The organism is Ignavibacteria bacterium, assembly GCA_016873775.1.
GTDB lineage: Bacteria > Bacteroidota > Ignavibacteria > UBA10030 > F1-140-MAGs086 > JAGXRH01.
Genome location: VGWC01000001.1, coordinates 1 through 57671, shown reverse-complemented (window position 1 = coordinate 57671; position 57671 = coordinate 1). Strand labels below are relative to the sequence as shown.

The window sequence follows — 57671 nt, the reverse complement described above, 5'->3', positions numbered from 1 at the left end:
AAAGGAAGAAGCGGTACCGATGTTTTGATAAAAAGTAAAACTGTTCTGCGAAGTTCCCGGATGAAGTCCGCCAACAAATAAATCCAAATCTGCATCCGAATCAATATCTACAAGCATCGGCATATTGAAACCAAAGGAAGTGATGGGGTCGTTCTCTGGGAAAAATCCCGTTATCTGCATCATCGAATCGGCAACGTTATGAAAATAATACATCCCAAAGGAAAACAAATCGCCGTAGAGCAAGTCGGGAAAACCGTTGTTGTCCAAATCGCCGAAACGTAATGCAGCAGCGCCGTGTTTTTGCGTTTCGTTTTTTCCACCGATGATTTGAATACCTTGCCAGAAATCAGTGATGAACTGAAACATTGGAGATGAAATTGTTCCGACGTTTCTGTAAAAATTCAATGTTCCGCTTGCGCTGTTCACGGAAAAAAAATCCAAATCGTTGTCGTGGTCAATATCGGCAAATGCAGGAATACTGTTTAAACCACCAAAAACAATATTCCCTTCGATATCGTGAAGCGAAGAATCAGCGATGATGAAGTGCGGATTTGTTGCGCTTCCGTTGTTCACATAATAACGTACGCCGTTTTGAAAATCGTCGCAGCAGAAATCGTTCAATCCATCGCCGTTTAAATCGAGGAAAAGAAACCACATAGAAAACGGAGGAAGCGAAAATTCTCCAGTTGCTAATTGAAATTGCGGAAAAGAAGAAGTTCCTGTATTGCGATAAAAATCGAGAGTTAAATCGGAATCAAAAATAAACATATCGAAATCGTTGTCGCCGTCCACATCGAAAAATTGATGATTCGGCGCATTGATTCCTCCCGTAAATGGAAGCGCGAGCGCATTTCCGCTGATTGTGCAAGTGATAGAATGTGCTTCTCGCTGAAACGGCTGTGCATTCGTACTCAACGGAGAAAAAAATATTACGCAGTACACTAGAAAAACTGTTTTCATTCCGTTGTTCGTTTATCAGTCGTTATGTTTTGTCGTTGGTTGTGATGGGCGCATTTTTTTCTTGGGAGTTCTCAACGAAGATTTATTTGCGCTATCAACAGCGGATGGATTCTCTCGTAATTTTTTCTGTATCTGTTCTATTTTTTTTCGTGCTTGTTTTTCTTGTTCTTTTGTACGATAATGTTCCTGAAATATTTGAATGAGTGGCGAAACTCCGTGCAATGTCGAATCCAGTTCCAATTCGGCGATGCGTTGAAGAATATCGGTCTCTTTGGGCATTTCGATAACAACATAACCATCGTCAGCATCGTATTGTTTCAGTGTGCCGCCGTATTTTTTTTCAATCGTGAGCGCCGAATCAAGGGGAATTTTTTTCTTCAGAAAAAAAGAAATGATTTGTTCAAAGTACCGTATTTCATTTCCATGCCACGTTCCCGTGAGTATATTTTTCCCTCGCGTAAGCGATTCCTGAGAAAATGAATGAACGGAAAAATGTAGGAGAAATAAGAGGAGGAGAATGTTCTTCATCATATAGGTTTGTGTTCGTGAGTGTTGTTTTTCTTTAAGAATAAACTTTCATTATTTTTCCCTGAAAACATACGAAGAAGTACATAGAGAAACAACATTTTTATGGTGAAAATAACTTATGACCGTTCTCTCATTCTTCCGTATTTTGTTGCATTTATTACTTGAATCTCATTTTATTGAAATGAACGTACTTAAAAACTTTCTTCTCTTTTGCTCCACGAATGTGTGGCTCAAAAATACGTTACCGAAATATCGTTTTGTGCAAAATGCGGTAAAGCGATTTATGCCGGGAGAAGAAGTTGAATACGCATTGATGGAAGCAAAAAAATATTCTCTGAATAACATTACAACTGTATTGACGTGTTTGGGAGAAAATATTTCTGAACTGAACGAAGGAAAAAATGTTCGCAACCATTATCTTGACGTGTTGGAAAAAATTTCAGTACAAAAACTTCCTACAGAAATTTCTGTGAAACTTACACAACTGGGTTTCGATATTGATGAAGAAGCAACGTTGAATAATGTTCGTGCTTTGTGTTCACGAGCGAACGAGTTCAACAACTTTTTATGGCTCGATATTGAAAGTTCTCCATACGTACCTCGCACAATTGATTTTTACAAAACGATTCGCGGCGAATTTGAAAATGTCGGATTGTGTTTGCAGGCGTATCTCTATCGCACACAAGAAGATTTGGAAAAACTTCTTTCCATTTCTCCTTCGATTCGGTTAGTTAAAGGAGCATACAAAGAATCTTCCGAAGTTGCATTTCATAAAAAGAGTGATGTTGACAAAAATTTTATGCTCCTTTCGGAAATGTTGCTGAAAGCGATTCCGAATAATATTCGCCGCATTGGTTTTGGAACGCACGATGAAACGATGCACAAACAAATAAAAAAGTTCGCGGAGAAAAATAATATTCCGAACGATGTGTATGAATTTCAAATGCTGTACGGAATAAAAAATACCGTGCAAACGAAATTAGCGAGCGAAGGATACAAGGTTCGCGCGTTGATTAGTTACGGTTCGTATTGGTTTCCGTGGTATATGCGACGTCTTGCAGAACGTCCGGCGAATGTGTGGTTTGTAATGAAAAGTATGTTTTCTTAAATCTGAAGAATAATTTTTTCCGAAAGTAAATTACAAATAACAAAAACCAAATTTCAAATAAATTCCAAAATCAAAATTCAAAATATTACAAGTAACAGAATTCGTAATTTGAGATTTATTTGTTATTGGAAATTTGGAATTTGAATTTTTCTAAATTAGTACAAGAGAAGTTATGTTACGTGGAATTATTCCTCCCATTGCAACTCCGTTTATTAATCAAGAGATTGCTGTTGATAAATTGAAAAGCAATATTCACAAGTTGTTACAAACAGAACTTGCAGGAATACTTGTTCTTGGTTCCAATGGCGAAGCGGTGATGTTGAATGAAAAAGAAAAACTGCAACTCGTTGAAGCGGCGAAAGAAATTGTTCCGACAAACAAAATTTTTCTTGTCGGTGCAGGAAGTGAATCAACAAAAGAAACGATTTTATTTATCCATAAGGTCGCAGAAATGAATGTTGAATACGTGCTCGTGATTACGCCATCGTTCTACAAATCGTCATTGACATCGGAAGTTTTTTACAAACATTATTTCGAAATCGCAGAACATTCAAACATAAAAATTTTACTGTATAATGTTCCAGCAAATACCGGCGTGAATATTTCTGTTGATGCAGTTGCGAAACTTGCGGAACATCCGAACATTATCGGAATGAAAGATAGTTCGGGAAATATGTTGCAGTTTGCTGAGATTATTTCTTCCGTGCCAAAAAGTTTTTCTTTGTTTGTCGGAAATGCGCCGACGTTCTTTACAGCGTTATCACTTGGCGCTTGCGGCGGAGTTCTTGCCGTTGCAAATATAATTCCGAATGAATGTATTCACATTAAACAATTATTCGACGGAGGAAAGATGGAAGAAGCGAGACAATTGCAATGGAAAATTATTCCGCTCGCAAAAGCAGTTACATCAAAATATGGCGTTGCTGGATTGAAATTTGCAATGGATTGTATCGGATATTTTGGAGGAGCGCCGCGTTCGCCATTGATGCCGCTGAAAGAAAATGAACAAGATGAAGTGAAACAATTTTTGAGAGAATTTTCTCGAGTATGAATAACGCATAATCGCGAATTTGCAATCATAGTTTTTAATATGATACGCTTTTCATCGTTGCCGCGACAAAAACAGATGTTAGGATTGATACGGATGTGTTCGTGAAAGTTTTCCCTACTGTTATATATTACGTTCAAATTTTTTGCGAAGAAGTGCATACAACACTCTAACATATTTTTTGTAACCCAATCAAACTACAAATTATTTTATGCCAAAAACAAAACAACAACTGAAAGGACGGGATTTTCTTTCCGTTCTTGATTTCTCGACTGAAGAAATTTTCAAAATATTTTCGCTTACAAAAGCGATGAAGAAAAATCCTAAAGCGTATCGAAAAAAACTGGATGGAAAAATCTTGATGCTCATTTTTGAAAAGCCATCGCTCCGAACGCACGTTACGTTCGATGTCGGAATAAAACAACTCGGCGGTGATTCGCTTTTTTATGCTTCATCGGAAAAAAACAGAATCGGCGTGCGTGAGTCATTTTACGATGTTGCAAAAAATCTTGAACGAATGGTGAACGGAATAATGATTCGTACGTTTGCGCATACTGTTTGCACGCAACTTGCAGAACACGCAAATATTCCCGTCATCAACGGCTTAACCGATGTAGAACATCCGTGTCAAGCAATGGCGGATTATTTTACGGTTTCAGAATTCAAGAAAGATGTATCGAAAACGAAACTCGCATTTGTCGGAGATGGAAATAATGTTGCACATTCCTTGATGCTGCTTGCGGCGAGAATTGGTTGCACATTTGCCGTTGCTACTCCGAAAGGATATGAACCCAATGAAGAAATTGTTTCACAAGCAAAAGAAGTTGCCATGAAAACAGGCGCGAAAATTCTTATTACGAATGATGTCATAGAAGCAGTAAAAAATGCTGACGCAATTTACACCGATGTTTGGGCGAGTATGGGGCAAGAAAGTGAATCAGAGCAGCGCAAGAAAATTTTCCTCCCGTATCAAGTGAATGCGAAATTGGTGAAGAATGCAAAAAGCGATTATCTTTTTATGCACTGTCTTCCCGCTCATCGCAATGATGAAGTAACGGATGAAGTTATTGATTCAAAAAATTCTGTCGTGTTTCAAGAAGCAGAAAATCGTTTGCATGTGCAAAAAACGATTATGTATAAATTACTTCGTGATTAGTTGTTAGCATTCGGCATTCAGTAATCAGTTATAATTTTACTTTAGTGTTATCTTCATTTTAATAATTACAATGAAAGATTTTCGAGATTTGAAATTCCTAAACGAAGAAACATACTTACACCTATGTACTGTTGTCGTTGAAATTAAAAAGATGCTTTCGTCATTGATAAACAAAATTAAATCATATAATTAGAAGTAGGAACCAGCAATAAGCATTTAGCAATCACCAACAGTTGTTCGTAGTTTGCTGACCGCTGAATGCTAACCGCGAAATGCTAAACGTTATGAACAAACTTGCCCTTGTCGCAATTGGCGGCAATTCACTTATTCGCAACGGACAAAAAGGAACAATTGAAGAACAACGCGCAAACGTAGAACAAACTTGCGAATATCTTGCGGAATTGTTGAAACTCGGTTTTCGGTTGGTGATTACGCACGGAAACGGTCCGCAAGTGGGAAATCAATTGCTGCGTGTGGAAGCGGGAGAAAAACTTTCCAATGTTTCGCCGGAACCGCTTGATGTATGTGGTGCAGATACACAAGGAATGTTGGGATATTTATTGCAACAATCAATGAACAATGTTCTTGCGAAAAAAAAACTTCATTTCAATGTTTGCACGCTCGTTACGCAATGTGTTGTTGATGAAAATGACCCTGGTTTTTGGTTTCCTTCAAAACCGATTGGTCCGTTTTACAAAGAGGAAAAAGAAGTTGAAGAGAAAAGGAAATTGGGCTGGGTGATGAAAGAGGATGCAGGACGTGGTTATCGTAGAGTAGTTGCATCGCCAAAACCGATTGAAATCGTTGAAGAAGAAATTATTCATTCACTTGTGGAAAAAAATTGCATTGTGATTTCTGTTGGCGGAGGTGGAATTCCTGTCATCAGAAAGAACGGAAGCATTGTCGGGGTGGAAGCAGTGATTGATAAAGACAGAGCATCGGCATTTCTTGCGAGAAAATTGAAAGCGGATTATTTTATCATTTCCACCGATGCGGAAAAAGTTTGTTTGAATTACAAAGAGCCAAATCAAATTATGCTTGACAATCTCACTCTTGCAGAAGCAAAACAATACTTGAACGATGGACAATTTCCGCCGGGGAATATGGGACCGAAAATTGAAGCAGTGATTGATTTTCTTTCCAACGGAGGAATAGAAGCAATCATAACTTCTCCCGATAAATTATTGCGCGCAGTGAAAGGTGAGGGAGGAACGCACGTTGTGAATAATGAGAAATAAAAAAACGATTTGGGGCAAGCGTGTACGAGAATCATCTCATAGACTTGGGGTCATCATTCTCGAAGAAGTTGTGATTCTTTTCGGCACTGAAAATGCTGAGTAGAAGTGTAATACGATTGTTCTCTCTCCTGTAGACGTGATTGGAGCACCGCAGGCAATAGAGAACGTACTCAAATAAAGAAACATAGCGCCGTCACAAACAATCCCCAACGAAAAGGAAAAAGCACTTGTTGCTTCTTCCTTTTTTCGTAGAAAATTTTTCATTCGCGGATGTACGCAAAAAGACATTTTTTTCAAAGGTTTCATCGCACAATATTTTTTCTTTTCCCTCAAACCTATATATTTGTCCCTCAAATTTTTTCACATTTTACCATCAGTTAGGATTTCTGGAGATTATTCGTGAATCCGTATCGAAATAAAGTATTATTTATCTTTGCTTGTACTCTTTTGGGAGTCGGCTATTTGTTTTGGAATCCCATTTCGCGCGCGATGGGTTTAAGCGATGACGCAACAAGTTACGGAAATATTCTTCCCGTTAAATTAGGTCTCGATTTACAGGGAGGAATGCGCGTTGTGCTTGAAGTGGACATCATAAAAATGTTTGATGACCTTGCAAAAAACAAAGACCAAAACTTTGAACACACTCTTGTAAAGGTGCGCAACGAAGCACGTACAAGCACAGAAGATGCAGTTTCCATCTTACAAAGGAATTTTTCAGAACAAAATATTCGTCTTGCAGTGTATTACGGCGATTTGCAAGAACAAAACGACGACGCTATCATTTCGAAATTGCAAACCGAAGCAACAACAGCAATTGACCGCGCCATCGAAATTGTTCGCAATCGTGTTGACCAATACGGTGTTTCGGAACCAACTATTCAGAAACAAGGAAGCACTCGCATCATTGTAGAACTTCCGGGGGTAAAAAATCAATCGCAGGTACGTACGCTTTTGCAAGGAACTGCTTTGTTGGAATTTAAATTGCTCAAAGACCCGGAGATCGTTTCCAAAACGTTTGAAGCGATTAACGGGACTCTAGCAAAACTTCACGGAATAGATACTTCAACAACAACGGCAACTTCCGATACATCAATGAAGCAACAAGATTCGTTGGAGACGAAAACGGATACATCATCTTCGATAACTCCGTCTCAAACCAAAAGCGACGAACAACTACGAAAAGAAAATCCGTTCTATGCTATCGTTCAGCCACCGCAACAAGGAGGACAAGAAGGATACGTGTTGGAAGAACATCGCGATTCGGTCATAAAAATTCTATCATTATCAGAAATCCAAAAAATTATTCCTGCAGATGTGCAATTTCATTGGGCAGCAAAACCGATTATTGCAGAAAATGAAAAGAAAATTTATGCGTTGTTTATGACGAGGAAAGAACCGGAACTTACCGGCGGTGTAATTGAAAACGCTAAAGTAGATTTTGTGTTGAATCAACCAGTTGTCAATATGGAAATGAATTCCGAAGGAGCGCGTGAATGGGCAAGAATTACGGGAGCAAATATCGATAAACGGATTGCTATTGTATTGGATAAAGGAGTGTATTCGGCGCCTGTAGTACGTTCAAAAATTCCTAACGGAATGTCGCAAATCGAAGGAATGGACGTTGCCGAAGCAAACATTTTACAAATCGTGTTGAAAGCAGGAGCGCTTCCTGCACCTGTAGATATTATCGAGCAACAAAGCGTTGGTGCTTCGCTTGGTTCAGATTCTATTCAGAAAGGATTACTTGCGTCGTTACTTGCGTTTGTTCTGACAATTTTATTTATGATTGTCTATTACAATTTTTCGGGAGTTGTTGCCAATATAGCAATCATTCTCAATCTGATTTTTCTTATTGTCATACTTGCGGGATTTCAAGGAGTGCTCACGCTTCCGGGAATTGCGGGAATTATTCTTTCGATGGCAGTTGCCGTTGATGCTAATGTACTGATTAATGAACGTGTTCATGAAGAATTAGCGACGGGAAAAACAACACGCGCTGCCGTTGATGCCGGTTACAAGAAGGCATTCACTGCAATTTTCGACTCGAACATTACCACGTTTATTACCGGCGTTATTTTATACCAGTTTGGTTCCGGACCAATTCAAGGTTTTGCACTTACGTTGATGATAGGAATTGTTGTGAGTATGGTAACGGCAATTTGGGTTACGCATATAATGTTTAATTACATTATGAGTAACGGAAAAACCGTCAATTTCGGATAAGAAAATATTTTGGAGTTCTTTATAAATGCGTCTTTTCAAACAAACACACATTGATTTTATGGGAAAGCGACGAATGTGGTTCGCCATTTCGCTTTCTGTTATAATTCTTGGAATGATTTCCCTTGTATTTAAAGGAATCGGTTGGGGAATTGATTTCCTTGGCGGAACAGAAGTCGTTGTACAATTTTCCCGCACCGTTGAAGTTTCCGAGATACGAACGGTAATGTCTAACGCAGGTTTTTCCCGCGCAGAAATAAAAGAATATGGCGAAGCGTCTCGTATTCTTATTCGCACTCCGGAACAAGGCGAAGGAACAACGGTCGCAGATAAAATTATTTCTTCTCTTTCGACTTCGTTTCCGCAAGACATTCCGCAAGTTTTGGAGGAACAAAAAATTGGTCCCAAAATTGGCGCGGAACTTCGACGTGGTGCAATGTATGCAATATTTGCTTCTCTTGTTGCAATACTTTTATACATCGGTTTCCGATTTAAGTTTATCTATGGTGTTGGAGCAGTTACCGCATTATTTCACGACGTTCTTGTTGTCCTCGGATTACTTTCTATCATTGATGGATTAACGCCATTTACCAACTTTGAAATTGACCAGAATATGATTGCGGCGCTTCTTACACTTGTTGGACTTTCCGTGAATGATACAGTTGTAATTTTCGACCGTATTCGCGAAAATCAAAAAATTCATCGCACAATGAATTTGTTCGACGTAATGAATAAAAGTCTGAATGAAACGTTAAGCAGAACGATCATAACTTCCGGAACGATATTTCTTGTTACGACAATACTCTTCTTTTTCGGCGGAGAAGTCAATCGCGGTCTCGGGTTTGCTCTTACGATTGGCGTTATCACTGGTACATATTCGTCTATTTATATTGCAAGTTCAGTAGTGCTGGAATACGTGAACTACAAAGTGTCGAAAACGTCAGAAGCAACAATGCTGAAAGTGAAAAAAGCAGGCGAACTTGTTAAGTAAAATTCAGATTTCATTTTTATCTTTTATTTGAAAGTCGTGAGTCGTAAATTTCTCACGACTTTTTTGCTTTAAAAAATTTTCACGCAGAATGAAATTGAAACTTATTTCCTTACTCATCGTGTTCATAGGATACGTTCATTCGCCGCTCTATTCCTTTTCGCAAAAGCAAATGCGCGATTCGATTCTCATAAAAAATTTACGCGAAGAAGTTGCTTTAAGTCAGCGTCTCATTAAACAATTGCAAGGAGATAAGACAAAATTGCAACGGGAAGTTAAGCGTTTGAAAGAATCGTTGCAAACATTGGAGACGCGAAAAAATTCCATTGAGGATTCGTTGGAAAGCGAGATTCAAACGCGCAATGATACGATTGATTTTAAAGAAACCGTCATACAAATGCTCACGACGCATCTTCAAATGAAACGCGATACCATTCAACAATTATGCACTGATACGATAAACTACGGAACGAGATACAGAACTTTAGAAGCGTTCGCGCAACAAAAAGACGAATGGTCTCGGCAACAAACAAAAACTCTTGAAGAACATCAGAAAACGATCGAATCATTGCGCGTATCTTTTTTAGAAACAGAACGTATTCTTCGACAACAAAACACTGCATTGCAACGCGAATACGATTCATTGAAAAATTTTATTTTCTTTAATTTACAAGCGGACTCTCTCAAAATTAAGCCGCTTATTCCTCAAAAATAATTGAACAGAAACAATCACTATGTACAAAAACACACTTATACTTGCAATGACACTTTTCCTCTTTTCTGCTTGTTCGAACGAAAACAAAGAAGCAGTTGATACTACGAGAGCGCAAATTGATTCCGTTCTTGTTGAAAAAAGTTCATCGGATACCGCATACCAGCGCGCGTTGAGTGAAATCAACGATATGAATGAAAATCTCGATGCGTTGTTGCGAAAGAGAAATATTATGCTGCAACTTAGACCCGAACACGGCGAAACACGGATATCGTTTCAGCAAAAACTTCAAATTATTGCCAACGAATTAGACCAACAAACAGATTTGATTCGCCGCTCGTCGCGAAAACTCGATAGTCTTGAAAAAGTCATCAAAACAATTCAACGGAAATATTCTTCGCTGCTGAACAGTTTTGATTCGTTGCTTGCTGCGAATGCAGACTTACGCGAAGAGAACGATAATCTGCGTGTTCAACTTGCAAGTGCGACAACGCTCATTCAGTTGCAACAGGATACCATTGCTTCGCTGCGAACATTACTAGCGGAAAAAAATAAAATCATCAACACCGCATTTTATTTAATCGGCACAGAAGATGAATTGGAGAAGAAAAAAATCATTGAAAGCAAAGGTGGAATTCTTGGCATTCGCAGCACTACCGTTTTAACAGGAAATCTCGAAAAAATGGGATTTACGGAAATTGACATCAACACAACAAAAGAATTTTCCATTGACGCTGATGACGTTAACGACGTAAAAATTCTTTCAACACATTCTTCCGCTTCGTACACCATTGAAAAAACCGAAGAAAAGAAATGCGTACTTCGTATCCTTGATGAACTCGAGTTTTGGAAAAGTTCAAAATTTTTAGTCGTCGAGATTGACTAACATAATTCCGTCGTCATAATTTTCTATAACAATGCGCGGCCTTCGCTCCACAAACATCAAATTCTTCTTGCTTGCCGTAGCATTTATATTGGTGCTTGGCATTCTCTATTACTCGCAATATATCGTAACAAATTTGCAAACAATCGTTCACCAACTTCTGCGCGATGAACAAAAAGTTGCAAATCTCTACGCCAAAACGATTGAACACGTTGCAAACAGCGAAACGCCCACCGATTTTGAATTTCTGTTTGATAAAATAATTTCCGCCATTGATTTTCCGCTTATCGAAACTGATGCTTCGGGAAATGTTATTAAATCGTATCGCAATGTAGTATTGGATTCCGCTCTTTCGGATTCTGCCCAAACATTTTTTTTGCGTCAACTGGTGAAGAAAATGGACGAACAGAATCCTCCCATCAAAATTGTTTATCAAGAAACACTGGTCGTGAGCGAAATTCATTACAGCGAATCTCACACGATTATCAGTATTCGAAAAATGATTGTGCAACTTCAACAACTTCCGTATGTCGAAATAAGTCTCGGCGCGATGTTTGTTTTGCTTGCATATTTCGGGTTCAGTTATTTAAAACGAAATGAACAAAGCAGTATTTGGGTGGGAATGTCAAAAGAAACGGCGCATCAACTCGGAACGCCGCTTTCGAGTATGATGGGATGGTTGGAAATCATCAAATCGCAGTTGCAACGCGATACGGATGAGCGGGAAAAAGCGTTAGAAACAATTTCCGAAATGGAAAATGATATTCAGCGGCTCAATAAAGTTGCCGAACGATTTTCAAAAATCGGTTCGAAGCCGAATTTAAAAGAAGAAAACATTCTCGAAATTATTCAAACGATTGTTGAATATTTTCAGAAACGTATCAACACTTCTACACGATTTGGCGCAGGAAAACAAGTTGCGTTTCAACTTCATCACAGCGGAGAAGCTCTTGCTCGCGTCAATCGTGAACTTCTTGAATGGGTGTTTGAAAATCTTGTAAAGAACGCTATTGACGCCATTGAAACAAAAAACGGAAGCATCACATTTTCGCTCGAAGGAAACAACAAAGTACTTTGCATTGATGTCGCTGATACAGGAAAAGGAATTATTGCGCAACACAGAAAAGAAGTGTTTCGTCCAGGTTACAGCACGAAAGAACGAGGATGGGGATTGGGACTTACGCTTTCAAAGCGAATTATTGAAATGTATCACAAAGGAAAACTGGAACTCGTTGAAAGCAAAGCCGGAAAAGGTACAACGTTTCGAATTACATTGCCAAAATAATTGGTGACGGATTTCGCAATGATACGGAGTTCACGTTGTTTTTTGAAAACTCCGCATCATTGCGCAAAATGCTTCTCCCCTTTTTAACGCAACGTTGTAAAAATTTACTTCAACAAAAGTAATTTCTTCGTTGCAACGAATGTTCCGTTCGCATCATACAAGCGATAGAAATACACGCCGCTGGATAAATATGAAGCGTCAAATTCTATTTCATGCGTTCCTGCATCAAACTCCATTTCATCAAGAAGCATTGCAATTTCTTCGCCAACTACATTATAGATTTTCAACGTAATAAGTGTTTGTTCAGGAATGTTGAACGCTATCGTGGTTGTCGGATTAAACGGATTCGGATAATTTTGCAGGAGAGAAAACTCCGATGGTATTTCATCATAACCAACAGTAGGAACAAAATTTCCGTTCGATTTGCTACTCGGTAATTCCTTAACCATTCCGATTTCCGACGCAGTTTTATATCCTGTCATTCGCACAGCATAGGGATTTTTGCTAACAACAATACCGAGAGAATCAACAATATAATTTGTACTATCGAATGTTGTTGCAAATCGTTCGTTTAACGGTTTGATTATTGCTGAAATACAATTATTGATTTGCGTGTATTCCGTAGTGGATTTGATATTCAATCTATCCCAGTACGTCATTAACGTATCAAAATAGTTGGCAATATCCCGAAGCGCCATTCCTTGCAATTGTTTTCCGAATAGCGTATGCGACGTATCCAAAATCAAACTTCCGAAACGGCGACCGGGAGCGTTTGTATCAACGGTAATCCCCGTGTCACTAGCAATAATATTCAAACGGAAAAGCACGCCTTGTTCCCACGCGGGATTGTCGTAAATTACTCGCGAAGGTTTGATTGCTTTTACAAGTTTCTTATTCGATTTTCCGGGAATACGAAGATAGTCAATCGGATAGGTTGTTGCGTTGTGCGCGCTTGTATAGAGTTTTGCTAATTCACCTGCTTTTTTGAAAAATATCCATCCGTATTTTTTCGCCGAATCTTTCAAAACTTGTGGAACACCAAGAAATGTTGTTCCTGCTTTTCCGATTTTCTTGAAAACATTTTCCACTGCTGTTGCAATATTCGGTTTTACCGTAAGCAATCCTCCCTTGTATTTCATCTTATTCGGTTTTGAAGAAATATCCGTTGTCGCTTTAAACGTTCGGTATTTTGCTAATCCGGGAAAGTTGCCAAAGATTAAATTATTCACTGATGTTCCGCTTGAAATTGAAGCAAGATACGAACCGTTATTTGCAGGTAATGTTTGCGCCCATCCTGCTTGTTGAACTTCGCTCACGGTATAATTTCCTGCAAGTAAATTCGTGAACGCATAGTTTCCATTTGCATCCGTAGTTGTCGAATCTGCTTTGGCTCCGCTGATTTTAATTTTCCATCCCGACAACCCACCATCGTTTTCGTCTTTCGTTCCGTTGCCATTGATGTCGAGGAATTTCATTCCGGAAATTGTACCGTTTTGAAAATTTCCGAAATCTTTTCCCGTTGCATTTTCGCCACTTGCAAGATTCAATGTATAATTTCCAGCATTTGCAGGTAGCGTTTGTGTCCATCCGTTTTGTAATTCTTCCGTTACAATATAACCGCCGGAAGTAATGTTCGTAAAAATATAGTATCCGTTGGCATCCGTTATCACGGAATCGGTTTTAGCGCCGGTAAGTTTGATTTTCCAATCCTGCAAACCGACTTCGTTTCCATCTTTTGTTCCATCGCCATCAGTGTCGTTAAATAACGTTCCGCTAATTGAGCCAAGCGTTACATTTCCAAAATCTTTTCCAGTTAAATTGCTTCCGCTTTCAACAAGAAGTGAATATGTTCCCGGTGTCGGCGGATATGTTTGAAACCATCCACCTTGCAATTCTTCACTGATGGTATAATTTCCGTATGTTAGGTTTGCAAATGTATAGTTTCCATTCGCATTGGAAAGAACAGAATCGGTAACAATACCGGAAATTTTAATTTTCCAGTTTGCAACTCCCGGCTCTCCGTTATCTTTCGTTCCATCAGCATCAAGGTCGTTAAATTTTGTTCCGCTAATGCTTCCAAGTTGAAAATTTCCGAAGTTCACACTTCCCGAATTGAAACCACTCGTCATCGAAATTGCAGAAGGATTTGCGCTTGTTCGAATCCATCCACTTTGTAATTTTTCCCGAACGAAATATGTTCCTTTCGGCAAATCGGTGAATACATATCCGTCGTCGGCAGTTACGGCGGAATCTATAAGCGTCAATGTATCGGGACTGAATAAATACACCGTCCATCCGGAAAGATTGGAATCTCCCGCATCGCGAACACCGTTTCCGGTAACGTCATTATATTTCAAACCGGCAATGGTTCCGAGTTGAAAGTTCCCAAAATTATTTCCACTCAAATTATTTCCACTGGAAATAGATAGCGAATAAGTTCCCAGTGGTGAAGGCGCAGTTTGCATCCATCCGTTTTGCGATGCTTCGCTCACAGTGTAATTTCCCGCAGTTAAATTTCCAAACGAATAATCTCCTCCGGCGTTAGTAAATGTTGAATCAGATGTTGCTCCCGAAAGTCGAATCTTCCAATTAGAAATTCCTGTTTCGTTTCCGTCTTTTGTACCGTTGCCGTTGAGGTCATTAAATTTCATTCCGCTGATAGTTGCAAGTTGAAATTCTCCGAAATCTTTATTCGAAAAACTGCTTCCACTTTGTACGGAAATGGAAAATGTTGACGGAGAAACGGGAACAGTTTGCACATATCCGTTTTGTACTACAACGCTCACCGTATAATTTCCCGCAGTGAGATTTCCAAACGAATAATTTCCGTTTGCGTTTGTCAACGTCGAATCCGTGCGTGTTCCTGACAAACGAACGCGCCATCCTTCGAGACCGTTTTCGCCCGCATCGTTGGTTCCGTCACCATCAGTATCGGTGAACACAACACCGCTCACACTTCCGTATTGAAAATTGCCGAAGTTTTTATTCGCTGCATTGGTTCCGCTGTTTATATTTACTGAATACGTTGAAGGAGATGTTGGAAACGTTTGCATCCATCCGCTTTGCAATACTTCGCTCACGGTGTATGTTCCCGCAGATAAATTCACAAACGAATAATTTCCATTTGCATCAGTAAGAACGGAATCATTTTGAGGACCGGAAATTTTTATTTTCCAGTTTTGAAGTCCGTTTTCACCAACATCTTGAGCGCCGTTTCCATTCACGTCATTGAATTTCAAACCACTGATTTCTCCTTGCATAAAGTTTCCGAAATCTTTATTCACTGCATTTGTTCCACTTTGAATATTCACTGAATACGTACCGGGATTTGGCGGCATCGTTTGAATATATCCGTTTTGCTGCACTTCGCTGAGCGTGTACGTTCCGACGTTTAAATTTGTGAATGAATAATTTCCATTGGCATCCGTAAGAACAGAATCATTGATTGCGCCGGAAATTTTTATTCTGAAATTCTGCAATCCAACTTCGCCGCCATCTTTTGCGCCGTTTCCATTTGCGTCGTTGAATTTTATTCCACTTACGGAACCAAGATGAAAATTCCCAAAATCGCTGTTGGTTGAAATAGTTCCACTTGTAATTGTAACGGAAAGCGTTGTCGGTGATGTTGTTTGCACATAACCGCTTTGCACAACTTCGGATAAAGAATAATTTCCGGCAGATAAACTTGTGAACAAATAATTTCCGTTCGCATCTGTTGTTACAGAATCAATGCGAGGACCAGTGATTTTTATTTTCCACGATTGCAAACCGCTTTCACCAAATTCCCGAACGCCATCGCCATCAATATCGTTGAAAACATTTCCTGAAATTGTTCCGAGTTGAAAATTGCCAAAATCCTTATCAATGTTCACATCGCCGCTCAACATCGTAATGGAAAACGACGTTGGTGAAGATGTTTGCGACCAACCGTTTTGCACTGCTTCACTGACTGTATAATTTCCGGGACCTAAACTCGTGAAGGAATATTGTCCCAAAGCATTCGTAAGCATCGAATCTGTTTTTGCTCCCGAAAGACGAATGCGCCAGTTTTCAAGCAAAGGTTCGCCAACATCTTTTATTCCATCACCATCGGTGTCATTGAATTTCACGCCGGCAATCGAGCCAAGTTGAAAGTTTCCAAAATTTTTTCCTGTGTAATTTGTTCCGCTGTTGATAAGAACAGAATGAGTCCCCGGTAATGAAGGAAAAGTTTGCACCCATCCGCTTTGTACAATTTCACTCACAGTATATGTTCCGGCAATTAAATTTGAAAACGTATAATTTCCGTTCGCATCTGTAAATACAGAATCATTCATTGGACCTGAGATTTTTATTTTCCAGTTTTCTAAACCAACTTCTCCGACTTCTTTCATTCCATCGCCGTCTGTATCATTGAATTTGGTTCCGCTCATACTACCAAATTGAAAATTTCCGAAATTATAGTCGGAAAAAACGATTGTAGAAGCGCCAACATTGATGTTGTAATTCCCACCGAAAAGCGGAAGCGTTTGCATCCATCCGTTTTGCGACTCTTCACTAATAGTGTACGAACCCGCAGAAAGATTGCTGAAAGAAAATGCGCCGCTTCCATCGGTTGTATCGGAAGCAGTTGACTTTCCCGAAAGATTGATTACCCAATTTGCAAGAAGCGCTTCTCCGTTATCTTTTGCGCCGTTTCCGTTTGTATCGTTAAATTTCACACCACTGATTGAACCGCCTATAATCGTTAGCGTTTGCGCATTGGAAGTTCCACCTGCAGGCGCCGGGTTAAAAACCGTGATGCTGTAATTTCCTGGATTCAACAAGTCGCTTGCGGGAATTGTTGCTTCAAGTTGCGAATTGTTGATAAATGTTGTTGCTCTATCAGAACCGTTCAATCGTACGACGGAAACATTGATGAAATTTGTTCCACTTACCGTAAGTGTAAATTCCGCATCACCGACATTTTTTGTTGTTGGAGAAATACTTGTTGTTGATGGAACTGGATTATCCACTTGTTCGCCGATTTGAAAATCGCTGAACGACGTTGAGCTAAGTATTTGCGTTGACATTCCTGTTTTTGTTCCAACAGTATGCGTATTCCACGAACTTCCGTCGTAACTTTGAACAATAAAACTATTCGTGTTTGCGCTTGCATCAACATCCGTAGAAAGAAAATTGAAAACGGCATCGTACGAAGTGAGTGCAATTCCGTTGTTTGCCAAACTCCAGAAACGATTCACGCTTTTATCGGAACGAACATTAGAAGTTGCAATATTCGGATGGTCGCCGTTGGTTGTGCTAACAGTAAGTTTTCCGGAAGTTGAAACATTATTGAACGAAAGAGAAACGGGCAAGTAATTGCTACCCTTTCCAATTTCAAACGTCTTTGAAGAGTTTCCTGCTGAAATTGCTTTTTCTAAATTCCCGATGACGTGCCCACTTGTGTGCGAAACAGAACCGGTCGAATTGATAATAACTTTATTCGTATTTGTAGTAATATTCCCGTTTGAGAGAGTAAGCGTTCCATTCACTGTAATATCGGAAGCCGCAAGAACTCCATTGGTATCATTGACGTGGAGATTAGTGAACGGGCCATTGCCGGAAATTTCATGTTCTGCAGTTCCTCCCGAAAGCAAAATTTTTCCTGAACCGGTATGCGCATCGTCATTTTCAACATTGCCGTTTGCGGTTACCGTAAATCCTCCATCAGCGAAACTTCCGGAAGTAAGAGAAAGCGTTCCGTTCACTGTTACATTTCCACTAAGAGTTTTTGTGCCGCTTCCGCTTGTTGCAAGATTGTTATACGTAAGAGAAGGAATTACTTGTGTACTTCCATTAAAATCTATTGTACTATTTGTTGTCGAGTACGAATTTGTTCCTTTTGTAAAGGTACCTGCAATTCCGATTGTTCCGCCGGAAGCAAACACGCGTTCCCCGATTCCTGTGCTTGTGAGATTATTATAATTGAACGCTGGAATTGTTTGAGTACCTGAGCCGTTAAATTCTATCGTGCTTCCGGTAATAGTGAACGAATTGAAACCGGGGTCAAACGCTTTTGCAATACCGATTATTCCGCTGGAAGCAAGAATACGATTTCCGGAATTGCTACTGGTTAGATTTCCGTAATTTTTTGCCGAAATTGTTTGCGTACCGTTTCCATTATATTCAACAGTGCTGGAAGTTGAAATACTGTACGCATTAAATGTTGGAAAGGAATTGGAACCGCCAATCGTTAACGTTGCTCCGCTTCCGATTGTGAGTATTCCGCCACCGCCTGCTTGTGAAACAGAAAACGATGAAAGTTTTAAAATTCCGCTGGAAATATTGAGTGAACTTAAATCGGAAATGTTCATTCCCAGTGCAACGGAAGCGCCGCCGATTTTTGAAATTGCTATCGCATTAAACGAAGTCGGCGAAGTTGTTCCGTTGATATTTGCATTTTCAGAACCGCTGAAAGTAACGGTATTTGCAGAATTGGAAAATGTTCCGTTATTCGTCAAATTACCTGTAATACTAAAATTTTGCGTTGCAGTAATATTTCCCGTAACACTGATAATGAACGAATGAAACGAAGTTACTCCGCTTCCGGAAATTGTTTTTCCTGCACCTGTCATTGTCATCGTGGACGTATTTTCTAACATTGTTCCCGAATTGGAAATACTTCCTGCAATGGAATGTGCGTAGGAAGCCACGTCGAAACTCACGGAATTTCCAATTGTAAAATCATTGTGAAGAGAAAGATTTCCTGTTACGGTTTTTGTTCCACCGCCTTCAAATTGTAAATTGTAAACTGTAAGCGCGGGAATGTTTTGCGCTCCTGTTCCGTTGAATTTTACCGTGTTGGGAGTATTGGAAGTTGCGTTAAAATTTTCCGAAGAAGTTGAAAGCGTCGCCGCAATCCCAAGCGTTGTATTCGCAGCTAATGTAAGTGTTCCGCTTACCGTTACATCATAGAAATTGATTGTTCCTGTTCCTGAAAGAATGGATGTTCCGGAAAATGTAACTGCGCCGCTTGTAGCAGAAAATGAACCGTTCACTGTTAAATTTCCTGCGATAGAAAACGAACTGGAGGTGGTATACGAACTTGAAAGCGATAAATGATTGAATTTAATCAATGAACCACTGATACTTTTTGAAGTTCCGGTTAATGAAACTGTTCCGACTCCTCCGCTTATATGGGTGAAAGATGCGCCTGGATTGGAAGTGAAATTTCCTGAGACGGAAATATTTGTAGAAGAAGAAGTGGAAATTCCGTTTCCGGAAAAATTCACATCGTAAAAATTATTTGTTCCGTTCCCGCTCAATGTTGTATTGGAGCCGTTGAAAGTTACTGCACCATTTGCTGATGAATTATATGTGCCGCTGTTAGTCCAATTACCATAAACATTGTGAGAATAATTACTTCCGTTCAGAGTGCAACCGTTTCCAATTGTAACGTTTCCGGAAATATTCAGAGCATTATTTGCGTTTGCCGTTAGTGAAGTTCCAGAACCATTGTTTAGAATCAAGTTTCCTTCAATAGTAGTTGAAGATGAAGGAAGAGTTTTTGTAACCGTCGCGCCGGCGTTGCTCAAAGTGAGATTTCCGTACGTTTGTGCAGCAACTGTTTGATTCGTTCCGTTGTATTCAACAGTACTTGCAACATCTATGGTAATATTTCCATATCCTGAAGGAAACGAATTTGTTCCGCCGATGTTCAGAGAAGTATTTTCTGCAATGTCCAATATTCCTCCTCCGCCATTTGCGGTGAACGTTGATAAATTAAGAGTTCCTTCAAGGAGATACAAATCTTCTGTAACGGTAAGATTTCCTCCTGCTGTTTTTGTCATTCCACCTGCAAGATTTAATACTGCATAACTCAACGAATTATCAATGGTTTGATTTGCTGTTGAAGCGTTATAGTGAACAATACTCAACGGTTCCAGAGTTTTCGTTCCGCTCAAAGAAATATTTCCTGCGAACGTGGAAGCATTGATGTATAACGTTCCGTATAAATTCAGCGAACCACTTCCCAAAACAGCAAACGAATTTGGTTCGAATGTTCCATTCATTGTCAGCGATGTATTAACTGTAATATTGGATAGCAACGCAATGGAATCATTCGTTACAACTGTTTTAAATGGACCGGAACCGCTCATCGTTGCTGGTAATTCAAATGAAACAGTAGCAACTGCATTAGCGGCTGTATATGCTCCCGTTTGAATCCAGTTCCCACTCACGGATAATATTCGGGTTCCGCTTGTCGCACTGTGAACAAGTGTACCGTTTGCGCCTATCGTTACATTACCTGAAACCGAAAAATTGTTGTTTCCGGTTGTAAGAGTGGAAGGCACTGTTTCGTTTCCAATAGTTAGATTGTTGCACGAAGCGGAAGTGGTATTTATCGTTGGTTGCGTTGTTCCCACCATATTTGCATCTCCAATGATAGCATCAACACCGCTATTGGGAACGCCATTGGTCCAGTTGCTTGCTGTATTCCAAGCAGTTGTTCCGTTTCCTTTCCACGAAGTTGATTGTGCTAAAACAATTATCGGGAAAATGAAGAAAATAACAATCAGTCTTGAGAGAATTTTTGAATAGTGAAGATCTATAAGAAGAGAACGCTGTATCATCGGCATCATAAAAAAGATTCCTTTCGAAAAAGAAGAAAAAAGTAAAAATGAAGAATATCTTGTTGAAATAATATAATTGAATAAAAACTTATAGAATTATATAAAATATTTTTTCCATAAACAATGAAATTACCGTTGAATTTTTTGATTTCACTGAGGTTTGCTTTCTTGTTTCTGCAACTCCTCAAAATATTTTCGGATTAACGATTCAAAGTCTTTCGTATACTTTTCATTCAACGCTTTCAATAAATCCTGCTGCAATTTATTTTTTCCTTCCAGCGACTGCATATCAAGTTCTATCGGCGAAGGTCGTGCAGTAACATTACTTTGTTCCGCGCGTCTTCGTTTTTCGTAATCTTTTTCTCGCAACGAACGCTGCGAATCCAAAAGTCTCGATAAAATTCTCTCCTGCTTGCGAAGTGTTTCGGGATTAACAGTTCCTTGCTCCATATCGCGCACTACTTCCTGCATTTCTTTTGCAATATAATCCAAATCGCCAAGAAGTCTGCTCATTTCATCGGAGCGTTTCGATTCTCCCGCAAGTTCCTGCAACGATTTTTGCAACCCGGATTGTTGCTGTGCAAGTTTCGACATTGCCGCAGCTTGTTCCATTGACATTCCGTTTCCTTGTCCCAACGCTCCTTGCGTTCCTTCGTTGATTCCCTGTTGTTGAGAAGCCATTTGTCCCATCGCTTGCATCATTCCCTGCATTCCCATTCCACCGCCTCCGCTTCCTTGCATTCCTTGTAACGATTTTTGCATCATCGCCGCGGCGCGATTAAGTGAACCCATTGCGGCGTTTTGTTGCTGCGTAGACGATTGCGCATTTCTCGCTTCCATTCCATTCATTGCCGATTCCATTTGTTTCATAGCATCGCCAAGTGTTTTTCCCATTTCCGGTGAAATGGAAAACGATTTTTTCCCAAGTTCCGAAAGAGCATTGGCAATATTCTGAACATCATTATTCATCGCATATTGTTTCTGCGCATTTTCCCGAAAACGCGGAGAGTTATATTCCAATTGCTGTGTTTCATTTTTCAATTGTTCCTGATTTTTGGAAACTGCCAGAACATTTTCCAACTGCTTTTGCATTTCTCGAACGATTTGTTGCTGTTGTTTGGAGCGCATTTCTTTTTGCGCCTGTTGCAATTCGGAAAGAAATTGTTCCAACGATTGCCGCGCTTGCTGCTGACTTTGTTGCGCTTGCTGTTGTTGTCCGCTTTTCATTTGCTGCTGCGCATTCTTCATCTGTTGTTGCGGATTATTTTTTTCGAAATGTTCATTCGCCTGTTCCATTTTATCCGCAGGCATTTCGTCGGCGAGTTCTTCCATTTTTTCTGCAAGTTCTTTTGCTTCCTGCTCCAACTTATCCGTTTGTTTTTCCAAATCGCTTTGCTGTTTCGAAAGTTCATTCAATTTTTCTTTCGAACTGTTTTGCGTTTCCTCTTGTAATTTTTTTTGTTGTTTGATTGCCTCTTCTGTACGTTTGATGAGTTCGTCCAATTTTTGCTCCATCGCCATTCGCTTCAGCAATTCCAACATTCGTTCTAGTGCTTTCCGAAATTGTTCTTCGTTCATCGAAAAATTTTTCATCGCTTCTTTCATTTGCTCTGGAGAAAGCGGCTGATGCTGCTGTTGCAATTTTTTCAGTAACTCACGAAATTCCGGCGAATCGAGTTCTTTCATCATTTTTTGCAACTCATCATACTTTTGCATCGTTTGTGGCGAGAGTAATTGATGCTGTTCCGCTTGCTTCATCTGTTGCGCGGCGGTTGCGACTTTTTGTTTGACTTCGTCATATTTTTTCGCCAACTCTTCCGCTTTTTTCTTTTGCAACCAATCCACTTTATCGGGACGTTTTTTCAATTCCTGCTGAAGTTTCTCCAGTTCTTTTCGTAACTGCTGCGCTTGTTGCGATGCGCTCGAAAGCGATTCGAGTGTTTCATTCTGTTGCTGTTCCGCTTCTGCAAATACTTCATCGAGCGAAGGCAAACGCAATAAATACGTTTGGCTCTTTCCCGATTTCGGTCCCGAAACATTATCGTTGTCGAATACTTCGATATAATACATAAGCACATCTTCCGGCGCAAGGTTGCGTCCGGTAAAATTCCAACGATATGGAAATTCCCGTTGCTTTACAGAAGAAGAGAATGGAATTGGAATGAAGTGAAAATTTTCCTCCGACGCAGAATATTTCGAATGAACAAGTTTTTGCGCAAGGTGTAATTTCGTAAAACCGAAATCATCGCTCAACCGAAAAAGCATTTCGAGTTGCATTGATTCATCTGCGTCTATATTTTTCCCAGGAACAATGATTGCTGCCGTTGGAATTTCATCGGGAATCACCGTAAGACGATATTCAATCGGGTTATCATTGAAAAGTTTGTCCACATCTTCAATGCGGAAATGATAATTTTGTGTTGCAAACAAAAGAAATGATACTTCCGCTTTTTTCCTATTGATTTTCAAAGGAACCGTACTCGAATCTGAAAAGAGGAGAGTTGCGTGTTGTAATTCTTTGCTCGATGTTAGTTCAAACGAGATGTTCGTTCCTTTGTATTCTGCAACATCGCCAACATTTTCTTCCAGTTCTTTCTTTGGAAGTTTCGTATAACGCGGCGGTGTTACGTTTATCCGAAACGAACGAATCAGCGGCTTATCTACAACTGTAATTACATACTCATCGCTTCGCACATCGTGAAATTCTGCAAAGTAAAACGTCGGCGATTTTACGACGGAAAATTCGGAAGTGAACATTCCGTTGGCATTTGCTCTGAGAATTTGTGATTCATAATTCACCTGTCCTTGCAGACGTTTGAACAAGGTAAGTGTTTTTCTTTCGAAACTGGTAAAAGAAATTTCCCGTTGTTCGATGGAAACAGTTATCGGAATACTTTCGCCGCGCACGATTTCTTTATTTCCAGGTTCAATGCGTATGACAAATTGGGGCGGCGCATCGTACGTTTGTTGAAAATGTAGGATGCGTGTAAATGCGGAAAGAAAACTTGTTGGCGATGAAAGAAAAAGTACGCAAACAAGCGCAAGCGAGAGATAAAATTGTTTGCGGATTTTTTTCAGTTTGGTTGTATCAATACACCGAAGAAAATTGACCGATTGCACTTCTTGATACAAATCGTTCAGGGATGCATCAATGAGCAAGGGAGAATAGAGAGCAGAAATTTGTTTCCGCTCTTGAATTAATTGCAGCGCATTGTAAAGTTTGTCTCTTATTTGCGGGAAAAAACTTCCGATTTGTTCTGCAAGCAGTTCTTCATTTTTATTTTCTGCAATGTTTAGCATTCGAAGCAGTGGCGGAAAGAAAAATTTTATCGCTATGGCAAGAATAATGACAAGCGCAGAAAAAAAGAAGATACCGCGAATGATTGTTCCGAAATGAAATAATTCTTCGAGCAGCGATACGACCGCGATCGAACATACAGACGTAATTAACAAGAGGAACAAACCGAACAAAAAAACAGTTTGGTTTTCTTTCTTGCGAACATCAATAATCCGTTGAAGAAAAATTGTATGTATGTGCGAATAATCCATCAGTGAACTATGTTATTGACGGAAGAAGAACAATATGAAAAGCATCATCGTTCCGTAACCGACCGAAAACCCATTCCGGCTAAATCAAATCCATCGCTCCAGCGTTTTTGCTCGATAATATCGCCGATGCGGTTGAACAATCGCGATTGCGTTTTCCACACGTAAAAATCTTCCGTGGTGTTCTGCGATTGTTCAACTTTTACTTCGTTCAGCGTAAGACGAACAACTTTTCGTTTTTCGCGCGGTGTTGCTTGCACTTCGCTGATTGCGGCGCTGACAAATATTCCGCTAACGTTGAGATATGTCAGAACGTCTTTTTTCACGACTAAATTCATCAGCAAGGAATCGCTTTTAATCGTGAACTGTTCCACGATGAGCCGCAGTTTTATTTCTTCTTCTGCTTCAAAAAGAAATTCCGCCGGCTCCGTGCGTATTGTTGAAAGTTTTTTTCTCTCGTCGTACGAATAATCTTTTAACGGAACGCGAACGGTAAATCGTGCAGCGACGCTGTCTAAAAACTGAAAATATTCTTTGTGACGTTTCGTTTTTTTGTATTCCGTCCACGAAGCATAATTTGTTCCTGCTATACGAAACGCAAAATCGCTTGCGTTCACGTTGAATTGCGGCACAGGCGCTTTTGCTTTCGGTTGAGCAAAGGGGAGTGAAACACATACAATGAAAATCAATTGTACGAAAAATAATTGTCGGTAAAAGGTACTCATATAAAAATTCCTTGATATTTTCTTTCCAAAAGAAAAGAATTAATAAATTGAATACAAAATTTTTATGTCTTCATAAAGTGGAGTATATTCACGTTCAAATTTTCAAAGAAATTATGGTAAAATTTATTGCGCTCTATCGAAAGCCACAAAACGTAAAAGAATTCGACGAACATTACGATTCCATCCACACACCCTTAGTGCTGAAAATGCCTGGACTTCGGAAACTCGAAATCACGCGCATTAGCGGTGCGCCGATTGGTGATAGCAAATATTATCTTCACGCCGAAATGTATTTCGATTCGATAGACGCAATGAACGCTTCTAACGCATCTCCCGAAGGACGCGCCACAGCAAAAGATTTGATGAGTTTTGCCTCAGATTTGGTTACGCTGTTCTACGGAGAAGTGGAAGAAAAATAAATTCTGACGCAACGTTTATTTTTTTGTGGAGTTTATCATTTTAAAACATGAACTCCATTTTTTTAAAGAACAAATTATCACAATGCAATTATGGGAAAAAAATATTCCGGAAAATCATTCACCGCATTTCATTTTAAAACTATCCTCTATGAAAAAAATGATTGGCTTGCTACGATAACACTCAATCGTCCAGAAGTGTACAATGCCATCAATCTGCAAATGCTCCGCGAACTTTCCGAAGCATTTGAAGATGTTGCGTGGGATAATAATATTGCCGTTGCAATTCTCACAGGCGCAGGAACAAAAGCATTTTGCACCGGAGCCGATATGAAAGAATGGAACGAAGATTTTCTCGATGCATCCGATGATTTTTACAAATGGATGGGAGTGTTTCTCGAAACGTTTGAACGATTGCGCAACATCGGAAAGCCAACAATTGCGCGCTTGAACGGAATTGTAGTCGGCGGCGGAAACGAATTGCAAATGTCTTGCGATATAGCAATTGCCGCAAATGATATTTTTTTCAAGCACGTAGGAACGTCGCGAGGAAGTGTTCCTGCGGCAGGCGCAACACAATGGCTTCCGCTTATTATCGGAGAACGACGTGCGCGTCAAATGATTTTGCTCGGAGAAGAAATTCCGGCAAAACAAGCGTTCGATTGGGGACTTGTGAATCAAATTGTTCCTCGAAAAAAACTTGATGCCGCAACGAAGGAAATGGCGAAAACGTTATTCAACAAACTTCCCGAATGTTCGCGGTACGCAAAAGAGCAACTGAATTTCTGGAAAAATTTTTCGTGGTCGCTTACTGTTGGACATCTGCGCGATTGGCTAACGGTTCATACTTCTGCGGCGGAAATTAAAGAAGGAATTTCTGCATTCAACGAAAAACGAGCGATTGATTATAAAAAAGTCCGAAAATGGAAAGAAAAATAATTCATCTGAATAACTGATGTTAAACAAACCTCTTTAGAGTACAACTATGGAAATACTATTCCAAAATTTCTTACTATGAAACAAATTCCCAAAAATAATTTCAAAATTTTGAAATTGTGATTTGTTGAGAATTTCGTGTTTAGATTTTAGAATTTTAACAACTCTGCATAACATCAGTCAATATATCTTCATTCTGATACATAGAAAGAGATACTTATAGTTGTAATTACTAACCTCATCAAATTTCCCACCACGCTTTTTCTTTCCCTTTTTGATATTTGTATTTTGAATTTATACACAAATAACTTTTACTTAACACAGTTTTTTTTAGGGTGTCACAGAAAAACTTTTCGAGTTTTTTTACATACGGACAAATTTATTTGAAGTAGTTTTTACTTGAGTAATTTTCAAATAACAATCTATTTTATTAACATCATTATCGAAATGCTAATATTATGTACACTACAAAAATATTGAATCAAAACTTATTTATGAATACACTCGCGCTTTTATGCGCGATAGTATTTTATTCTAATAGTATCTTTGCACAAACCACTGATTATATTTGGGCGAAAAGTGCGGGTGAAGGTAATGATGGTAATGGAAACAGTGTAACAATTGACGGGAGCGGAAGTTGTGGAATTTAGCGGCGGAGGATTTGATTTGGTTGAAATACTCAGCGCATACGATGCTGTTCTTATTCTCGATAGTATTTTTACCGGAAAATATCCAACAGGAACTATCAAAAGAAGATTTTCAAAATATATTTTCGCTCTCTCCGCATCATCTTGGTATTCCCGAAGCATTGCGTATGATGGATGTTCTCGAACTTTCTTTTCCAAAACATTTTTGCGCGCTTGCGATGAAAGTCGAAAACCCGTATAACTTTGGCGAAGGATTAAGCGATGCTGTTGTAAACGCGCTCCAGCAATTTGTTGAACGTGCAGAGCGAGTGTTACAACGATGGAAAGAACAATTTGCCGTATAATTTTTTACAGAGACCATTGAAACGTTTTTTACTTTGCTAAAAGATTTTTTTATTGAGCGCAAATTTTGAGAGAAACTCTTGTTCATTACAACGTATGCACGAACTTTCGCTTGCACAGAATATCGTAGAAATCATACATCAACACGTTCACGAAAACGATTTGCATAATGTTACGAATGTGAAAACTGTTGTTGGCGAATGTTCGGGAGTTGCCGCAGAATCATTAGCGTTTTCTTTTTCCGTCATCGTGAATAATACACCATTGAACAACGCGAACCTCGTCATTCAAAAAATTCCGTTTGAAGTGTATTGCAATGTGTGTAAAAAAAAATCTTCCAATGAATTCGGGATGAATGTTTGCTCTTTCTGCGCAAGCACGAATTGTGAAATTCTCTCGGGGACGGAAATGAACATTGTAGAAATCGAAATGTTTGAACAAACGAAAAAAAACGTATGAGTGTTATTACCATTGAACGAAAAATTCTTGAAAAAAATGATGAACTTGCACAACAAAACCGCAAGTTGTTTGAGGCAAACAACATTTTTGTCATCAACATCATCAGTTCTCCGGGTTCGGGAAAAACAAGTATTCTTGAAAAGTCATTGGAATATTGGAAAGGAAGTATTTCCGTGAGTGTAATAGAAGGAGATGTACAAACCGATTTCGATGCGCAACGAATTGCAAAACACCATATTCCCGTTGTGCAAATCGTCACCAACGGCGCGTGCCATCTTGATGCGAAATTGATTCAGGATGCGCTGAAAAATATTTCTTTTGAAACGACAGAATTGCTTATCATCGAACATGTCGGAAATCTTGTTTGTCCTGCGGCGTACGATTTAGGAGAAACGTTCAAAGTCGTCGTCGTCAGTGTAACCGAAGGCGAAGACAAACCTTTGAAATATCCTGCAATATTTCGTACCGCAGCGGTTTTGCTCATCAACAAAACGGATTTGCTTCCGCATTTGCAATTCGATATTACATTGCTGAAAAACAATGCGTTGCGCATCAATCCGAGACTGTTGGTGTTTGAAATTTCGTGCATGAACAACAAGGGAATTTCCCAATGGTGCGAATGGCTTCGTTCAAAGATTGTTAAGAAATGAAGCAACGAATTCATATTGAAATCAACGGCGCAGTGCAAGGAGTGGGCTTTCGTCCGTTCGTTTTTCGACTTGCAAACGAAATGCACATCAAAGGATGGGTAAAAAATTCTTCGCAAGGTGTTCTTATCGAAGCAGAACAAGCACGTGGAACGTTGGAATTATTCTTGAAGCGACTTGTCGAAGAAAAACCACCGCTTTCAATAATTCAACATATTTCATCAACAATTGTAGCGCCGAACAATTTCACAGATTTTCAAATTCTTTCAAGCGAAACAGATAACGAAAAAACTGCGCTAATGCTTCCCGATATTGCAACGTGCAACGATTGTCTGAAAGAAATGTTCGATGAAACGAACAGAAGATTTTTGTATCCTTTTACGAATTGCACAAATTGCGGTCCTCGATTTACTATTATGGAATCGCTTCCGTACGACAGAAGCAATACAACGATGAAACTTTTTACGATGTGCGGAGAATGTGCAAACGAATACCATAATCCTCTCGACAGAAGATTTCATGCGCAACCCAATGCGTGCGCACGTTGTGGACCGCATACGGAAGTATGGAATGAAAACGGAACACTCGTCGCTTCTCACCACGATGCGATTGTTCAAACTGCAGAAGAAATCCGAAATGGAAAAATAGTTGCACTGAAAGGACTCGGAGGATTTCATCTCATTGTTGACGCAAGAAATGACGATGCAGTTCAGCGTTTACGAAAACGAAAACATCGTGAAGAAAAACCATTGGCGCTGATGTTTCCTACGCTCGAAGAAATAAAAAATGAATGTGTCGTTTCTGAATATGAAGAAAAAATTCTTACGTCGCATCAATCACCGATTGTTTTGTTGAAGCGTGTAGCGTTCAACAAACTGCAATCAACAATTTCAAAAGCAGTTGCTCCGAACAATCCGTATCTCGGTGTTATGCTTCCTTACACGCCGCTTCATCATCTTTTGATGAGGGAGATAGAATTTCCCGTTGTTGCAACAAGCGGAAATATTTCCGATGAACCGATTTGCATTGATGAACATGAAGCGCTGTTGCGCTTGAACAATATTGCCGATGTTTTTCTTGTACATAATCGCCCCATCATTCGCTATGTTGACGATTCCGTTGTGCGCGTTGTTGCGGGAAAAGAAATGCTCATTCGACGTTCGCGCGGATTTGCTCCGCTTCCAATATTCATCGAAACCCAATGCGAGGATTCTTTTCTTTCTGTTGGTGCGCATTTGAAAAATACCGTAGCAATTTCAAAGAAGCATAACATTTTCATCAGTCAACACATCGGCGATTTAGAAACGTTGCAGGCAACAAAAGCATTTGCGAACGTCATTGAAAGTTTTCAAAGATTGTACGAAACATCGCCGACAACGTATATTTGTGATTTGCATCCCGATTATTTTTCAACGAAATTTGTGGTGAAAAAAAACTCGAACATAGTAAAAATTCAGCATCATTACGCGCATATTCTTTCGTGTATGGCAGAACATCATTTGCGCGGAAATGTTCTCGGCGTAGCGTGGGACGGAACTGGTTTCGGAACTGATGAAACAATTTGGGGAGGAGAATTTTTATGCGCCAATGAAAAGAGTTTTGCACGAGTTGCAACATTCAAACAATTTCGCCTTCCTGGAGGAGAGCAAGCGATAAAAGAACCGCGAAGAACAGCAATCGGAGTATTGGCAGAATTGTTCGGTGAAAAAGTTTTTTCAATGAAGGAAATTTCTTCCGTCGCATCGTTCACAGAAATAGAGAAAGAACTTTTGAAGAATATGCTTTTGCGAAAAATACACTCGCCGATAACAACAAGCGTTGGGAGATTATTCGATGCGGTTGCATCAATACTTGGAATTCGACAACGCGCAAATTTTGAAGGACAAGCCGCAATGGAATTAGAATGTCTTGCTGATTGTGCATTGCATTGCGTTGAATACTATAACGTTGAAACGCTCACAGCAAATACCAAATCACACATCATTATTGATTGGTCGCAAATCATTCTTTCTGTTCTTGACGATGTGAATAGGAATATTCCCGTTGGAATGATTGCTTCAAAATTTCATAACACACTCGTAGAGATAATTGTTGAACTTGCAAAACGATTCGACGAACAGAGAATCGTTTTAAGCGGCGGATGTTTTCAAAATACAATTTTATTGGAACGAGCAATCCATCGTTTGCAAGAAGAACATTTCGAACCATATTGGCATCAAAAAATTCCGACAAACGACGGAGGAATTTCGCTCGGTCAAATGTATTATGCAATGAATAATCAATAATCTGAAATCTGAAATCGAAAATGTGTCTCGCAATTCCAGGAAAAATTGAAAGCATCACGAACGACGAACCGTTGCAACGAACAGGAAAAGTAAATTTCAGCGGAATAATAAAAGAAGTAAATCTTTCGTATGTTCCTGATGCAACGGTTGATGATTTTGTGATTGTTCACGTAGGATTTGCTATCAGCAAAGTAGATAAAGACGAAGCAAACCGCGTGTTCGAATATTTGAAAGAAATAGATGAGTTGAAAGAACTGAATGAACGAGATATATGAAATACATTGACGAATACCGCGACGCAAAATGCGCGAAACAATTTTCTCAAAAAATTTTTGACATAACAACGCGCGCATGGTCGCTGATGGAAATTTGCGGTGGTCAAACACACGCGATTGTGAAATTCGGTATTGATGAATTGCTTCCGAAAAAAATTTCTCTCGTTCATGGTCCCGGTTGTCCCGTATGCGTTACTCCCGTTGAATTGATAGAAAAAGCAATCACCATCGCATCGCGAAACGATGTCATCTTTTGTTCCTTCGGCGATATGCTGCGTGTTCCCGGAAAAAAAATGGATTTATTTTCCGTGAAAGCGAATGGCGGTGATGTACGCATTGTGTATTCGCCAATGGATGCTGTAAAAATTGCAATGGAAAATCCTGCACAGTACATAGTTTTTTTTGCTGTAGGGTTTGAAACAACCGCTCCCGCAAATGCGATGGCAGTGTTTGACGCGAAAAAGAAGAATGTTGCTAACTTTTCAATGCTGGTTTCGCACGTGCTCGTTCCTCCTGCGATGGAAGCAATTTTATCATCGTCGCAGAATACGGTTCAGGGATTTCTTGCGGCGGGACACGTATGCACGGTGATGGGATTTGAAGAATATATTCCACTTGCAAAAAAATATCACGTTCCAATTGTTGTAACGGGATTTGAACCGCTTGATATTCTTCAAGGAATTTATTTGTGCATTAAGCAATTGGAAGAACGCCGCGCGGAAGTGGAAAATCAATATGCGCGTTCTGTGAGAAGAACAGGAAATATTCCGGCGCAGGAATTAGTTCGCGAAGTTTTTGAAATTGTTCATCGCAAGTGGCGCGGCATTGGTGAAATTCCTTCCAGTGGATTAGGATTGAAAAAAGAATATGAAATGTTCGACGCAGAAAAAATATTTGAACTCGAAAATATTGTTGTGCAAGAAAGTGAACATTGCATCGCAGGATTAGTTTTGCAAGGTATTAAAAAACCGAAGGAATGTTCAGTATTCGGAACATTATGCACGCCGGAACATCCGCTTGGTGCGCCGATGGTTTCCAGTGAAGGCGCGTGTGCGGCGTATTTTCAGTACCGAAGAATTGCGTTATAAAACGTTTTCGATGGCGCGCTGTTTTTGGGCAATAACAACTAAATCCTTCGATGCGGATTCGGAATAATTTTCAAGTGAAAGTCCGCCGTAGAATTGTATTTCGGAAAATTTTTCGCCGGAGGAAGTTGAACTATCGGAAAGCAAGGAATGAATTTCTTTTTTTTTGATAGGATATAATTCAACAGAAGAAAGCGAAGAAATTATTTTGCCTGCGTTTTTTTTTAGTATTAAAACATTGAATCGTACAGTGGAAGAAAGAAAGTCGTAGAAACGCACAAATATTTTTCCGTTCAATTTTTTCACGTTTTGCACGCGCTCATTTTTTGCAAGAATGCGGTCATAATTCAATAAGTGAAGGATGAGTACGCCATTCGGTTTTAAGAGAGAAATAAAATTCTGCAACGCATGTTGTTGTTCTTTTTCCGTTAGACAATGGGGGAAGGAATTTCCTAAGCAACATACTGCATCAACACGAGTGGATATTGTTTGCGAAAGTTGTTGAAATGAAGATTTGATAAACGTTATCGAGACTTTGTATTGCTTCGCGTGGTTTTCTGCAATGCGCAGCATTTCTTGAGAAACATCTGCGGCGATAACATTCACTCCAAGTTGCGAAAGTACCAACGAATGAAATCCCGTTCCGCATCCTGCATCAATGGCTGATGTAATATTATAGCGTTGGACGAGTGAACGAAAAATGTCTATCTCGCGCGACCATCGTTTTTTTGGTTCTGTGAATGTATTGTAATCGGAAGCAAGTTGCGCATAAAAATCTTCAATGGTTTTCGTTTCTGTCATTTTCGCTGTTGTTACTTGTTGATTTCTTTCGGCGCTTCTCCTCTATTGTGTTGATACAATGACGATTCGATATTGGGAAATCGCTGTAAATATTCTTCCTGGGAAATCTTGTTTTGCCATTGGTTCGCGAGCATTGCGGCGAATGTCATTGCTGCAAATATTCCAACCACAAGTACGCCGAAAAGAACGTTCGAAACACGGTTGTTCGTAAAATGTGTTTTCACTTCCAACGTATTTTTTACGGGACACACTTCAACACATTCGAGACAACTTGTACATTCGTCGCTCCACACCGTATTTCCTTTGTGAACGTTTATTGATGCGGGACAAACTTTTGTGCATAACTCACAATCAATACACGAAGATTTGCTGCGGAAAATTTTTACGGGACTTAACCAACTCAACATTCCTAACAATGCGCCGTACGGGCATAAATAGCGGCACCAAAAATTTTTTATGAACAACGAAAAAAACATCAGCACCACAATTGTCCATAATGCAAACGATGTAATGTTGGCAAAGAACAAATACATTTTCACGTCCGCCATTTTGTTATATGGACTATAAATAAAATCGGCTAAACTTTGAACATCCATTTGCCAAATCGAATACACGAAAAACAACAATAATACATACTTTAGAGAACGCAATGGATAATCGAGCCATCGGGTTACTCGCGCATTTCTCCCGAATATTGTCTCACCGATTCTCCACAGCGATTCGCTCAATGTTCCAACGGGACAAAGCCAACTGCAAAATGCTTTTTTCAGGAATAAACTTACTGCGAGAATTGCAAGGAGAATAAAAATGGATGCGGGGTGTATTTCGTTGATGCTACCAGTGGCAAACCAATATTTCAAACTCATCAATGCGCTGATGGGAAGAAATCCTTCAACTCCTGGAGGGCGATATGACGAACCTTCCATTCCGTTTGACATCCCCCATTGCATAAAGAAATAAAATTCAATTCCTATCCACACGCATAAAAGCGCAAATGCAAATTGAATTGTTGAACGAAGGAATTGAGAATCTTGACTAAGTTTTACAAAACATCGTTTTGCAAAATGCTGCTCTTGTGATAATTGAATTTTCTTGCGGAGAAGTTCTCGGGGAATTTTCCGCACGCCTCGTTTTTGATTCGATGAAATTACAGTTTGGGCAACATTTCGAGATACATTTTCTTTTGTAAATATCGTTGGAAATATTTTTGAAAATGCATCATTATTTTCCCCTACATTATCGCTTTGACGCATATTTGTTATTCGTGAAAATAAATATCTGTTTGCTTTGAGAAATTTGAGTTGAATCCATCACATTTTGTATGATGAAATTCTTCACGAGTAACTATATGCAAAAACTATACCATTGAAGAGTATTTTATCCTATTACTAAGAAACTCCCACTTTATTCTTGAAATACAGGTTTCTTCATTTCTTTCGACAACTGCATAATATTTTTTGATGTGAGCATCCTATGTATTTCATCGCGCAAATCTCCCCACTTATTATGCACAGCACAAGGATTCTCTCCCCCACATTGAGAAAATCCTAAAACGCAATTTTCCATGAAATTTGCTCCATCAATTGCCTCAATAATATGAAAAAGCGTAATTTCTTTGGCGGCTTTTCCAAGAGTGAACCCACCGGTTGGTCCTTTTAAGGAAACCAATATTCCTTTTCTGGATAAATCTTGAAATATTTTTGCCAAAAAATGATACGGGATATTCAATTTTTCTGCTAATTCTTTTGCTGGTACCATTTCTTTTGGCGGTTTTGTAGCAAGAAAAAGAATGGCTTGTAATGCATATTCACATTGGCGGCTAAAGAGAAGACTCATAGAATTTCAATTAGTGATAAAATTTCTCTCAAAATACAAAATTTTGTTTTCAAAAAAATTTTTTACTTTCGGGAATTTCTATGGCTTCACAAATTTTTTTCAAAATTTCGTTTGATGAATATGACTTTTGAACAAAATCATTTACGCCTGATTTGAAATACTCAGATTTCTTATGGGCGCGATGTAACCGCTTGCAAAAATTGTTTTAATTTTCGGATTGAAATCTCTCATTTTCAAGAATGCTTCCCATCCTCCAAGTTTTGGTAATCCTAAATCGCTCAACACAAGCAAAATGGTATGAGCATTTTTGCAATAAATCGAAACGGCTCCTTCTCCATCCTTTTGATAAATTTTTTCGGGATTTCCTTTTGTTCGTTTCAGTAATGATGAATGTCCTAAAAATAATGGTAAGTATATTATTCAAATCGTACGCAATTCCTCCCGCTATCGTTCCAACGCTCTCTAATTTTTGCGCTTGTCGGAATTGTTTTTCCAGTGTCTTTTTCCCAGTTACGTCAATAATGAATCCGTGCGTTTGAATTAATTCTCCTTGCTCATTGATATGCCGACTTCGTTTTCGATAACGTGAATATTGTTCCCGTCGCATCGTATCAGTTCCAGTTTTGTATTTTCTATTTTCTTTTCTTTTCGAATGATGTCCAGGATGCTTTCGCGTTGTTTCTTGTCGAGGAAAAAATCTTTCAGATTGCATTTCATGGTTATGCTGAAACAAAAAAATCCGATAAATCGGAATAAAACCAAAGAATCATTGATGATTCTTTTTTCGTCCAGCAAGACCGTTTACGGTCTTGTAAGAAAGCCATCAACTCATGTGAAACACCGCCTTTAAAATCAAAAAAACCTTGAAGGTTATTCTTGAAGCGCGTCGCTTTTTTCCTTATTCATATTTACTTTCGTTGTAAAATCCCGAAACAATACCTTTCGCTCGTTTGATAAATCTTCAATCGTTTTTTTTTGCAGAACTTCTACAAATTTATTTTGCGCTTCTTGCCAAACAGGATGCACGGAACACCAAGACGTTATGGAACATTCGCGTGGTCCGATGATGCATTTGTTAAAATAGATAGGACCTTCAGTAATTTCAATAATATCGTATACGGTTATTGAAGAGGGGGGTTTTGCCAATGCAATTCCTCCACGAATTCCACGTTTCGATTTCAGAAGTTTTCCGCGAATCAATTGCTGAATGATTTTCCGAACAAATGACTCCGGAATTCTTTCTTCCTGGACGATTTGAGCGATTGTTGATAATTCATCTTTCTGCGATACTAAATTTATCATTGTTTGAATTGCATATTCACCGCTGCGGCTTAATTGAAACATATTATTTAATTCTTGTTGTTGAAAATGTAAAAGAGAAGCGAGAGAAAAATACTCGCGAATTGATGAAAAAAAAATTTTTATTAATTCCCATACCAATAATTTACACTCCTGCGGTATTCTATCGGAGTGTTGATATTCATTAGCGTATGTTCTGCTACAGAAGGGAATAGAGTATTAAGCGAAAGCACATACGTATTGAGTTTTCGCAAGAATCTCAGCACAGAAAATTCGCTCTTGAAAAGACATTGTTCGAGCGTAGCAACACAAGTTCGTTGATATAATCCGCAAAGTGGTTGAATAATTCTTCCTTGTGATACAATGATGACATCACCGTTTGAATGAATATTCGTGATGTATTGAATTACTTCGGGAGTAATGTATGGCAAATCGCACGATACAACAAAAATATTTTCCGACGACGAATGAGCAAACGCCGAATGAATTCCCCCTAACGGTCCGCAACATTTATACACATCGGGAAATACGGGCAATTGTAATTCCGTATAACACTCACCATTGTCAGAAATAATTATCACATTGTGAAAAACCTGTTTCATCGCATCTGCAACACATTGCAATAACGTTCTATTTCCTAAGGAAAGAAGCGCTTTGTCACTACCCATTCGCAAACTTTTTCCGCCGGCAAGTATAATCCCTGTTATGTCTGTTCGCTGTTGCATCGAAAAAATATTATCCGCCAATTCCTATCATAGATTGTTGCTGAAGTTGCACGAGTTCATGTTCTTCGGGATGTTTTTCCCATTTAGAAAGCACGGAAGAACGAATCAGCATTTCCAGTTCATTCATTGTCGCACCATTGCGCAATGGAGTTTTTACATCAATACCGCTTTGGGCAAATAAACAGTTTCGAATGATTCCCATTGCAGAAATTCGCAAGCGATTACAATCGCTGCAAAAATGGTCGCTCATGGTTGTAATAAATCCAATCGTCGCATTGCTATTATCCACCGAAAATTCTTTTGCCGGTCCTGGAAGAATTTGTTCGTTCCATTTTGGAACTAAGGTAAATTGTGTTTCAATGATTTGTTTCATTTCGAGAAATGAAACAAATCTTCCGTGGTTCCAACCATTTCCTAAAAAAGGCATAAATTCGATAAAGCGAACATTGAGCGAAAGCGATTTCGCAAACGCTACAAAATCCAGTAATTCATCATCGTTGAAATTGCGCATTACGACAGTATTGATTTTTACTTCTTCAAATCCGGCAAGAATTGCTGATTCAATACCTCGCAGAACTTCGTTGAACGATGCTCGTTTCGTAACGTGTTCAAACCGCCGTTGCTGAAGTGTATCAAGTGAAATATTGAGTTGTTGAATTCCGCTGTGTTTCAGTGCAGAACTTTTTTCTGTAAGCAAAACGCCGTTCGTTGTAAGTGCAAGCGAACGAAGTCCGACAATGGAAGAGAGAGAAGCGCATAATGTTTCTAAGCCATCGCGCAATAACGGTTCGCCTCCGGTAATCCGTATTTTTTTTATTCCCAATGTAACAAAAATGCGCGCAAGCAATTCTATTTCTTCAAAGGAAAGAATTTCTTCGCGTCGCTGAACTTTTATTCCTTCGGAAGGAACACAATATCGGCAATGAAGATTGCAACGGTCAGTAACAGAGACGCGTAAATACTCGTGATTTCTTCCGAATAAATCTACCAGCGGCATTATTTTTTTCGTTCGTCGAGAATATCGTTTACCCAACTCATTGCCGCCATCATCGAAGGTAAACCAATGGTAGGAAGCGCAAGCAAAGCAACGTGTCGAATTTCATCGGGAGATGCGCCGGCATTGAGCGCTTTGCGCGTATGCGAGTGAACTGCGCCTTCCAATTTCCCGCCAACGGAAATAGCGAGTTTGATAAGCGCACGTGTTTTCTCATTTAACGGACCTGCAGAATGAACTGCTTTTCCTAATGCTTCGTATGCGTGGATTACCTCAGGAAAATCTTTAGAAAATTTTTTGTATTGTTTTGGAATGTTGCTCATCGGCGTATGATTATCTATGAAATTTGATGTAAGTGATTTTCAATTGGTTCGGTAATAAAAATATATTCCCTTAACTTAAAAAAAACTCGATAAGATTTACGGAAAATTTATGAATGTAACAACTTCAATAACGAGAAATACATTTCGAAAGGACATTCATCTTCACTGCGCTTAAAACAAAAACCTTCGGTACTTTCATTACAATTTTCACAGATAATCGGACGCAATACATCAAGATACTCACTTAATGCATCACATTCCATAACGTTGACAATTTTTACCATTTCCGGTAAGTAGCAAAACATCGGACATTCGATTTCTCTTTCACATCGTAAGTTTCGACTTTCGAAAAACACATTGCACGCAAACTGTTACACGGAGCGCCTCCGCGTATTGACTCATGCCGTTCATTACTCTTAACAAAGCATTCTATTGTTCTATTGTTGCAAAATCTCGTTTCAGTTGTTCATATTCTTCTTGGGAAAGAACTTGCTTCACCATTGGAAAAAGAACATTATTCTCTTTTGCGATATGCGTAGTAGAGAGTTCGACGATAAAAATTGATGAACGCACTAAATCGGAAATGGAACGACCGGTAATTTTTCCTTCTTCGGCATTGTGAACTAATTGCAACAATTGCGAAAATGCCGCCCATAACTCCCTGTGTTCGTTGCGCATCGCTGAGGAAGGTCCGCTTACATGTTTTTCCAACAATGGAAGAAGAAATCGTTCTTCCTTCTCGTCGTGTTTGCGCATTTCAGTTCCGATGTACCGTATCGTTTTGGCAATTTTTTCAAACGCTTCGGCAGAAAAACCGTTCACTTTAATGGACATTGCCGCATTGTTTAAAATATTCAGTTGCTTCAAAGCGTCATCGTGTTCTTTGACTAATGTTTCAATCGGATCGCTATGAAAACTCATCACACTGCTATAATAATTTCCGCTTCGTTGTATCTCTGAAAATGCCGTGTTCATACATCTTCAATGATAATGGCATCTTCAAAAAGTGTACCAAGTGAACATCTTGTTGACAAAATACGTTATGCTTGTATTTTTTTAAAACAACATATTTTGCTTTTTGTGAATTCTTCAACATTGGTTCATCATTTTAAATAGTTCGCGAATAGAGTTTCTTTCCCTCTGTTTCTTTTTTTAAGTATGCATCAAAAACCATTGCAATATTACGGAGAATAAAACGTCCCATTCCGATTATGCGAATTTCTTCTTCGTTGATTTTCACAAGTTCAGATTCCGTAAATTCTTCCAGCATTTCAAGCGATTCTGCAAAATATTCGTTGAACGAAATTCCAAATCGTTCTTCCATTTCTTGTTTATCCAGAACTAAATCGCACATTAATCGCATAATAGCGTACTTACGAACAATGTCGTCGCGCGTCATTCGGTAACCGACACTGATAGGAAATTTTCCCCGTTCTATTGCATCGAAGTATTCTTGCAATGTCTTACAATTTTGCGCATACGTAGTTCCAAAATGAGAAATGGAAGACATTCCAAATGCATACAAATCAGCATACGCGTTAGTCGAATATCCCTGAAAATTTCTGTGAAGTGTTCGTTCGTTTCGCGCGCGCGCAAGTTCATCTTCGGGTTTTGCAAAATGATCCATTCCAACATATTCGTATCCAGCGCCCGTTAGTTGTTCTATCGTAGTTTTCAGCAACGCAAGTTTTGTTTCCGCCGAAGGTAAATCTTCTGCGTGAATGAGTTTTTGATGTGGTTTCATCCAAGGAACATACGCAAAATTGAACACGGCAATTCTATTCGGCGCGTGGCGAATTATTTTTTTCAATGTGCTTAAAAATTGTTCCTCTGTTTGCAACGGTAATCCGTATATCAAATCTATGTTGATGCTGTCTATTCCAAGTTGATGCGCCCATGCAATCGTTTGCGTTGTTATTTCTTCTGGTTGTATTCTGTTGACGGTGCGTTGTACGTTTTCGTCAAAATCCTGCACTCCTAAACTGATGCGATTTACTCCTCCGTTGCGAAACGCCTGTAAATGTTCGTACGATAATCCTCGCGGGTCAATTTCTACACTAATTTCCGCGTTCGGCGCAAAGCGGAATTTTTCACCGATGAATGAAAACACATCTTCGATTTCTTTCGGTTCAAGGTACGATGGAGTTCCTCCGCCGAAGTGGAGTTGTACTACGCGCCGTCGCTTGTTGAGATATGGAACGATGTTTTCTATTTCTTTTTTCAATGCTGATATATAGCGTGTTATCTGTTGGCGATTGTTTGTTATTACTGTTGTGCAACCGCAAAAATAACATAACGTATCGCAAAAAGGAATATGAATATACAGTGACAACGGGGCGTAATTTTCATCATTATTTTTTATAATGTCAATTTCAAAAAGTTTCTCGTTGTATTCCACAGTAAAGATAGGAGCAGGAGGATAACTTGTATAGCGCGGCCCTGCTTTGTCGTACTTCTTTAGAAAATCAATATCTATTTGTGTAATAGGTTGTTCCATTCTTTCGGGTTTTATTATTTCGTAGCATCGTGCATTTCATAAAACAAAAAATGTGCCAATGATAAATATGTAAAAAAAGAAAATGAGTTCCTTATTTGATGTGAATAAATCACGCATCTTATTTATGGTTTCACAATTGAAAGCAAAAATCGGATACTTGTATCAGAAATGAGAAGTATCCGACTTGCTTTTTACTATTATTTATAATTGCGAAATAGAAAATTCCCCTACTTCATACCTGAAAGTTTGTGAACAAGTTCCAGTTTCGGGTCAAGTGCTATGGATAATTCTGCAACGGTTTTTCTCTGAAAGACCTCGAGAAGAATGGACTTTGCATCCTTCCATTGAAAATGAGCAGGACATGGATACTCGTCGCTGCATTTGGGAAAACCGAGAATGCAATTATCGAAAAATGTTTTTCCTTCAATAGCGCAAATAATATCGAACAGCGTTATTTCTTCCGCAGAGCGCCCTAAGAAAAATCCGCCGTTGATTCCTCTATGCGAAACGACTAAACCGTCGCGCACAAGATTTTGCAATACTTTACTGAGAAAATGATAAGGAATGTTGAGTTCAGTGGAAATATCGCGGAGTAAAATCGGCTGATTTTTTGCTTTGCGTGCAATATACAGCATTGATTGCAGTGCATATTCACAAGATTTACTAAATATTGTTGACATAAAAACCTCGAATTATTATTCAAATTATCTTATTACAATATTTATGCCATTTTCTTTTTTCCCATTTTGAAAGAAAAAAAGAAATCGTGTCGCATCTTCAATTCAAAATTGAAACCCTTATACTCTGCAACAGTATGGTTATTGAACGTTGATATTCGTTTCGTACGAGTTCATCTCGAACACAGGAAGTTCGGACACATATTGACTTGCGCCTAAACTCCGAAATAAATACGGTCCAAACGGACGAAAGAGCAAGCGTGTTTTTACATTCCATATTCCGGAAGAGAGAACTTTGAACTTGTAATTTGCCGTATGCCAAGCAAACGGAGGAATGGTTTTATTCACAACAGAATCAAGTTCGAATGCATTCGACGGGTGTCCATCTTTATACAGCGAACCGTTGAAAATGACCAAATCTTTATCTGCATTTGGAGCAATTGCACTGTTGTTATCCATCAAATCGCCGTTTGCATCGAAATGACCGGAACGATATACCGTGTCGCTTCCTTTGGAAACTGTTACTTCTATCCACATTTGTCTGTTGAAAAAAACCGACGTCGGCAAATTATGTCCCGTTTTGTCATTGATAATAGTAACTCCGATGTTTATGGAATCATTGAGATTGGCAGAAGAAGGAATATTTGCAGTAAGCGTCGCAGCATTTTTTAAAAGCGAATCAATAGCGGCACGTTGTTGCGGCTTATTCGGAAAATCGGTGATTGCAACATCTACGCCGATGAAATCGTGACGATGTAAATTTTCACGAATAGGTCCTCCGGTTGCTGCGCGACCTGTATAGGTTTTCATATGACAATCTTGACAATCAAATTCCGCCGACATTGCCCATTGACTATTTTGCCATTCGGTAAATGTCATTTCCAACGGGATACCATTCACTATCAAATCGTGACATTGACGACACGATTCTGAACGGTCTTGGGATGCGTCGTAACCGTTTTCGTGCGCGCCGGCAGGAACAGGATTTTTGAGCGTAGAATATTTTGTTTTCCCAGGTTTGATGTTGTAAAAGATATTTTGGTCAGTGGTTTTATGAGGCGGTAACAATGTATGACATACATCGCAGTTCACTCCTTCGCGAACGATTTCCGGTAATTTTGAAATATCAATCATTTTTGGCGATGTTTTTGTAAGAAATGCTATCGGTGAATGACATTGAAAACACCAGTCTTTCAATTTACCGTTCGTGCTTTGTTGAAGTGAATTTGCCGCAAGCATCCAAATCGGGTCGTTCGTTGCATAGCGATGCATCGAACCTTTCCATTCTTCGTAGTATTGTGGATGACACGTCGAACACGATTGCGAGGATTCAAAATCTGTGAGTTTATATTCGGACGGCGGCGGTTGTTGTGTGTTATCGTCTTTTCTACAACTGGAAAAAATTGCAAGAATAACAACAGAAATGATGAAGATAGTACGTTTCATAAAAACAAATAGTTGAATTTTTTTTAAAATCTGCGAAACAGAATTGTTTATTCAATCACCGAAATTCCCGTAGGAATTTTCCCGACTTCAATAACTTTGACAACTTGCGCCAGCGCATTATCTATAATACATACGTTGCCGACATACTCCGACAAATAACGCGGAAGATAACGATGATACGCATTTTCATTGGAAACAATCGTATATCCTCCATTCGGCGAAATGACGCAACCATGCGGATAATCGAAATTGGATGCGGATAGTATGGTATTCACATGGCGCGCGGCAATATGAATTTGTGAAACGGAATTTCCAACTCTATTGGTAACAACTATAGAACTTCCATCGCGCAAATATTGTAAATGCCACGGCTGAACACCAACGTGAAACGAATCCACAAGCGCGTGTGCAGAAGTGTTGAAAATTCGCACTTCATTCTTGGTGTCTTTCGAACAGGAAACAGCAAAAAAATTATCATCGGGAGAAATAGCAATTTCAATCGGTAAATAATTCGGCTGAACCGGATTTGCATCCCACGCAAGCGGAATATGTTCCAACACTTCATTCGTTGCAACGTCAACAACGGTTACATTATCCGACATCATATTGGCGCAATACAACCTTGTTCCCGAATGATTGATGCGTATTCCATGCGGCATTTTCCCAACGGTTAACGTATCTACGACAGTCATAGTACTCGTATTGATAACATACACTTTATTGATAGCCGAAGTCATAAATTGCGAAACATATAATTTGCTTCCGTCGGGTGTAAGCGTAAGCAATGCGGGAGAACCGGGAACATTTGCTTTTCCGACAACAAGCGTATCATTGTGCGTATCAAATTTCCACACTTGTTTGGCTCCTATAAGTGAAACATACCAAAAATCGCTTCGTGCAGTTACAAAATGCGGACCTTCATTTGTCGGCAATTCACCAACATTTACATAACGAATAACGCGCATACTATCCAAATCAATCACCGCTACGTTATCTTCGCCTTGATTGGGAACGTACAGTTTGTTTGTAGAATTAGTGAACGGTATTTCGTTCGCGTCGTTGCTTGCGCCTTCGTTTATCCAACGTTTTAGAAAATTTATTTCTGCTGTTGTTAATTTCTTTTCTACTGCTCGATGATTTTTTCTCAATGAAGTTCCATCGAATAAATACGTAAGCAAACTTTTATCCGCTCGAAACGGAATTACTACTTCGCCAATCGAAGAACCGTGAACAACTCCACTCCACGATGCAAGTGATAATCCCGCGCTTTTCGTCGCCGAAGAATGACATCCCGACGTAGCGCATTTATCATTGAACAACGCCTGCACATGTTTTGTGTATTTAATCGTATCAATGTTTCCGTAATCTATTGGAGGCGTTATGTTATTATCATCTTTCTTACACGATGGAATCGTTATTGTTAGAAAAACAATGAAAAGAATAATTGAAGTACGTCGCATTTGTATAGAAGTTTATAATTTAAATAATCAGATATTCAATTGTCAAAACAAATTTTATGCCAAGTTCAAAGTGTGCATCAAGAAAAAAAACAAAAAAAGTACCGTAAAATTTCATAATTCTTCACTGAATAATCAAGAAATATAAGATGCGTTCAACAGATAAAGTATTATTACGAATTTATATTCTCATTCGTGCAATAGAAAAAAGCGTTTGATTTCAGTAATGAAAAAAAGCAAACGTATTTTCTTCCTTTGCTTTTGGAAAATTTCTGTTTCAAGAGTTTAGAAATTCAGTTCTTGTCCCAAAATATTTTTCTTTCCGTTGATGTGTTTAACTTTGTCAATAATTCTCCCTGTATTATCAACAATTCCGGTATGACAACTTCCGCAGTTTTGTATCGTAGATGGAATATGTCCAACGGGCGGTAAATTATGACATGTTCCACACGCGGCTTGAGAATTTCCATCCGTCCATTTCGGAGAAAAAATATTACCCAACATTACCGTATCAGTATAACCGAATTGAAATGTAGAAGTTGCTTTCCGCGCAACAAAATCGCCGTGACAATAAACATTGCTACATTTATTAGTCGCGGAATCATACGTCGGATTCGGAATATGTAATCCGTTTGCAGTTACTATTCCTGAAAGCGTATCAAGAAACTTCACCTCGGCAATATTATCGCCGTCAAGATGATATTGACTGGAAACTGCATCAGGAACTGAATGACATTCCGAACAACGAATCGCCGTCGCAACCGAATCTGCAAGGAGATGACGACGATGCGCGCCAACTCCAGCAACTGTTGTAGAAGTATCTCCGTTGATTGCCCGCGGAGGCGCAAAGGAAATTATATCAGTTTCCATTGCGCGGAAATCACCATGACACGTGTTGCACGCTTCGGGTGTTTTTTGCATTCCCATAAAATCTTCGTGGCATCCAACATTTGAACAACTCACATTGGCGCGACTTCCTCCCATATATGAAACGCCATGACACGATTGACATTTTTCCAGTTGCCAATTATTTTCTCGTAAATATGTTCCATGAAATTTTTCACTCGTACGAAATCCGACAAATGTTGTATCCCACATTTCCGAATGTGGAAATGTATGACATTTGTAACACGATACGTTACTCTTTCCACCTTCAAAATTTTTTGCGTGACATTGTTCGCAACTCGAAAGTTTCCAATGTTTCGACTTCAAAAATTTTCCGTGAAAATCCGCTTTCGTTGTATCGTTCCAACTTGGTAAATGAATTTGCGAACCGCTTTGCACCTGAGATGGCAAATCGTCTTTCAATTTGGTGCATCCCGAAAAAAGAACTGCCAAAACAATTCCAGCACTTCTTACAATCTCTTTTCTGTAACGTGAAAATTTCTTTGCAATCATTTTTTTAACTCCTTATTGATGACACATTGCACAAAGTGGTTCTTTGCCGTCAACATCATGGCAACTCATACAACTTTCAATATCGCGGCGCGCAAGTTCTTTATGTCTTCCGCCATCTGTGCCCGGAAGCGTGGCAAACCCTGCAGAAAAATGCGACTCCGGTTTAATTTTTTGCAGCGTAACGTTACCCCCCGCGTCGTGGCATTCGTTGCAGAATGTTTTTTGGTCGTGACACGAAGAACAATCAAGAAATCGTGAACGCGCGTCAATTCCATGCGAAAAACGATAATTCAACTCGTGAACATTTTGCAATCGTAATTGTTTGGGAGAATCGTTCACAGAGGTTTTCGATGAAGGTTCCGTCATCAAATCGCGTTTTGTTCCGAACGATTTCAATTCCGTTCCTGCGTGACAGTCTTCGCAAAAGTTTTCCGCGTGACACGTTGCGCACAGCGCATCACCTTCGCCGACTCGAGAATATTTTTTATGCTCTTTTTTGAAATCTGCGATGCGGTGATTTTCCGGAAACAAACTCACAAAATCCGTATGACACGATTCGCAATTTCTTGAAACGTTTTTCTTCTCGTGGCAATTCATACATAATGTCATTGCTGGCATATTCGAACCCGAGGCATACATCACTGTTTCAAAACCTTCGTGACACGTTTCGCACACAATACTGTTTTTTGTAAAATGAAGTTCGTGGGAAAAAATTATTTCACGTTCCTTCGGTTGCATCGGAACAATCTCTTCGGGATTGGTATGACAAAATGCGCAATCATTGGAAATCTGTTCTTCGTGACAAGTAGTGCAACTCTCGTGATTCGCCATTAACTTATCGGAAGAACGTTTGCTTTCTTTCGCAATGGTGTGGCAATCGGCGCACGCAATATTTTGTTCGCTGAAATGTTTCTGATGCGAAAATTTTATATACTGTGAATTGTCATCATTATTTAAACCCGATGCCGGTTCTTTCATTGCAACGGAAATAACAAACGTAACAACAAGTAAAACAGCAAAGTACAAATATCGTTGTATCATATTATTATTCCTGTGCAGAAAAAAAATTGAGATGTTCATAAAACCAATAATTGATTTTGAAAAGAAATCGAATATCGCTGTTCACAACGGGATTATTCAGTATTTGCACTTGCGCATCAAAAGAAAGAGACGGGAAAGGACGAATCACCGCGCCGAATATTCCGGCGAACATTTTTTTTTGCGTTCCATTTTCTTCCAGTGTATATGCCGCGTACGAAATTCCGAGCGATGGAATAAATGTTCGTTCAAGCATCGAATATGTTCCTTGTAGTGAAAAAGAATTTTTTGTTCCCGCATATCCTCCGTTGCTGGAAAACGATGCGTTCACATAATTGCAAACATATCCAACGGAAATGCGGTTGCTGTTCTCGTCAGTAAATTTCACGAAGGCAAATTTCCCGTACAAACGTCGGTTGGGTGTTAGTTTGTATTCAACGCCGCCTTCGTATTCTCTTACCGTATTGACGGGAAACATTGCAAAGAATGAATTGTACGGAATGCGCGGCTTTCTGAAATTGAATTCTGCAGTAACGGAAAGTTGCTCTGTCGCATCGTAGCGCATTCCATATTGAAATCGTAACGTGCGTTTCATATTCATATCGTAATCATATCGCAGATATTCCGAATATGCACCGCTTGCATGCGACATATCAAAACTTGCCGCTTGCTGATAACGAAATGAAGGTTCCGCAAGAATATTAACGAGATTGTACAGAGAATCGGTTTGTTGCGAAGTATAATTCTTTCTCTGAACATTTTTGTTCACGTAACTTACGCTCACGCGCATATCTTCGATGAGTGTTGAAACAATTTGACCGCCGATGACAAAATTTTTATCCAAATCGCTGAACGTTTTTGAAGAAAGAGAAGAAGGAACGTTTGCACCACCGTACAGCGCAAACGAATAATATTCACTGACGTTTGCTTTCATCATTGCACCATCAACAATGCCGTTTCCGACTCCTGCAAAATACGGAATCCGACCGAGTTTGATGTCCGCAACATTGGCAATATTTTTGTATTTCAGAAACAGATTATTGATGCGCACACTTCCGTCGTCGCCGAAATTCTTTGCAGAACTTCCTGCGCCGATAAAATATGAATGAAGCGAAATATCGTTCTGCGCAACATCCAATTGCGCCGTTTGATATGCGCGGAGAATTGTTTGTGAAACGTTCACCGTGTCAAATTTTTCCCATGCATAGAACGAAGTGGAAAACCTTCCGTTGATGCTCTGAGAAAATACAGACGTTGAAAATGCAAACGCTATAACATACAGAAAAAGATGTTTCGATAGTATCGTTGAATTCATAGCGAAAAAAATTTTCAAAAATATAGAAAAAAGAATCCGCGAGTATTTATACATCGCTGAACAGTTGTTTAAAGCAAACTCTATGCCAAAAAATCGAAAATATCGGATCGTGTTGGATTTCAATCCTACATCTCGTAACCAAACGTATGTACTACTTCAACACCACAAATTTTTTACTCGTCGAATTCGTACCCACCGTAAGTTGATAAAAGTATATCCCGCTTGTCAACGTCGTTGCGTCCAATTCTATTTCGTGTTCCCCTTCATCCATAATTCTGCTGTGTATCAACGTAGCAACTTCTTGACCAAGTATGTTGTAAATTTTCAGCGTAACAACACTCTTCACGAATAAGGAATATCGAATCACGGTTCGCGGATTAAAAGGATTGGGATAGTTCTGCGACAGCGAAAATGCGTTGTTCAAAAATACATTCGCTCCTTCATCTCGTATATTCGTTGGCGATTGAAATTTGTAAATTCTTCCATTAAATGCGCAAAGATATAACTCCCTGTTTTCATCTTCGCCGAAGGAAGAAATATTATACGGAGAATCCAACAACAATCCTTCTTCGGTAATGACAGAACCATTGTATCGTAAAAACCAAATTTTTCCGTTCACATAATCCGCATAAATGTATGCGCCGATAAGTTCCGTAACCGAAGTTCCACGATACACAAAACCACCGGTAATAGATTGTCCATCGGCGTGCGGATATTCTTTTATCGGCATTGTGTACAACGAACTGTTGCCGCAATTTGTTGTATTGTATGTATGATTCCCTTCGTAACAGCGCCATCCGTAATTTTTTCCTTTCTGAAGAATATCAATTTCTTCCCACGCATTTTGTCCCACATCGGCGCAATACCAAAAATTAGTAACGTGGTCAAAACAAAAACGCCACGGATTTCGCATTCCCAATGTCCAAATTTCCTTTCGCGCATTTGCAGAATCTACAAATGGATTATCCGATGGAATAGAATAATGAAGCGGCGCGCTTGCAGAATCAATATTGATGCGCAACATTTTCCCGAGAAGCGATTGTAAATTCTGTGCGTTGTTTTGTGGGTCTCCACCGCTCCCTCCGTCTCCCATTCCGATATACAAATATCCATCGGGACCAAAAAGATTTTGTCCGCCATTATGATTGCTGTACGGTTGATTGATTTCCAAAATTTTATATTCACTTGCAGTATCCGCGACGGTGCTATCATTTGCGCTGATTGTAAAACGGGAAATAACTGTTCGCATCGGATTTCCTGCAGTGTAATTCACAAAGAAAAATTTGTTCTGCGAAACATTCGGATGAAATGCAACACTTAGTAAGCCCATTTCATTTCCGCTGTCATCAACGCGAGAACGAATATCGAGAAATAATTTTTTTGTGCGCACTGTATCGCTACTTTGAAACGACCAAATTCTTCCCGCTTGTTCTACTACAAACACACGCTCGCTGTTATCGTTTGCGTGCGTAAGATAAACGGGACGAGTAAATGCGGAAATATTCGGGAACGCATCGGTGAGCAATACAGAGTATTTTTTTTGAGTTGAGTTTTGTGAAAATGCAACTGCGCTGTAAATAAAAAAAAGAGGAAATAGAAATTGTAATATGTTCATACGGAAAAATTTGTTGTTGTTGAATAAAAAGCGAGGTGAAGATACTTCATTATTGAAAGTTTTTCAAAAATTGCAACGAAAATTTTATTACGAAGTAATGGGTTTCAGGATTTAGCACACAAAAAAGCACAACTCATTATAGAAGCATAAAAATTTTTATATCAAGGATAATGAGAAATCCTTTCAATTCTTTTACAATTTCGTTCTCCCAGTTTTTTCACTCTTTCCAAAGTGGTATATTTTCCGCACAAAAAATTGATTTATCTTGAATAAACTTATACAAAAACTCTCTCCGCATTTTTCTGCACAGCAACTCGATTCGCATTATCAAAAAACGATTTTGGAAAACGGTATTCGCGTTGTAACGGAGGAAATTCCTTGGGTTCATTCCGCTTCGCTTGGCGTGTGGTTTGATGTCGGTTCGCGTGATGAACATAATTCCAACAGCGGCATTGCGCATTTTCTCGAACACATGGTGTTCAAAGGAACGAAGAATTATTCCATCAAAGAAATTTCGCAAAGTATGGAATCGCTCGGCGGATATTTGAATGCGTTCACGACGAAAGAACAAACGTGTTTTCTTGCGAGAATGTTGGACGAGCATATTGAAAAAGCGATTGCCGTGATTGCGGATTTGGTTCAGCGCGCGACGTTTCCCGAAAAAGAATTGGTGAAAGAAAAATTTGTCGTGCTCGAAGAATTGAAAGATGCCGAAGACGACAGCGAAGATTTTATTCACGAACTGCTCGAGAAGGAATTATTTCCCCATCATCAACTTGGCGTGCCGGTAATTGGCACAATGGAAAGCGTGAAAAATTTTTCGCGTGAGAAATTGATTTCGTTTGCGAGAGAACATTACGTTCCGTCGAAAATGGTAATTGCCGCCGCGGGAAATTTGAAACATAGTGAACTCGTTCTGCTTGCGAGAAAATATTTTGATACAGAATTTTCAACAAAACATTTAGCAAAAAGAATTTCTCCGATAACAAAATCAAAAGCGAAAACACAAATTCTCGAACGACCGATTCAGCAAGCGCATATTTGTACGGGAACAACGACGTTCAGCGTTCATCACCCGTTGCGATATTCGTTGCTCGTTTTGCACACGTTGCTCGGCGATGGAATGAGTTCACGCTTGTTTCAAAACATTCGTGAAAAATATGGACTTGCGTACACGGTGTATTCGTTTCTCAATTTTATGAGCGATGTGAGTACGTTTGGCGTGTATATCGGAACCGATGCGGAAAAAATGGAAAACGCGCGCGAGTTAGTGCAAAAAGAATTGGAAAAATTTGCGACGAAACCGATTTCCAAACAAGAACTAACGCGAACAAAATCGCAACTCAAAGGAACGATGATGTTGAGTTTGGAAAGTATGAGCAACAGAATGATGCGACTCGGAAGCGATGAACTGTATTTCGGCGCGCAAACTCCGCTTGATACAATTCGCAAACGCATTGATGAAGTTACGGTAGAAAGTGTTTTAGAAACAGCGCAAAAAGTAATTGATATAAAAAAGTTTTCGACGGTGGTGATGAAACCGGGGAAATAATTTTCACGCAAAGACGCAGAGTCGCAAAAGAGAATTTACTTTGCATCTTGGCGACTTTGCGAGAGAAAAAAATGAAACAAGAAGTAAAAAAAATTTTGAATGCAAGTAAGAGAAAATAAATTTAACTGACCGAATGAACATCACTATTACCATTGACGGACAACAACTCGAAACGGATTCGTCAAAAACAATTATACAAGCCGCGCGCGATAACGGAATTGCGATTCCGAATTTTTGCTGGCATCCCGCATTATCTATTGCAGGCAATTGCAGAATTTGTCTTGTAGATTCCGGATTGCCGAAGAAAACGCGTGAAGGACAAATCGAACGCGACGCAAACGGGAATCCGATAATTATGTACGCGCCGAAATTGCAAATCGCTTGTCAAACATTGGCGGCAGACGGAATGGTTGTGCAAACGAATTCGCCGAAAGTAATCAACGCGCGTGAAGCGGTGATGGAATTTTTGCTCATCAATCATCCGCTCGATTGTCCGATTTGTGATGAAGCCGGCGAATGTAAACTGCAAGAATACGCATATAAACACAGCGTCGGATACAGCAGATTTGAATTTGAAAAAGTTCGCAAACCAAAGCGCGTGGATATCGGACCAAACGTTATGCTCGATACGGAACGCTGCATTATGTGTTCCCGCTGCGTTCGTTTCTGCGATGAAGTTGCGAAAGAACCATCGCTCACGTTCACCAATCGCGGCGACCGCGTTGAGCTCACAACATTTCCCGGAACTTCGCTCGACAATAATTATTCGATGAACACGATTGATTTGTGTCCCGTTGGCGCGTTGACGAGTAAAGATTTTCGTTTCAAAGCACGTGTGTGGGAAATGTCGTTCACGGAAAGCGTGTGCGTTGGATGTTCGCGCGGATGCAACACAACCATCGGCGTTCGCAACAATGAAATTCTTCGCTTGACTCCGCGCTTCAATGATGGTGTGAACGATTATTGGATGTGCGACAACGGACGATTGAACTCGTTCAAAAATGTCAATGCCGAAACTCGTATCAAAGCGCCAATGATTCGCCGCGAAGGAAAACTTGTCGAAGTCGGTTGGGATGAAGCAATGGCAAAAGTTGCATCGGAGTTGCGGCGATTTCAGAAAAATGAAATTGCGGTGTTTGGTTCTTCGTTTGGTACGAATGAAGATAATTTTCTTCTGCAAAAATTTGCGAAACAAATTTTGGAAACGAAGAACATTGATTTCTTTCAGCACATAAAAGAAAACGACGAAGACAATTTATTGATTCGCGCAGATAAAACGCCGAATAGTTTCGGAACAAAAGAAGTTGGCGTTGGAAATGGAAATGCGAATGATATTTTGAAATCAATAGCAAACGGAACAATCAAAGCGTTGTACGTTCTTGAAGATAACATTGCGGAAATTCCCGATGTTGCAAATGCGCTTTCAAAATTAGATTTTCTCGTTGTTCATTCATCGAATCATAACGAAACGACAAAACTCGCCGATGTCGTTTTTTCTGCATCAACGTATGCAGAGAAAAATGGAACGTTCACAAACTTTGAAGGAAACGTGCAGCGCATTCGTCCTGCAGTTGCAACGCTGGAACACGAACGCGCGCTCGATGGATTTGCGATGAGCCGTTTGGATAAATTCGGTTCGCAATTCGATAGATGGATGAAAGGCGAAAAACGCGACGCTCGTCCTTCATGGAAAATTATTTGCGGCGTTGCCAATGCGATGAACGCGAAGTGGAAATACAATTCCGCCGAAGATGTGTTCAAAGAAATTGCGAACTCGATTCCATCATTTAGCGGAATGAGTTATTTTAAGTTGGGAAATAAGGGGAAGAAATTAGGAAAATCTGTTGCAGAAAAAGTAACTGCTTGAAATTACAAATGACAAATTTCAATTTTACTACTTTGAAACAATGAATAGAACACTGATGACACGGATGCAACAGATATTAACGGATAAAAATCCGTGTTCAATCAGTCATATCCGCGTTATCAGTGTTCTATTTTTTCATTTTGTCATTTGATTTTTGAACTTTAGATTTTTAAAACTCTATGTTAGAATTATTAATCATCTCCACCATCAAAATCGCCGTAATGCTCATCGTGCTGCTTACCACTGCGGCATATTTAGTATTAGCAGAACGACGTATCAGCGCGGCAGTTCAAGATCGCATTGGTCCAAATCGCGTTGGCTGGCAAGGATTTTTGCAACCTCTCGCCGATTTGGTCAAACTCGTAACGAAAGAAGAAATCGTTCCGAAAGCGGCAAACAAATTTCTTCACGGCCTTGCACCGATTATTTCCGTGTTCATCGCACTTTCAACATTCGCTGTCGTTCCATTCGGCAACACGATTGAACTTTTCGGACGAACAATCAAACTACAAATAGCCGACGTGAACATTGGCGTTCTCTACATTCTTGCGCTCGCTTCGATTGGTGTTTATGGACTTACGCTCAGCGGTTGGTCGTCGAACAATAAATATTCGCTGCTTGGCGGAATGCGTTCTTCGGCGCAAATGATTTCATACGAACTTTCGATGGGACTTTCGATTATCGGCGTGGTGATGCTTGCCGGTTCGCTGCAACTCGATAAAATTGTCGAAGCGCAAAATGGATTGCGTTGGAATATTTTTTTGCAGCCGATTGGTTTCATCACGTTTCTCGTTGCGTCGTTTGCGGAAACCAATCGCACGCCGTTTGATTTGCCCGAAGCGGAACCGGAACTCGTCGGCGGTTATCACACGGAATATTCCGGTTTGAAATTCGGTTTGTTTTTTCTCGCCGAGTATTGCAATATGGTTGTCTCCAGCGCAGTGATTACCACGCTCTATCTCGGCGGTTGGCAATTTCCGTACGTTGAAACATTTGGCTTTTCTCCACTCGTTGTGAGTTTGATGCAAGTGGGAGCGTTTGCGGTGAAAGTTGCCGCGATATTATTTTTCTTTATTCTCGTGCGCTGGACTGTTCCGCGTTTTCGTTACGACCAACTAATGAATCTCGGCTGGAAAGTGATGCTTCCGCTTGCGTTGGCGAATATTGTGGTTACGGGAATGTTCCTTTTAATTTGAGATGTGAGATTTGTAATATTAGTAATTTTATATTTTACATTTTAGATTGAAGTAATTTGTCATTCGTAATTAGTGATTCGTAGTTTGTTGAAACGAATATCGAATTGAAAAAAATCAAGCTAAGTGTCATTGCGAGGACTCTGAACAAAGTGAAGAAGACGAAGCAATCTTCTCAATGAACCGTTGATTAAATCGTAGAGAAATAATTTTTATGAAACAGAAAACCTTAGTAGCAACCGAACGTACAACCATTCTTAACCTTATCACCTTATTCGAGAATAATGTGATAAAGTTAGAAAACTCTATGGCATTTAATGTTATGAAGGTTTGTAGAAACGAGAGAAGATTTTTCTCTAAAACTTTTTCAATGTAACTTATGACAACAAAAATTTTTTTATTCAAAATGAAGAAATAAAAATAATCATTCTGGAAGATTATTTGTGAGAAAAAATTTTTCCATTTGCGTTCTCTGCGGTTTAAAAGCATTGTTGTTTAACCGCAAAGTAAAGCGCAATGGAACGCAGAAAAAAAATTTAACACAAAGTTTCCATTATTTTTTAACAACAATATCATCAACTAACATAGAAAGGCAACTATCATGAAACCCATATTTGCAATTTTGTTTTTAATATGCTTGAACCACAATTGCAAAGAGATGCAAGTTAATCAGCAAAAAACTTATATCATTCAAACGGATTTAGAGAACGATTACGATTCTGATTTTGTAATTGAGAAAATAAATGGGGAAACTATTTTTTCAGGGGAAATTACAACTGATTACACAATCTCGCTTGCAAAGATGAACAAAGTAAGTAAGGCTCCCGGTCAATATTCTCTTTCGGTTGAAATCCCACACTCTTCGGCAAAAGCAGAAACAACTTTTATTCACACGGAAAAAGATGTTTATATAGGAATTAAATATTCTCGGAACGATAGGAAATTATTCTTTCATTTTTCTTACACCCCAACAATTCGCGACTAGTATTTTTTTAACAAATAGATAAACCGCTATGCACAACTCACTCTCAAAACTTTCCCGAGCAATTTTATTTTTTGCTCTATACTCTACGCTCTTCGCTCTTTGCTCTCCGCTTCACGCACAAACAAAACGCGCGATGGAGATTGAAGATTTGTTTCGCGCAAAACGTGTCAGCGACCCGCAAATTTCTCCCGATGGGAAATGGATTGCGTACGTCGTTGCCAACGTGAACAAAGAAGCGAACAATTCCAACAGCGACATTTGGCTTATTCCATCGAACGGTGGTGAATCGCGGCAACTTACGTTTTCTCCGAAAGGTGATAACAATCCGCGTTGGTCTCCTGATGGAAAAATGCTTTCGTTTGTTTCCACCCGCAGCGGAATGCCGCAAATTTATGTGCTGAGTTTAAGCGGCGGGGAAGCAAAACAACTCACCACAATTTCTACCGGAGCATCGCAGCAAACATTTTCTCCCGATGGAAAATGGCTTGCGTATATTTCTTCCGTCTATCCGCAATTTTCCGAATTGCCATTCAAAGAAAGCGACAAGAAAAATGCCGAGCGCGACGAAGCAACGGAAAAAAGCAAAGTGAAAGCAATGGTATTCGACCAACTCTTGTATCGCCATTGGGATTCGTGGACGGAATTTAAACGAATGCATATTTTTGTTCAACCGATTACCGGCGGAGAGCCAAAAGATTTAACGCCGGGAAATCGCGATGCCGTTCCGAACTCTTCAACATTTTCTGCCGGCGATGATTATGCGTGGTCTCCCGATGGAAAAGAAATTGCATACACTGCAACACCGGCAAATGTTCGTGAAGAAGCGTGGGTTACTAATCACGACGTTTATACGGTGAACGTAACAACAGGTGAGCGAAAAAATCTTACGGAAAAAAACCTCGCTGCCGATGGTTTTCCGCGTTACTCTCCCGATGGAAAATATATTGCGTATCGCGCGCAACGTACTCCGATGTTTGAAGCGGATAAGTGGGAGTTGTTTCTTTTCGATAGAAAGGATAATTCTTCAAAAAGTTTGACAGAAAAATGGGATTATGTTGTCGGCGCGTTTGCATGGTCGGGTGATTCGAAAAAACTTTTCTTTCCCGCGGAGGATAAAGCGGAAGAGCCGTTGTGGTCTGTTTCTATCGAAGGTGAAACGCCGAAACAAATTGTAACAAAAGGTGTGATTTCTGCTTTTTCTATCTCGGGTAATGGAATGTTAGCATACACACGCGCAACAATGATGAAACCCGCAGATGTATATTCATCAAAATCCGATGGGAAAAATGAGGTGAAGATTACTACAATGAATGATGAACTCTTTTCCGGAATTGAAATGAATGCGCCGGAAAATATTTGGTGGGATGGTGCAAAACAAAAAGTTCAAGCGTGGCTTGTGCAACCGCCGAAGTTCGATTCGAATAAAAAATATCCGCTTGTATATTTAGTTCACGGTGGACCGCAAGGTGCGTGGATGAACGGTTGGTCGTATCGCTGGAATCCGCAACTTTGGGCGGCGCAAGGTTATGTTGTCGTGTGTCCCAATCCAACAGGAAGCACGGGTTTTGGACAACAGTTCACGAACGATATTTCGCACGATTGGGGAGGAAAAGTGTACACCGATTTGATTAACGGGGTTGATTATGTTACGAAAAAATATTCTTTCATTGATGGTAATAACATGGCGGCAGCGGGAGCGAGTTACGGCGGATATATGATGAATTGGTTTCAAGGACACACGAAGAAATTTAAAACACTCGTAACGCATTGCGGTGTGTACAATTTCTTTTCGATGTACGGAACAACGGAAGAAGTGTGGTTTGATGAATGGGAACACGGTGGAACTCCGTGGGAGAAAAAAGACGAGTACGAAAAATTCTCTCCGCATAACTTTGCAGGAAATTTTACAACGCCGAATCTTATCATTCACAACGCGCTTGATTTCCGAGTTCCTGTTTCAGAGGGAATGCAATTATTTACCGCATTACAACGACAAAATGTTCCATCAAAATTTCTTTACTTTCCCGATGAAGGACATTGGGTTTTAAAACCGCTTAACAGCGAATATTGGCATCAGCAAGTGTTTGGCTGGTTGAAAGATTATTTAAAGTAGTATGTTAGTATTTGTTTCGTAATAGAACACGGATTACGCTGATGCAACTGATTTTCACGGAAAAAAATCTGTGATATATCCGTTCAACCCGTGTTATCTGTGTTCTATTTTATTCATCTTAGTTAAGTAATAAAAAAAAATAGTAAATGCTTACACAAACTCAAATCAAAAATCAAGAACTTCTTCGTTGGGTCGAAGAAGCGCAAAAACTTTGCAAACCACAATCTATTCACTGGTGCGATGGCTCGGAAGAAGAATACAAATCTCTTTGCGAACAACTTATCGCATCAGGAACGTTTATCAAACTCAATCCGGAAAAACGACCGAATTGTTTTCTGGCTCGCTCCGATGTCGGTGATGTCGCGCGCGTAGAGGACAGAACATACATTTGTTCGTTGCGAAAACAAGATGCAGGACCAATGAACAATTGGGTTCCACCAAAAGAAATGAAAGAAAA

Annotated in this window: 44 protein-coding genes and 1 pseudogene (1 of these 45 running past the window's edge); 23 read left to right on the top strand and 22 right to left on the bottom strand. The window is 39.5% G+C overall.

Translation table 11 applies throughout. The features are described from left to right. Window positions 1-960: the 5' end (the start) of a T9SS type A sorting domain-containing protein gene (locus FJ218_00225; GenBank protein ID MBM4165349.1), read on the bottom strand. The gene continues 1104 nt to the left of window position 1, outside the view; the window shows 960 of its 2064 coding nt (coding positions 1-960); its start codon is at window positions 958-960; its stop codon lies off the left edge, out of view. A 15-nt stretch (window positions 961-975) separates the two neighbouring features. Beyond that, complete coding sequence (locus FJ218_00220) at window positions 976-1491, bottom strand: hypothetical protein (GenBank protein MBM4165348.1); 516 nt, start codon at window positions 1489-1491, stop codon at window positions 976-978. A 115-nt stretch (window positions 1492-1606) separates the two neighbouring features. Between FJ218_00220 and FJ218_00215 the strand changes: the two genes are divergently transcribed. From FJ218_00215 to FJ218_00175, 9 genes are all read left to right on the top strand, one after another. After that, entirely contained in the window at window positions 1607-2596 is a 990-nt protein-coding gene (locus tag FJ218_00215) for a proline dehydrogenase (GenBank protein MBM4165347.1), read from the top strand. A gap of 172 nt (window positions 2597-2768) precedes the next feature. Continuing rightward, window positions 2769-3647 carry a dihydrodipicolinate synthase family protein gene (locus FJ218_00210; protein MBM4165346.1) on the top strand — a complete coding sequence of 293 codons (879 nt, stop codon included), beginning with the start codon at window positions 2769-2771 and terminating at the stop codon, window positions 3645-3647. 208 nt (window positions 3648-3855) lie between these two features. Then, the gene (gene argF / locus FJ218_00205) at window positions 3856-4800 is read left to right on the top strand and encodes an ornithine carbamoyltransferase (protein ID MBM4165345.1); all 945 of its coding nucleotides are present in this window, start codon (window positions 3856-3858) and stop codon (window positions 4798-4800) included. Between the two features lie 284 nt (window positions 4801-5084). Next, entirely contained in the window at window positions 5085-6038 is a 954-nt protein-coding gene (arcC, locus tag FJ218_00200; GenBank protein ID MBM4165344.1) for a carbamate kinase, read from the top strand. 462 nt (window positions 6039-6500) lie between these two features. Next, window positions 6501-8261, top strand: a complete 1761-nt coding sequence (gene secD / locus FJ218_00195; GenBank protein ID MBM4165343.1) for a protein translocase subunit SecD — start codon at window positions 6501-6503, stop codon at window positions 8259-8261. A 25-nt stretch (window positions 8262-8286) separates the two neighbouring features. Next, window positions 8287-9249: a protein translocase subunit SecF gene (gene secF / locus FJ218_00190; GenBank protein ID MBM4165342.1), complete on the top strand. Its 963-nt coding sequence runs from the start codon at window positions 8287-8289 to the stop codon at window positions 9247-9249. An 88-nt stretch (window positions 9250-9337) separates the two neighbouring features. Beyond that, window positions 9338-9961, top strand: a complete 624-nt coding sequence (locus tag FJ218_00185; protein MBM4165341.1) for a hypothetical protein — start codon at window positions 9338-9340, stop codon at window positions 9959-9961. Between the two features lie 19 nt (window positions 9962-9980). Next, a complete protein-coding gene (locus FJ218_00180; GenBank protein MBM4165340.1) occupies window positions 9981-10844 on the top strand; it encodes a hypothetical protein in 864 nt (287 codons plus the stop codon). Between the two features lie 31 nt (window positions 10845-10875). Next, a complete protein-coding gene (locus FJ218_00175) occupies window positions 10876-12126 on the top strand; it encodes a HAMP domain-containing histidine kinase (GenBank protein ID MBM4165339.1) in 1251 nt (416 codons plus the stop codon). Window positions 12127-12230: 104 nt separating this feature from the next. Here FJ218_00175 and FJ218_00170 read toward each other — a convergent pair whose 3' ends face one another. The 3 genes from FJ218_00170 to FJ218_00160 all read right to left on the bottom strand — a co-directional run bounded on the left by FJ218_00170 (window position 12231) and on the right by FJ218_00160 (window position 24991). Then, on the bottom strand, window positions 12231-20729 hold the full coding sequence (locus tag FJ218_00170; GenBank protein ID MBM4165338.1) for a T9SS type A sorting domain-containing protein: 8499 nt from the start codon (window positions 20727-20729) through the stop codon (window positions 12231-12233). Between the two features lie 141 nt (window positions 20730-20870). Further along, window positions 20871-24269 (bottom strand): hypothetical protein, encoded by a 3399-nt coding sequence (locus FJ218_00165; GenBank protein ID MBM4165337.1) that lies wholly within the window; start codon window positions 24267-24269, stop codon window positions 20871-20873. A 44-nt stretch (window positions 24270-24313) separates the two neighbouring features. Further along, complete coding sequence (locus FJ218_00160) at window positions 24314-24991, bottom strand: hypothetical protein (protein ID MBM4165336.1); 678 nt, start codon at window positions 24989-24991, stop codon at window positions 24314-24316. A 113-nt stretch (window positions 24992-25104) separates the two neighbouring features. On the opposite strand from FJ218_00160, the gene FJ218_00155 reads away from it, so the two are divergent. The 8 genes from FJ218_00155 (at window position 25105) to hypD (ending at window position 32086) form a co-directional block, all read left to right on the top strand. After that, a complete protein-coding gene (locus FJ218_00155; GenBank protein MBM4165335.1) occupies window positions 25105-25410 on the top strand; it encodes an EthD family reductase in 306 nt (101 codons plus the stop codon). 90 nt (window positions 25411-25500) lie between these two features. Further along, a complete protein-coding gene (locus FJ218_00150) occupies window positions 25501-26346 on the top strand; it encodes an enoyl-CoA hydratase/isomerase family protein (GenBank protein ID MBM4165334.1) in 846 nt (281 codons plus the stop codon). Window positions 26347-27034: 688 nt separating this feature from the next. Further along, window positions 27035-27334, top strand: coding sequence for a hypothetical protein (locus FJ218_00145; protein ID MBM4165333.1), 300 nt, complete (start codon window positions 27035-27037; stop codon window positions 27332-27334). A gap of 94 nt (window positions 27335-27428) precedes the next feature. After that, window positions 27429-27791, top strand: a complete 363-nt coding sequence (hypA, locus tag FJ218_00140) for a hydrogenase maturation nickel metallochaperone HypA (GenBank protein ID MBM4165332.1) — start codon at window positions 27429-27431, stop codon at window positions 27789-27791. Beyond that, a complete protein-coding gene (gene hypB, locus FJ218_00135) occupies window positions 27788-28441 on the top strand; it encodes a hydrogenase nickel incorporation protein HypB (GenBank protein ID MBM4165331.1) in 654 nt (217 codons plus the stop codon). The genes hypA and hypB overlap by 4 nt, the downstream gene beginning before the upstream one ends. Further along, window positions 28438-30723 carry a carbamoyltransferase HypF gene (gene hypF, locus FJ218_00130; GenBank protein MBM4165330.1) on the top strand — a complete coding sequence of 762 codons (2286 nt, stop codon included), beginning with the start codon at window positions 28438-28440 and terminating at the stop codon, window positions 30721-30723. Before hypB ends, hypF begins: the two co-directional genes overlap by 4 nt. A 20-nt stretch (window positions 30724-30743) precedes the next feature. Continuing rightward, the gene (locus FJ218_00125; protein ID MBM4165329.1) at window positions 30744-30998 is read left to right on the top strand and encodes a HypC/HybG/HupF family hydrogenase formation chaperone; all 255 of its coding nucleotides are present in this window, start codon (window positions 30744-30746) and stop codon (window positions 30996-30998) included. Next, the gene (gene hypD / locus FJ218_00120; protein ID MBM4165328.1) at window positions 30995-32086 is read left to right on the top strand and encodes a hydrogenase formation protein HypD; all 1092 of its coding nucleotides are present in this window, start codon (window positions 30995-30997) and stop codon (window positions 32084-32086) included. The genes FJ218_00125 and hypD overlap by 4 nt, the downstream gene beginning before the upstream one ends. On the opposite strand, the gene FJ218_00115 is transcribed toward hypD, so the two are convergent. From FJ218_00115 to FJ218_00035, 17 genes and pseudogenes are all read right to left on the bottom strand, one after another. Beyond that, entirely contained in the window at window positions 32081-32884 is an 804-nt protein-coding gene (locus FJ218_00115) for a class I SAM-dependent methyltransferase (protein MBM4165327.1), read from the bottom strand. The genes hypD and FJ218_00115 overlap by 6 nt on opposite strands. Before the next feature lie 11 nt (window positions 32885-32895). Then, complete coding sequence (locus FJ218_00110; protein ID MBM4165326.1) at window positions 32896-34137, bottom strand: 4Fe-4S binding protein; 1242 nt, start codon at window positions 34135-34137, stop codon at window positions 32896-32898. 151 nt (window positions 34138-34288) lie between these two features. Then, a complete protein-coding gene (locus FJ218_00105; GenBank protein MBM4165325.1) occupies window positions 34289-34720 on the bottom strand; it encodes an Rrf2 family transcriptional regulator in 432 nt (143 codons plus the stop codon). Window positions 34721-34925: 205 nt separating this feature from the next. Beyond that, window positions 34926-35432 carry a hypothetical protein gene (locus FJ218_00100; GenBank protein ID MBM4165324.1) on the bottom strand — a complete coding sequence of 169 codons (507 nt, stop codon included), beginning with the start codon at window positions 35430-35432 and terminating at the stop codon, window positions 34926-34928. A gap of 158 nt (window positions 35433-35590) precedes the next feature. Next, window positions 35591-36064, bottom strand: a complete 474-nt coding sequence (locus tag FJ218_00095; GenBank protein MBM4165323.1) for an Rrf2 family transcriptional regulator — start codon at window positions 36062-36064, stop codon at window positions 35591-35593. 80 nt (window positions 36065-36144) lie between these two features. After that, window positions 36145-36765 (bottom strand): molybdenum cofactor guanylyltransferase, encoded by a 621-nt coding sequence (locus FJ218_00090; protein ID MBM4165322.1) that lies wholly within the window; start codon window positions 36763-36765, stop codon window positions 36145-36147. After that, a complete protein-coding gene (moaA, locus tag FJ218_00085; GenBank protein ID MBM4165321.1) occupies window positions 36755-37741 on the bottom strand; it encodes a GTP 3',8-cyclase MoaA in 987 nt (328 codons plus the stop codon). Before moaA ends, FJ218_00090 begins: the two co-directional genes overlap by 11 nt. Beyond that, entirely contained in the window at window positions 37741-38061 is a 321-nt protein-coding gene (locus FJ218_00080) for a carboxymuconolactone decarboxylase family protein (protein ID MBM4165320.1), read from the bottom strand. The genes moaA and FJ218_00080 overlap by 1 nt, the downstream gene beginning before the upstream one ends. A gap of 429 nt (window positions 38062-38490) precedes the next feature. Continuing rightward, entirely contained in the window at window positions 38491-39036 is a 546-nt protein-coding gene (locus FJ218_00075) for a hemerythrin domain-containing protein (protein ID MBM4165319.1), read from the bottom strand. Between the two features lie 133 nt (window positions 39037-39169). Further along, window positions 39170-40546 (bottom strand): oxygen-independent coproporphyrinogen III oxidase, encoded by a 1377-nt coding sequence (gene hemN / locus FJ218_00070; protein MBM4165318.1) that lies wholly within the window; start codon window positions 40544-40546, stop codon window positions 39170-39172. A gap of 239 nt (window positions 40547-40785) precedes the next feature. Continuing rightward, window positions 40786-41238, bottom strand: coding sequence for an Rrf2 family transcriptional regulator (locus FJ218_00065; GenBank protein MBM4165317.1), 453 nt, complete (start codon window positions 41236-41238; stop codon window positions 40786-40788). 138 nt (window positions 41239-41376) lie between these two features. Next, window positions 41377-42681, bottom strand: a complete 1305-nt coding sequence (locus tag FJ218_00060; protein MBM4165316.1) for a hypothetical protein — start codon at window positions 42679-42681, stop codon at window positions 41377-41379. Between the two features lie 47 nt (window positions 42682-42728). Beyond that, the gene (locus FJ218_00055) at window positions 42729-44141 is read right to left on the bottom strand and encodes a hypothetical protein (protein ID MBM4165315.1); all 1413 of its coding nucleotides are present in this window, start codon (window positions 44139-44141) and stop codon (window positions 42729-42731) included. Between the two features lie 282 nt (window positions 44142-44423). Then, complete coding sequence (locus tag FJ218_00050; GenBank protein MBM4165314.1) at window positions 44424-45536, bottom strand: CxxxxCH/CxxCH domain-containing protein; 1113 nt, start codon at window positions 45534-45536, stop codon at window positions 44424-44426. A gap of 12 nt (window positions 45537-45548) precedes the next feature. Next, window positions 45549-46616 carry a cytochrome c3 family protein gene (locus FJ218_00045; protein ID MBM4165313.1) on the bottom strand — a complete coding sequence of 356 codons (1068 nt, stop codon included), beginning with the start codon at window positions 46614-46616 and terminating at the stop codon, window positions 45549-45551. Continuing rightward, window positions 46582-47889, bottom strand: coding sequence for a hypothetical protein (locus FJ218_00040; GenBank protein ID MBM4165312.1), 1308 nt, complete (start codon window positions 47887-47889; stop codon window positions 46582-46584). The genes FJ218_00045 and FJ218_00040 overlap by 35 nt, the downstream gene beginning before the upstream one ends. A 463-nt stretch (window positions 47890-48352) precedes the next feature. Beyond that, window positions 48353-49504, bottom strand: a pseudogene (locus FJ218_00035) (PQQ-dependent sugar dehydrogenase). Window positions 49505-49769: 265 nt separating this feature from the next. Between FJ218_00035 and FJ218_00030 the strand changes: the two are divergent. From FJ218_00030 to FJ218_00005, 6 genes are all read left to right on the top strand, one after another. Further along, window positions 49770-51056 (top strand): insulinase family protein, encoded by a 1287-nt coding sequence (locus FJ218_00030; protein ID MBM4165311.1) that lies wholly within the window; start codon window positions 49770-49772, stop codon window positions 51054-51056. A 133-nt stretch (window positions 51057-51189) separates the two neighbouring features. Further along, complete coding sequence (locus tag FJ218_00025) at window positions 51190-52923, top strand: NADH-quinone oxidoreductase subunit G (GenBank protein ID MBM4165310.1); 1734 nt, start codon at window positions 51190-51192, stop codon at window positions 52921-52923. A gap of 179 nt (window positions 52924-53102) precedes the next feature. Beyond that, window positions 53103-54119 carry an NADH-quinone oxidoreductase subunit NuoH gene (nuoH, locus tag FJ218_00020; protein MBM4165309.1) on the top strand — a complete coding sequence of 339 codons (1017 nt, stop codon included), beginning with the start codon at window positions 53103-53105 and terminating at the stop codon, window positions 54117-54119. Between the two features lie 655 nt (window positions 54120-54774). Continuing rightward, complete coding sequence (locus tag FJ218_00015) at window positions 54775-55101, top strand: hypothetical protein (protein ID MBM4165308.1); 327 nt, start codon at window positions 54775-54777, stop codon at window positions 55099-55101. A gap of 28 nt (window positions 55102-55129) precedes the next feature. Then, window positions 55130-57214, top strand: coding sequence for a S9 family peptidase (locus FJ218_00010; protein MBM4165307.1), 2085 nt, complete (start codon window positions 55130-55132; stop codon window positions 57212-57214). 146 nt (window positions 57215-57360) lie between these two features. Beyond that, a partial coding sequence (locus tag FJ218_00005) for a phosphoenolpyruvate carboxykinase (GTP) (GenBank protein ID MBM4165306.1) occupies window positions 57361-57671 on the top strand: 311 nt, incomplete at its 3' end.

What these genes read in the sequence shown, in the direction of transcription:
- FJ218_00220 (MBM4165348.1), bottom strand. Translation starts at nt 1,491, where the DNA reads ATGATGAAGAACATTCTCCTCCTCTTATTTCTCCTACATTTTTCCGTT.
- FJ218_00215 (MBM4165347.1), top strand. Translation starts at nt 1,607, where the DNA reads ATGACCGTTCTCTCATTCTTCCGTATTTTGTTGCATTTATTACTTGAA.
- FJ218_00210 (MBM4165346.1), top strand. Translation starts at nt 2,769, where the DNA reads ATGTTACGTGGAATTATTCCTCCCATTGCAACTCCGTTTATTAATCAA.
- argF (MBM4165345.1), top strand. Translation starts at nt 3,856, where the DNA reads ATGCCAAAAACAAAACAACAACTGAAAGGACGGGATTTTCTTTCCGTT.
- arcC (MBM4165344.1), top strand. Translation starts at nt 5,085, where the DNA reads ATGAACAAACTTGCCCTTGTCGCAATTGGCGGCAATTCACTTATTCGC.
- secF (MBM4165342.1), top strand. Translation starts at nt 8,287, where the DNA reads ATGCGTCTTTTCAAACAAACACACATTGATTTTATGGGAAAGCGACGA.
- FJ218_00185 (MBM4165341.1), top strand. Translation starts at nt 9,338, where the DNA reads ATGAAATTGAAACTTATTTCCTTACTCATCGTGTTCATAGGATACGTT.
- FJ218_00180 (MBM4165340.1), top strand. Translation starts at nt 9,981, where the DNA reads ATGTACAAAAACACACTTATACTTGCAATGACACTTTTCCTCTTTTCT.
- FJ218_00175 (MBM4165339.1), top strand. Translation starts at nt 10,876, where the DNA reads ATGCGCGGCCTTCGCTCCACAAACATCAAATTCTTCTTGCTTGCCGTA.
- FJ218_00170 (MBM4165338.1), bottom strand. Translation starts at nt 20,729, where the DNA reads ATGATGCCGATGATACAGCGTTCTCTTCTTATAGATCTTCACTATTCA.
- FJ218_00165 (MBM4165337.1), bottom strand. Translation starts at nt 24,269, where the DNA reads ATGGATTATTCGCACATACATACAATTTTTCTTCAACGGATTATTGAT.
- FJ218_00160 (MBM4165336.1), bottom strand. Translation starts at nt 24,991, where the DNA reads ATGAGTACCTTTTACCGACAATTATTTTTCGTACAATTGATTTTCATT.
- FJ218_00155 (MBM4165335.1), top strand. Translation starts at nt 25,105, where the DNA reads ATGGTAAAATTTATTGCGCTCTATCGAAAGCCACAAAACGTAAAAGAA.
- FJ218_00150 (MBM4165334.1), top strand. Translation starts at nt 25,501, where the DNA reads ATGGGAAAAAAATATTCCGGAAAATCATTCACCGCATTTCATTTTAAA.
- FJ218_00145 (MBM4165333.1), top strand. Translation starts at nt 27,035, where the DNA reads ATGCTGTTCTTATTCTCGATAGTATTTTTACCGGAAAATATCCAACAG.
- hypA (MBM4165332.1), top strand. Translation starts at nt 27,429, where the DNA reads ATGCACGAACTTTCGCTTGCACAGAATATCGTAGAAATCATACATCAA.
- hypB (MBM4165331.1), top strand. Translation starts at nt 27,788, where the DNA reads ATGAGTGTTATTACCATTGAACGAAAAATTCTTGAAAAAAATGATGAA.
- hypF (MBM4165330.1), top strand. Translation starts at nt 28,438, where the DNA reads ATGAAGCAACGAATTCATATTGAAATCAACGGCGCAGTGCAAGGAGTG.
- FJ218_00125 (MBM4165329.1), top strand. Translation starts at nt 30,744, where the DNA reads ATGTGTCTCGCAATTCCAGGAAAAATTGAAAGCATCACGAACGACGAA.
- hypD (MBM4165328.1), top strand. Translation starts at nt 30,995, where the DNA reads ATGAAATACATTGACGAATACCGCGACGCAAAATGCGCGAAACAATTT.
- FJ218_00115 (MBM4165327.1), bottom strand. Translation starts at nt 32,884, where the DNA reads ATGACAGAAACGAAAACCATTGAAGATTTTTATGCGCAACTTGCTTCC.
- FJ218_00110 (MBM4165326.1), bottom strand. Translation starts at nt 34,137, where the DNA reads ATGCGTCAAAGCGATAATGTAGGGGAAAATAATGATGCATTTTCAAAA.
- FJ218_00105 (MBM4165325.1), bottom strand. Translation starts at nt 34,720, where the DNA reads ATGAGTCTTCTCTTTAGCCGCCAATGTGAATATGCATTACAAGCCATT.
- FJ218_00100 (MBM4165324.1), bottom strand. Translation starts at nt 35,432, where the DNA reads ATGCAATCTGAAAGATTTTTTCCTCGACAAGAAACAACGCGAAAGCAT.
- FJ218_00095 (MBM4165323.1), bottom strand. Translation starts at nt 36,064, where the DNA reads ATGTTTCAATTAAGCCGCAGCGGTGAATATGCAATTCAAACAATGATA.
- moaA (MBM4165321.1), bottom strand. Translation starts at nt 37,741, where the DNA reads ATGCCGCTGGTAGATTTATTCGGAAGAAATCACGAGTATTTACGCGTC.
- FJ218_00080 (MBM4165320.1), bottom strand. Translation starts at nt 38,061, where the DNA reads ATGAGCAACATTCCAAAACAATACAAAAAATTTTCTAAAGATTTTCCT.
- FJ218_00075 (MBM4165319.1), bottom strand. Translation starts at nt 39,036, where the DNA reads ATGAACACGGCATTTTCAGAGATACAACGAAGCGGAAATTATTATAGC.
- FJ218_00065 (MBM4165317.1), bottom strand. Translation starts at nt 41,238, where the DNA reads ATGTCAACAATATTTAGTAAATCTTGTGAATATGCACTGCAATCAATG.
- FJ218_00060 (MBM4165316.1), bottom strand. Translation starts at nt 42,681, where the DNA reads ATGAAACGTACTATCTTCATCATTTCTGTTGTTATTCTTGCAATTTTT.
- FJ218_00055 (MBM4165315.1), bottom strand. Translation starts at nt 44,141, where the DNA reads ATGCGACGTACTTCAATTATTCTTTTCATTGTTTTTCTAACAATAACG.
- FJ218_00050 (MBM4165314.1), bottom strand. Translation starts at nt 45,536, where the DNA reads ATGATTGCAAAGAAATTTTCACGTTACAGAAAAGAGATTGTAAGAAGT.
- FJ218_00045 (MBM4165313.1), bottom strand. Translation starts at nt 46,616, where the DNA reads ATGAACATCTCAATTTTTTTTCTGCACAGGAATAATAATATGATACAA.
- FJ218_00040 (MBM4165312.1), bottom strand. Translation starts at nt 47,889, where the DNA reads ATGAATTCAACGATACTATCGAAACATCTTTTTCTGTATGTTATAGCG.
- FJ218_00025 (MBM4165310.1), top strand. Translation starts at nt 51,190, where the DNA reads ATGAACATCACTATTACCATTGACGGACAACAACTCGAAACGGATTCG.
- nuoH (MBM4165309.1), top strand. Translation starts at nt 53,103, where the DNA reads ATGTTAGAATTATTAATCATCTCCACCATCAAAATCGCCGTAATGCTC.
- FJ218_00015 (MBM4165308.1), top strand. Translation starts at nt 54,775, where the DNA reads ATGCAAGTTAATCAGCAAAAAACTTATATCATTCAAACGGATTTAGAG.
- FJ218_00010 (MBM4165307.1), top strand. Translation starts at nt 55,130, where the DNA reads ATGCACAACTCACTCTCAAAACTTTCCCGAGCAATTTTATTTTTTGCT.